Source organism: Peribacillus suis (assembly GCF_059384845.1).
In genome coordinates, this window is record NZ_CM182019.1 from 4,035,733 (window position 1) to 4,093,403 (window position 57,671).

A 57,671-nucleotide genomic window follows, 5' to 3' on the forward strand; every position below is an offset into this window, starting at 1 on the left:
AGGTTAGACCCATAAATTCATGTAAGGGTGCTTCATGATTCAACTATATTCACCTCTCTTCCCCGCTATCGACGTATTAATTGGATGAAAAAATCTATAAAAATGACAATATAAGCTGTCATTAATCCCCATACAACACTAATCAGATGAAAATGCTCCGGATATTCCAATGCAACGAGTACCGCAAAACCTGCGGATGCCATTCGTGTCAATGTACCAAGAGATTTGACTTTTTTGCCCTCATCAAGCGCTCGACTGAATTTCTTGATTTTTTGATTGATCAGCCATAAATTATATAAACTCAAAATCGTACCCAGTATAAGCCCCGCAAACACGGCTTGGTAACTCGTAAGTCCCCATCCAACAACATAAACCGCCAGAAGATAAACTATATATTTACTCTGCCTGTTGAACATGATTTTTATTTCTGGCATTTTACATTTAATCTCCTGAGAAATATTTTCGTACTGAATGGAGCATTGCTTGTAAACTAACTGACGCAAGTTCACAAAGAAGGCCAATTATTATAATTGCAGCGGTTCGAATCATAGTTCGTCCATTCATTTCCCTTAGAAGGTGAAATGGATTGACAAAAGATCCGACTAGTTGAGAAAGAATCGCTGACATCAAAACAACAGCCCCTGCCATAAAGGAAGGCAATTCTTTTGATGCAAAGTTGCATCCTCGCGGTTGAATTTGGTGGAGGATAGAAAAAAAATCCATGCTGTAAAATTCTGCATGTCGGGCATTTGAAAACCCTCTCATTTTACATCCTTAGTTAGCATACAATAGGCTAGAATCAATGTCAATGTGTCGTTAGTGAAATTTGTCACAGGTTTGTAAATATTACTGAATTGTTCACAGAATATCTTTTTTTGACTATTGACATCAGTTTTATTTTACACATCTGTCATGTTCACTCAATAAGTAACGTCTTTTCTATCCGATCTTCCCTTCCACCCCTCCTCGCAAAGATAATCGCTTTATATACTCCATTGGGTGGTAAATCCTTTTTGAAAATGGTTTTTTTCGTCATACCGGATGAAGCTGGTCTGGACCAATCCATGAACCCCGCAAATCTCAGACTATCTGCCTCATAGAGTGCAATCCCGAATTCCTCTGCTCCACGAGGGAGATACATTTCATAACGGTACGTACTGGCTTGATCTCCTTTTCCGAATTCAAATCCCATCACCCTTGGGTAATCGGGCTCTTCTTTTACATATAAATAAGGGAGCGATATTTTCTTATTACCTTCCATTATCAAGAGATAGCCATCATACACACCCTTACTAAGTTTCTCTGGACTTACTTGAAGCCCCAATTGCACTTCCTTCTTTTCCCCAGGGTTTAAAGTAAGGGATTGTGGCAAATCCCAATTCAGCCCTTTTTCTTGTAAAGGAACGATCATCGTGTACCTTTTTTTATTCTTTCCTGTATTTTCAAGAATCAATGCTTGTTGGTGCTCCTCGATACCATCCCTTTTAGTGTACATTCCAAATGATAAGGAACTCGGGTATAAGAGTGTATCCGCTTTTATCGCTTCATCAATTTGGATTCGCCCTGCCCCTTGCTCATAGGTATGGTACAAATGCTGAACGGATTTACTTAATGGCTTGGACGTGCTCATCAATGCAGACTTCACTTGTTCGGGTGTCCAGTTCGGGTGCTTTTGCAAGATAAGTGCACATGCTCCGGCTACATGCGGAGCGGACATGCTCGTTCCCGCTAGAGCCATGTACCCTTTTGGAATTGTGCTCGTGATTTCCACTCCTGGGGCAAGCACATCTGGTTTAATATCCCATGAAACCGTCACAGGACCTCTTGAGCTAAAATCAGCCAGCCTATCTTGTTCCTTCTTGTTTACAAAGTGAACTTTTCCATGTGCTTGACCTTCCAAATCCTTTTTAAGGCGTAACCCATGTTTTCTTTTAATAGAAGCAACTGGTATTCTCATCTCTTTCTCCAGGCTACCTGTGAACATACCATTTGTATTATTAAAGATGATGACGCCCTTGGCCCCAGCCTTCTCAGCATTGGTCGCTTTTTCTTGAAAAGTGAGTACTCCGCGCTCCATTAAAACAATCTTATCCTTCGCCCTCTTTAGGTCACTTTCCTCCCCAATACCCCCATACATGATATCTTCCGAAAAGGTCAGATTCCATTTTTTCGACCCTTGCAACAAGGTTAAATCTGATTGATAGTGGTTTGAACCAAGCCCGTATTCCATAACAGGCACTTTCAAAGGAGGAGTCGAGGCCCCGACGGATATCGCTTTCTCCGCCGTTCCGGGTGATCCGACCGTCCATACGGCCGGACCTGAATTACCATTGGATGTGACAGCAACAATTCCGGATTCCACCGCCTTATTTAGTGCAAGTGAAATCGGTAAATCAGGTCCGTTAATATCATTCCCAAGAGAAAGATTCAAAACATCGACTTTATCCTTGATGGCCGACTCGACGGCCGCCAAAACTTGCTCAGTATCTCCTGCCCCGCCAGGTCCTAATGCACGGTAAGCATAGATTTCAGCTTCCGGAGCCACTCCCCTCATCTTGCCATTTGCGGCAATGATGCCAGCCACATGAGTTCCATGAATCGTGTTCATTTCCCCCTGATTCGTTGTCTCCATCGGGTCAGAATCGTCATCCACTAAGTCCTTTCCGCCTCTGTACGCATGCTGTAAATCCGGATGGGTATAATCCATTCCCGTATCGATAATACCGACCTTCACTCCTTTTCCAGTTATACGACGATGTTTCTGATCGAAAAAGCTCCTTACCCGATCGCCGCCAATATATGGGACGCTTTCATCAAGCGCCGGATGATATTTTGACACTTCCGAAACAGCTTGAATATGATCCTCCTTCCAAAGCCGCTTAACCTCCTCCCTGTTCCCCTGTACGGAAAATCCGTCAAGGGCGACCGTAAAAACATTGCGCAGATTCAATGATGGATATTTAGAAAGTACCTTTATAATCTCCCTATTGCTTAGCGGTCGATCCGTCGTGACAACAGCCCTAACTTTTTTGGATTCAGCCGTTTTGGGTAGGGGGGGCAGTATGACAGACGCCACTCCCCTTTCAATCGGAAGGGGGAATGTGGATAAAAAAATAAATATACCTATAATGATTGCTCTCATTTTTGTGCACCCTCCTTCCCCATTATCTTCTTCTCAACGATTGAGGAGTATACAATAAAAAAAGGAAAAGCCCTTGGATATTGGCTTTTCCTTTTTTATTATTCAAATCTTGTTGGTGGTTCACTTATTTGCTTGAAATAGTATCGGACCGCTTCAGCAATCCGGGCTGATGCGTTGCCGTCACCATATGGATTTGAGGCCTTTGACATTCTTTCGTGCTCTTCGGGATCGTTCAGCAATTCATGCGCCATTTGTACAATTGTCCGCTCGTCCGTTCCTGCCAGCTTCAAGGTACCCGCGTTGATTCCTTCAGGACGTTCAGTCGTATCCCGCAATACAAGGACAGGGACCCCTAGTGAAGGGGCCTCTTCTTGAATCCCCCCGGAATCCGTCAGAATCAAATACGCTCTGGAAGCAAAGTTATGAAAATCCAAAACATCCAGCGGTTCAATTAAATGGACACGGGGATGATCGCCGAGAATCTCATTGGCAAGTTCTTGTACAGCAGGATTCAAGTGTACTGGATAAACCACTTGAACATCTTCATGGTCCGCCACGATTCTTTTAACGGCCCTGAAGATATTGCGCATCGGCTCTCCTAGATTTTCCCTACGATGGGCCGTCAGTAAAACGAGCCTGTCTTTGCCCAACCCAGTTAAAACCGGATGGGAATACGTGGAGCGAACCGTCGTTTTCAAAGCATCCGTTGCCGTATTACCGGTCACGAAGATATTGCCTCTCTTGTTTTCATTCAACAAGTTCTCTTCCGCTTTGGCAGTCGGTGCGAAATGAAGGTCAGCCATCGTGCCCGTTAATTGGCGGTTCATCTCTTCAGGGTAAGGGGAATATTTATTCCACGTACGCAACCCCGCTTCCACATGTCCAATGACGATTTGATTATAAAAGGCGGCTAAGCTCGCAACAAAAGTTGTGGTGGTATCACCGTGTACCAGAACAATATCGGGTTTTGCTTCTTTCATTACGGAATCAAGCCCACTTAAAGCCCTGGTTGTAATATCCGCTAACGTTTGCCTTTCCTTCATTATATTCAAGTCATAATCGGGAACGATGGAAAACAAGTCCAAAACTTGATCTAGCATTTGTCGATGCTGTGCCGTTACAGCAACTATAGGTTCGAAAAATTCTGGGTGCTTTTGAAATTCGAGTACTAAGGGAGCCATTTTGACAGCTTCCGGCCTCGTTCCGAAAATCGTCATGACCTTGATCGGTTGTTTCATTCGTGACACCTCAGTTTCTTTCTATTTTGTGCCGAATAAACGATCTCCTGCGTCACCTAGACCTGGAACGATATATCCGTGTTCATCCAACTTCTCATCAAGTCCTGCAATGTAAATATCAACATCCGGATGTGCTTCTTTTAATGCTTCCACTCCCTCTGGAGCCGCAATGAGACACATGAACTTGATATTGATTGCCCCACGGTTCTTAATCGAATTGATCGCTTCAATAGCAGAACCGCCCGTAGCTAACATTGGGTCAACAACAATACATTCTCTTTCAGCCAAATCGCTTGGCATTTTCACATAGTATTCAACAGGTTTTAATGTTTCAGGGTCACGGTATAGACCCACATGTCCTACTTTTGCAGCTGGGATCAACTTAATGATTCCGTCAACCATCCCTATTCCCGCACGTAGGATCGGAACGATGCCCACTTTCTTACCGGCAAGCATTTTCACCTTCGCCTTGCTTACAGGTGTTTGGATTTCAACTTCTTCAAGTTGCATGTCTCTAGTGATTTCAAATGCCATCAATGATGCCACTTCATCCACTAGTTCACGGAATTCCTTTGTTCCTGTATTTATATCGCGTATATAAGCTAATTTGTGTTGAATTAACGGGTGGTCAAAAACAAAAACTTTTCCCATTTTTCATCTCTCCCATTCCAGTGCCTGATTTTGTTTATATTTCATACTTGCCATAGTCATCTAAAGTCTTTTTATGCCCTTTAAATTTCACTTCTACTCATTTTACAGAAAAAAGATTCAATCTTCAATAAGCCTTTAGATGTCAGACCTATTTTTAGTATTTAGATTTTTCGGAACACGATGACTTATATATCTTTTTTCCATCACGTGCACTACGTAAAAAAACCACTTCCCCAGAAAGGAAGCGGCTCTACATATTAGAATGAAGGATACAAATCGAATTTACTTGTCAAAGCTTCAACGCGTTGTTTCGCTTCTTCAAGTTTCGCTTCATCTTCATTATTTTTCAAAACAAGACCAATGAGTGACGCAATTTCATCCATGTCTTCTAACCCGAAGCCACGAGAAGTCACGGCCGCCGTTCCGATACGGATACCACTTGTAACGAATGGTTTTTCCGGATCATAAGGAATTGCGTTTTTATTGACGGTGATTCCGATTTCATCCAATGCTTTTTCTGCAATCTTTCCTGTAAGTCCTGTTGAACGAACATCAAGTAAGATTAAATGATTATCCGTACCGTCAGATACAAGTGTGAATCCTTCTTTCTTAAGACCTTCACCCAAGCGTTTAGCATTATCGATGATTTGTTGAGCATATCCTTTAAAATCATCTTGAAGCGCTTCACCGAATGCCACTGCCTTAGCCGCAATAACATGCATTAACGGGCCGCCTTGAATACCAGGGAAGATAGATTTATCGATTTTCTTGCCGAACTCTTCTTTACAAATAATCATTCCGCCACGTGGTCCGCGAAGTGTTTTATGGGTTGTTGTCGTTACGAAATCAGCATATGGAACTGGGCTTGGATGCAAACCTGCAGCCACTAAACCGGCGATATGTGCCATGTCCACCATTAAATATGCTCCAACTTCATCGGCAATTTCACGGAAGCGTTTAAAGTCAATTTCACGTGGATATGCGCTAGCACCCGCTACGATCAATTTCGGTTTATGCTGACGGGCTTTTTCCAATACATCATTATAATCGATACGGTGATCTTTTTCGTCCACACCATATTCAACGAAGTTATAGTTCACTCCACTGAAGTTAACAGGACTGCCGTGCGTTAAGTGGCCACCATGGGAAAGGTTCATCCCAAGCACTGTGTCACCTGTTTGAAGAACAGTAAAGTAAACGGCCATATTCGCTTGGGCACCAGAGTGAGGTTGTACATTTACATACTCGCCACCAAATATTTCCTTTGCGCGATCGCGTGCCAAGTCTTCTACGATGTCGACATATTCACATCCACCATAGTAACGTTTCCCAGGATACCCTTCAGCATATTTATTCGTTAGAACAGATCCTTGAGCCTCCATGACAGCTTCACTAACGAAGTTCTCAGATGCAATAAGCTCAATCTTGCTTCTTTGTCGCCCTAATTCCAGTTGGATTGCGTTAAATACTTGTTCATCTTGTTTTGCCAAACGATTCATTCCGTAACTCCTCCTCAAATTGTGCGGGATTATTCGCTTTTTCCATTATGTACAACATGCCCTCAAAAGGACATGAAAAAGCCTCAGCTATAATTGTTTGAAAATTCTACTCTATTTTAACATGTCTATTTTAGAAGTGGTAGTTTATTTTTATCGAATATTCCTTCTATGATATTAAAATATTGTTCGTATTTTATAGAGTTTTCCCGAAAAAACCCTTAGTATCCTTAGATTTAAACAGCAAAAAACATTTTCCATACAATCAATTTGCGATTATTTAAGATTGTTCCTCTGTTATTTGAAAACAGCATCCCCTCATTAAAGGAATGCTGTTTGCCTTTTTAATTATCATGTACAACTCTTATTTACAGAAGCAGCTTGATAAACGGCCCGTTCCCCACCAATTAGTTTAGGACGGGTTCTAGCCATTGTCACATGGGCATGGCCTATTTCCTTAATGGACGTTCTAACTGGAACAGCTACATGTTTCAAATGCATGCCGATAAACGTATCGCCAATATCAATCCCTGCATCCGCCTTGATGTGCTCGACAACTACAGCATCATCCCATTGCTGATAAGCGTGGGTGGCCATTGACCCTCCAGCTGTGCGCACGGGTACAACCGCAACTTCTTCATAGCCTCGTGAATCCGCCGACTCCCTTGGGAGGACGAGCGCCCTATTCAAGTGTTCACAACACTGATAGGCAACCTGCACTCCGGTTTCTTCTTGAAATTCCTTCACTACAGAAAAAAGCATGCCCGCCACATCAATCGATCCTTCGGTACCAATTCGTTTCCCGGCCACTTCACTTGTAGAGCAACCAATTACAAGTAGCTGCCGCTTCCCTAAAGCGGCGGTTTCCTGGAACTCCTGTAACAGTTTTTGAAACTGGTTTTTCCATATCTCAAGCTCTTCTGATAATAAAGCATCACTTGTCATGAAAAACGCATCCTTTCATTGTGGATACCTCGCGTTAGCATTACGGATGTTGAATGACTTAGTTATTTTTGTCCTCATACTCCGCAATCTTGCCAATCCGATTTTGGTGACGACCGCCCTCAAATTCATAAGTCAACCATGTTTGGGCTATCTCCCTTGCAAGACCAGGCCCAATGACACGTTCCCCCATCGCCAACACGTTACTGTCATTATGCTGACGGGTCAATTTTGCACTATACACATCATGAACCAGCGCACAACGTACCCCTTTGACTTTATTGGCAGCAATGCTCATTCCGATGCCTGTACCACAGATTAGGATGCCTCGATCAAATTCGCCTTTCGCCACTTTTTCAGCAACCGGCAGGGCAAAGTCGGGATAATCCACGGATGTACTGCATTCACAGCCGAAATCCTCATATGGAATATTCAACTCATTCATCAAGTTCTTTATTTCTTCACGGATTTGAATTCCTCCATGGTCTGAAGCAATTGCAACTTTCATAATAAAGTCCTCCTAGATGTTCTCATTTATTTTTATTGTGTCACAAAGTTATGAAAAGATAAAGGGAAGCAGATTCCCTCTATACAAAAGCAGGAAATCAGCGACTGATTTCCTGCAAGGAAGCGGTTTTACGTATGAAAACGGGTGATGGTCTGCTTAAGTTTGTCGGCTTGATCCTTAAGTTCCATGGCCAACTTATCTACATTTTCCATAACGGAAGCCTGTTCATGGGTTGTAGCCGTGACTTCTTCTGCACCAGCGGATGTCTCTTCAGCAATGGCAGCGACTTCCTGTGACTGCCTGGATGTTTCCTCCACACTTTCCATCTGACGATCAACAAGCTCGGTAATATCCTTGACCGCTACGACAACGTTATGTACCGTTTTTGTCATGCCTTCGATCGCTATGTCTGTATCGGTCCCTTTTTGCGCTTCTTTATTCGCCGATACCACCTGCTCACTGATTTGTTTGACGACCGCCTGAACTTCAACTTGAATGTTCTGGATAAGACTTGAAATGCCCTGAACAGCTTTCGCGCTCTCATCCGCCAAGAGACGGACTTCCTCCGCTACAACGGCAAATCCTTTACCGTGTTCTCCGGCTCGGGCTGCTTCAATCGAGGCATTCAAGGCCAAAAGGTTGGTCTGAGCTGCGATATCACCAACGAGTTCAATGATTTTTTCTACCTTTTTCGCATTTTCCTCCAAGCGCTTCACCGTTTTGAGTGACTCTTGGTTTTCTTGAGCCAATTGTTTAATACCGGAAACCAAGGAATTGACGACTTCCTTACTCTGAAACAGTTCTTCCGCCATTTCACTGGATAGTCCAACCGATGCCTTCGCCTTGCTTTGAACCTGCTGCGCAATCATGATGACATCATCGATGGATTCAGCCGTATTCATGATGGAGACTGCCGAGTTGTCGGCACCTTTGGATATTTCCTCAATGGTCCTTGCGATGTTCTCAGCCTGGTCCGAAGCTCTCGAAGACTCTTGGGAGATATGAATGACTTTATTATTGGTCTCTTGAAAGTTCTCTTCAATGCTCTGTACCATTTCCCGGAGGTTAAACAGCATCAAGTTAAATGCCATGCCGAGTGAACGGATCTCATCATCCGCCTTCGATAGGACCACTTCTTCGTTAATGCTTCCTTGTGCTGCACTTAGAGCAACTTTTTCTAACCTTTGTAGTGGTTTAGTAATGACACCGGCTGCAAAAAAGGCGAGAAGGCCCGACCACATTATGCCTAGTAACAACGTAGCAATGCTAAAACTTATCGAACTGATATTTTCAAAAAACATTGGGTGTACAACGAAAATGAAAAATGCCGAGGTTGAATACGTGATTAAAGCAAGGACTGTAATGAAGACAACCAATTTCTTTCGTAAACCAAACTTATAATGTGCTCTTTCTGCCATTCTCTTTCCCCCTGTAGACTTACTCTTTGAGCCTTTTAACCAATTCTACAATTAAACCATGAAGCTCCTTGAACGTTTCCCGATACAGGTTTTCCGAACCGCCAAACGGATCTAGTATGTCTTTATCATATTTATCGTCCTGAATGAATTCTTTTAAAGTGAAAGTTTTGTGATCTATGGTTGGGAATGTATTCAGAATGACCGATTTATGTCCTTCCGTCATCGTAAAAATATGTGTGGCCCAGTCTAAATCCTGCTGGGATAATAGTGTGGAGCGATGGTGATTCCACATATCATTTTCGCCCAATACTCTTTTGGCATATTCTGATGCGTCCTGACCAGGTGTAGCATATACGCCTGCGGACCTCACTTCGATGCCCGATATGTTTTTACTTTTTAAAATTGCTTCTGCCATGGGGCTCCTGCACGTGTTACCGGTGCATACAAACAATACTCGGATCATATGTAACGCCTCCTTTTTTATTCATTATAAGGCATAGATCCAATTTGAATAGTCCGTCTAAAAGCCTACTCTTAATTAAAATAACATAAAAAACATCGATATTTTGAATAAAATAAGGCGATTTTATAAACCTTTTTACCTAGTCCTGATAAAAATAAAAACCGCTCCGGCATTCGGAACAGTTTGATGATGAAAAGATAGGATATGAATATGTCTAAAAAGAGAATAATAGCTTTAAGCCGAATGCACATAGAATACTTCCACCAAGGATCTCACTGTATACTCCCAAGAGTCCCTGCATCTTTCTCCCAAGCAGAAGTCCCGCCCACGTTAAAAGAGTGGCGGCAAGGCCAAAGCATAAAATGGTCACGAGCGTTTTCGCCCCATAGATTCCGAGAGTCAAACCCACTGAAAAACTATCCAGGCTCACCCCAAGCGCAAATATGAGCAACCCTTTTCCCACCGGGGCAAGTAGTTTTTGATCTCTGCTCCCTGATTCATTCACCTTCCCGGGTAGGAACATCTGGATGCCAAGAAAAATCAACAAGAGGCCGCCCGCATATGTAGCAAAAGTTCCGAATTTATCAGAGATAAAACGCCCCGCCCCCATTCCAAGCAACGGCATCCATACATGAAAAAAACCGACTGTCAGCCCGATGAAGAAAATCTGCCTCAGCCTTAGCTTGAACATGCCCATTCCTAATCCCACAGAAAAGGCGTCCATGCCTAACGCAAAAGCCATGATCAATAAGGTGATGATTTCCCCAGAAACCGTATTCATTCCAACCCCCCTCGGACGTGCCTACTACATGTTATGCATGTCCGAAAAGAAATAGAAGGAAAAATCCTGTGTTTTAGCTGTGATTACCTATCCCTCGATAGTTTGGTGACCGGCAGCTTTAACGAGCCTGTTCATGATGGCAACGCCAATTCCGGACTCCGGGAACATTTCGCTAAAGATGATATCCGTATCAAGGGCATCAAATTGTCTTAACGTATCGTACAACCCGGCTGCAACCGTATGCAAGTCTGCCAATGATCCAGGCGCTATGACATAATCCGCTTTATATTCAGGTTGATGCTCATTAGAACATATGACGCCAACTTTCAACCCATCTTTTCTTTTTTCATCCACAAGTCTTTGAAGAAAAGCTTGATTGCCCTTCACTAAAAAAAGTGGCGCTTTCGGTGCATAATGTGTATATTTCATTCCCGGTGCTTTTGGGGCCGCATCTTTACTTTTCAAAGCGACATCATGCCTTACCGTACCGATGACCGCTTCGATTTGTTCGAGTGTAATCCCACCGGGTCTTAATATAACCGGGGTTTCTACGGTACAATCAAGCACTGTGGACTCAACGCCTACCCCTGTTGCCCCGCCGTCAACGATACCTGCAATTCGACCTACCAAATCATCTTCGACATGCTTAGCGGTAGTCGGGCTCGGTTTCCCCGAAGTATTTGCACTCGGTGCCGCTATCGGCAAGCCACTCGCCTTAATAAGGGCCAAGGCAATCGGATGATTCGGCATCCTGATTGCAACGGACTCCAAGCCAGCTGTCACTATGTTCGACAACTTTCCAGGTTTTCGTTTCATAATGAGAGTCAATGGCCCCGGCCAAAACTCATCCATCAGTTTCCTTGCTTGTTCTGGGACCTCTTCAACTATCTCGTTTAATTGCTTCTCAGAAGCGATGTGGACAATCAATGGATTGTCACTTGGTCGCCCCTTTGCTTCGAACACTTTTTTTACCGCTTCATCACTTTTTGCATTAGCTCCCAAGCCGTAAACGGTTTCAGTAGGAAAGGCTACCACCTGATTGGCCTCTAATAATTCGGCCGATTGTATGATCTGGGGATAACTTTGTAAATTATCCACATCTTTATCCACTAACCAGACTTTCGTTTCCATTATTAACACCTTCACTTTTTTACTTATCTTATTTTTGATAATTGCTTATATATGAACGGTTTTTCAGCCGTTTTAGATGGTTTTTGCTTAAAAGATACTTTGAAAGTATAAAAGAAGTATACACAATATTCAAGTGTTATCCACAAATTGTGGGTAACTACAAGTAAACTGTGGATAATATTGTGGATATTGGTCATTAAAGACTGACTTTTTCGATATTTTGTTAATATGCCTGTGGATATGTTCGGTTTTCCCTTTCTAAACCTGAAAATTAGGGACAGTTGCCCCCATTTCAAAAAATCTCATGGAAAATTTCCGCAAAAAGTGACTTCACTTCAACTTCGGGTTCATCTTCTCCGTCGTACACTTGTTGTCCCTTATCGGCAGAGGCCGTATATTCGGCATTCTCTACTTCTTCATCCTCTTCTCTAGCCTCCTCCTTCACCCCTTCTACTATCTTATCCTTCGCTTTTGCTTTCGTGTCCTTTACAGCCGCGGACACTTTTGCCTTTTCCACCGTCACCGTTTCCTTTTCTTCATCCTCTACAATAGGACTTTGGCTTACTGCCGTACCGTTTGAAAAATCAAGGAAGCATAATGGAGGAAACAACACACACCACCAGTTAGCCCCTTCCCCTTCACCAAGCGTAATGATCACCGCTTCGTACTCACCTGCAGGGTATAAATACTGGCCATAAAGCTTTGTGGGAAACTCTGCTTGTCCAAAATCCACGGAAACGGACTGCTCCAAACCATTCTCCTTTACCACTTCCCTGGCCGTGGCCTCAATATCACCCAAATGGGATTGAATTACTTTTCTCGCTTCATCTAATGAGGTAAGATCTTTTAACCACTCGGTAATATCGGCATTCACTTCGTCACGGATCAGGCGTTTAACGGATTGGTCCGCTTCCTTATCGCTGTTAGCCAAAATCCTAAGACGAATCGCCTCATCCGGTATGACCATGGTCGCCTCGGTTCCGACCGCTTCCGCTTTCGGCATGTATATACTTATAATCGTTCCTATTGTTAAGATTAATAGATAAATAATGGCTAAATGTTTAGTTTTCATTACTCTCGCCCCCCTCATACAAACTAGTCTCGCCAATACCCGGCTATCTTAAACTAGTAAATATGATTTAAGGTTCACGATTTTCCAAAAGGAAAAAATCCGTCCCCAACGGAGACGAATCAACTCAATATAGCAAAGACCATCCGATCTTTCCCATTAATATCATGTTCAACGGAAACATCCGCGTGCACAAACGTTTCTTTCAGTAATCCAGCCACAGCTTTCCCTTGTCCTGCCCCCACTTCAAAACCGATGAAACCAGGCACTTGCATGACTTGCGGCAATTGTTCCATAAACCGGCGGTAAAAATCGAGTCCATCGACACCTGCAAATAAAGCACGATGGGGCTCATGATCCGTTACGACCGTAGACATCGTCTTTTCATCTTCATCCGGGATATATGGAGGATTCGATAAAAGGATGTCCACCTTCTTATTTTGCTGGATGAAGGGCTGAAGTAAATCACCTTGGATAAATTGCACATCCGCATCCAGTAATCCAGCATTCCTTCGCGCCACCTCAAGTGAAGGTGCTGCGATATCCGTAGCCGTCACGTGCAGTCTTGGTTCCTCCAGTTTCATCGTTATGGCAATTGCTCCACTACCCGTCCCGATATCCGCCATATTCAGCTTCTGGGCCCCTTTAAAAATGCCGGGAAGTTTTCGAAGCGTATAGTATATCAATTCTTCCGTTTCCGGTCTGGGAATCAATACTTCTTCATTCACAAGGAAGGTACGGCCATAAAACTCCTCGCTTCCGATTATATACTGGACCGGTTCTCCTTTTACGTGTTGCGCCACTCCCGACTTGAATTGTTCAAGCTGTTCTGGACTGAGTTCTGTGTGCAGATTGGCCAAAAGTTGCGATCTCGTCTGTTTTAAATAATGTTGCAGCAAAATCTCTCCCGCATTGGCATCGCGACCATTCTCCATTAAAAAAGAAGAAGCCCACTTCAGGGCTTCATATACTTTCACAACCGGATTATTCATCTGCATTTTCCAGCCTTGATGATTGATCTTCCATGATCAAGGCATCCACGACATCATCCAGCTTTCCTTCCATGATTTGATCCAGCTTTTGAATCGTTAAGCCAATCCGATGGTCGGTAACACGGTTTTGCGGGAAGTTATACGTGCGGATTCGTTCTGAACGATCCCCTGTACCAACCGCAAGCTTCCGGTTCTGGTCATATTCTGCCTGTACTTCGCGATTGATTTTGTCATATACACGAGCCCGTAATACTTTCATCGCTTTGTCTTTATTTTTGATTTGTGATTTTTCGTCCTGACAAGACACTACCGTATTCGTTGGTATATGTGTTAAACGCACGGCCGACATGGTCGTGTTAACACTTTGCCCTCCAGGTCCGCTGGATGCAAAAGTATCTACACGTACATCCTTATCATGGATTTGTATTTCCACTTCTTCCGCTTCTGGTAAAACGGCGACCGTTGCCGTTGATGTATGAATTCGTCCACCCGACTCCGTTTCAGGGACACGTTGAACACGATGGGCTCCATTTTCAAACTTCAACTTGGAATAAGCACCATTCCCATTGATCATGAAAATGATTTCCTTATAACCGCCAAGCCCGGTAGGACTCGCTTCAATGACCTCAGTCTTCCAACCTTGCACTTCAGCAAAACGGCTGTACATGCGGTAAAGACTTCCTGCAAATAGCGCCGCTTCATCTCCGCCTGCCGCTCCACGTATTTCCATGATAACGTTTTTGTCATCATTAGGATCTTTCGGAATCAGCAAGATCTTCAGCTTTTCCTCGAGTCGTTGTATCGTGGATTCGAGTTCACTGATTTCTTCCTTAACCATATCGCGCATATCCGCATCCAATTTATCCTCAAGCATTGCTTTAGCTTCCTTGTGTTGATCCCGGACCTCTTTGTATTCCTTATAAGTGGAAGCCGTTTCCTGAATACTAGCTTGTTCCTTCGAATATTCCCTTAGCTTATTCGTATCATTGATGATTTCAGGGTCACTCAATAGTTCATTCAATCTCTCATATCTATCTTCTACTGCTTGCAGTCGATCAAACAAGTTATTCACCTCTTAAGTTATCCAACACCAACTTGGCATGATGTTGAAAGGATCTTTTTATTTCTACATATAATTAATTCAGTGCCCCATTCGAGTTCACTTCTAAGGTTAATTATAGTATAGGTGAATAATCAACGTCAAAGCTGATTCAAATATGTGGTTATTTCTTTACTTTCACATCTATATTATATTGGGGAACGGCTCGTAAGATAAGATCCTCGATCCGTCTCTTTTCCTTTTCTCTTTCCTGATCCGTCTTTATTTTGCCTTTGGCAAGGACGGTCACATGAATCGTATTGCCATTATGCCACACCATCCCTGTATCATAATCGGTTTCCGATTTAATGACCGCCCGGATTTTATCTATTTCTTGTCCCATCGAGGGTGAATTATTGCTTGTATGATGAGGCGTATTCAGCAGCTGATCAGACGGGCGTTCCGTTTCATTGTCCCAATCAGGAGTGACATTTTTCATATGATTACCAACAAATTCTTGACCATTTCTAGTTTGATCTCCGTATTCTGAATCATTATCAATTGCATTGTCATTTTGACCGCAAGCTGTCAATATACTAAGAAAAACAGCCGCCAAAAAAGGCAAAGTGATTTTCATGTTTTTACCTCCATTAGGTTATGTCTTATTAGAGTGCTTCCTCTTCAGCATTCCCAAAATGAAGGTAAAAGTTTCTTTAATTCTCTTCCATGTATTGGGATGACCTTTCTTCTATATGTTCCCTTTACCTAATAAAAAATGCCCTAGGATCGGAATCCTAGGACATCGTTTTACATTCATATTTGTTCTTTTACTTCCACCGCTTGTTTACCTGGAACTTCGTGATGATGACGGCAACGGGGCTCATATGACTCCGATGCACCAACAAGAATGATGGGTTCATCATAGGAAGCAGGCGAACCATCAATCAAACGCTGAGTCCTACTCGCAGGTGACCCACATACTTCACATACAGCTTGCAGCTTCGTAACGGATTCAGCAAGTGATAATAAAGTAGGCATGGGGCCGAATGGTTCACCTCTGAAATCTTGGTCCAGTCCAGCCATAATCACTCGATAACCGCTGTCCGCAAGATGCTGGGCAATCCCGATAATTTCAGGATCAAAGAATTGAACTTCATCTATCGCAATAATATCCAAGGGCTGATCCAGATACTTAAATATATCTGTTGAATGGGCAATCGGCTTTGCCATCACTGAGGAACCGTTGTGTGATACGACAGCCTCTTCCGCATAGCGGTTATCTATAGCTGGTTTAAAAACCGCTATACTCTCTTTTGCAAATTGAGCACGGCTGACCCGTTTTATCAATTCCTCAGATTTACCTGAAAACATGCTTCCGCAAATAACCTCGATCCAGCCTGTTTGTTTCATTACATACATGGAAACAGCTACTCCTTCCACCTGTCGATCCCTTGGCCATAATTTTTTTGGACCCGGTTTTATATAAAATCTCATTAATTTTCAGAAAAGAAAAAAACAGGCAAGAAGAATACTTGCCTGTTTTTTGAAAGTCCGGCTTATTTAATACCGTATTTTTTGTTGAAGCGATCAACACGTCCGCCAGCTTCAGCGAATTTTTGACGACCAGTGTAGAATGGATGGCATTCTGAACAAGTCTCAACTTTGATTTCTTCTTTAACTGAACCAGTTTCAAAAGTATTCCCGCAAGAGCAAATTACTTTTGATAGTTTATAATTTGGATGAATTCCAGTTTTCATTCTTTTCAGCTCCTTCTGCCCTGAATCATTCGAAACAGAGTTATATACTTCAAGATGAGGAAAATGCATCCTCACATTTATTGTAAAAACACATGACCTCATTATAGCAATTTAAAACTCGTTGTGCAACATTTTGTTTTCAACCTGTTTAAGAGCGCTTTAAACTCGATGATCCTTTTTTCATTTCAAGCATCTCTTCGTCCAACTTACTGAAAAATTCCTCATTGCTTTTTGTCTGTTTTAGACGGCGAAGGAATTTCTCTGCAAAATCTGGGGAATCGGACATCGTTTTACGAATGGCCCAAAGCTTATCCAAACGGTCTTTCGGAATTAATAATTCTTCTTTACGGGTACCTGAACGGCGAATGTCAATCGCAGGGAAAATGCGTCTTTCAGCAAGGGAGCGGTCTAAGTGAAGCTCCATATTCCCCGTACCTTTAAATTCTTCATAAATAACATCATCCATACGTGATCCAGTATCTACCAATGCTGTAGCAAGAATCGTTAAGCTACCGCCTTCTTCGATGTTCCTGGCTGCTCCAAAGAAGCGTTTTGGCCGATGGAATGCAGCGGGATCAATCCCACCCGATAACGTTCTACCGCTTGGGGGAATCACTAGGTTATAAGCACGTGCCAAACGAGTAATGCTATCCATTAGAATGATGACATCGCGTTTATGTTCAACTAGGCGCATTGCCCGTTCCAATACCAGTTCAGCCACTTTGATATGGTTCTCCGGCACTTCATCGAATGTCGAACTAACGACGTCACCAGCCACTGAACGTTCAATATCCGTTACTTCTTCGGGGCGTTCGTCAATGAGTAAGACAATTAATTCCGCCTCGGGATGATTCGTTGTTATGGCATTGGCCATTTCTTTAATCAACATCGTTTTACCCGCCTTAGGGGGAGCCACGATTAACCCACGTTGGCCAAACCCGACAGGAGCAAGGACATCCATAATTCTTGTTGATAAATTCTTCGTCGTTGTTTCTAATGTAATCTGTCTATTTGGATACAACGGAGTCAACCCAGGGAAATGGACACGTTCCTTAGCAGACTCAGGATTGTCGCCATTAACGGCTTCTACATGTAATAATCCATAATAGCGTTCGTTTTCTTTCGGCGGCCTAACCTTTCCGGATACCTTATCACCATTACGCAAATCAAACCTGCGGATTTGGGAAGCTGAAATATAGATATCCTCCGAGCTTGGAGAGTAATTAATCGGACGCAGGAAACCAAATCCCTCTGAAGGGATAATCTCTAAAACACCTTCCATGAATAGAAGGCCATCTTGTTCGGCTTGAGCTTTTAGGATCGCAAATATAAGTTCTTTTTTCGACAGCTTGCTGTAATAAGAAACTTTATATTCCCGTGCATGCTCATAGAGATCTTTTAATTTCATGTTTTCTAAATTGGAAATCGTTAAATTCATCATGACACCACACTTTTATTAATTAAACGTTTTCACCCATACTGAAAAAGGATTGGTTTGTTAAATGGAAGAGAATCCACAATCCATGTACCTGACCAGAGTTTTCGTAGAAAGGATGATACATTTTACATGTAAAGAAGAAAATTATTTGAAGGCTTCTTGAAGTTTGGAGTGAAAGGGCAGAATTAAATCAATTAGTAGAACAAGCTTTATTTTACTTTTTTTAATTAAATTATTCAACTTAATTTTTTAAAAGAGAAAGCGTGCATGAAACACGCGCGCTTTCCCTCATAACTATTCAAGAGTAAATGGTCTTATCTAATCAAGCCGTTTGGCTTCATTTTCAGAATATGGCGTCCATCGATGAAACGGACCGTTCCTGATTTGGCACGCATGACCACGGATTGTGTCTCGCCATGATGAGCCTTAAATTGTACGCCACGAAGAAGTTCACCATCCGTAACGCCAGTCGCAGCAAAAATCGCGTCATCACCACGGACAAGGTCTTCCATTCTCAAGACTTTACCAAGATCAAGTCCCATTTTCCCACAGCGTTTCACTTCTTCTTCATTTTGAGGAAGAAGCTTACCTTGGATTTCTCCTCCAAGACATTTTAATGCTACAGCTGAAATGACTCCCTCAGGAGCTCCACCAGATCCGAATAGAATATCAACACCTGTATGATCGAAAGCCGTATTAATGGCACCGGCTACATCTCCATCGTTGATCAACTTGATACGGGCACCCGCATCGCGAAGTTCTTCGATGATTTTAGAATGGCGTTTACGGTTCAAGACCGTAGCTACCACGTCTTGAATATCCTTATTTTTCGCTTTGGCAACTGCCTTAAGGTTATCTAATACGGATGCATTGATATCGATCAGGCCTACCGCTTCAGGGCCGACGGCAATTTTATCCATATACATATCAGGAGCATGCAGCAAGTTCCCTTGATCGGCAACAGCCAAAACTGCTAGTGCGTTCCAACCGCCTGAGGCAACGATATTCGTTCCTTCTAAAGGATCGACTGCAACATCCACTAGTGGTCCAAGGCCTGTACCAAGTTTCTCACCGATATAAAGCATGGGTGCTTCGTCCATTTCCCCTTCACCGATAACGACCGTACCTTGCATGGGTATGCTATTAAAAACATCCCTCATCGCCGTTGTTGCCGCATCATCTGCTTCTTCTTTCTTTCCTCTACCCATCCAACGCGCAGATGCAAGAGCAGCCGCTTCCGTTACACGGACAAGCTCCATCGACAAACTTCTTTCCATTTTTCGTTCCCCCTCAATGTGCAAACATGTTTTATTTATATAATAGTATAGCACATTAAAGCATATAACGTAACACAATAAGGCAATAAGAAAGGGATCAGCTTTTCAGCTGCTCCACTTCTTCTTCTGTCATTTTTTCACGCCAGATCGTTGCACCTAAGCCAGAAAGTTTCTCTACAAGATGACTATATCCACGGTCTATATGTTCAAGACCCGTCACTTCCGTTATTCCTTCTGCCATTAAACCTGCAATTACCAAAGCTGCTCCTGCACGCAAATCGCTCGCTTTGACCTTTGCCCCATGAAGTTGGACCGGGCCGCTAATGATACCCGTCCTGCCTTCCGCTTTAATCTTTGCATTCATGCGGCGTAATTCGTCTATATGCTTAAAGCGTGCTCCGTAAATCGTGTCAGTCACCATGCTTGAACCGCTCGCTTTTGTTAATAACGACGTAAAAGGCTGCTGTAGGTCAGTCGGGAACCCTGGATAAACCAAGGTCTTTATATCAACAGACTTCAGGACCTGACCAGGAGCCACAAATACTTGATCGTCCCCCGCTTCAATTCCGACGCCCATTTCCCGCATTTTGGACGTGAGTGACTCTAAATGTTGGGGAATGACATTATCGATCAATATGCCCTCACCAACAGCAGCAGCTAGAATCATGAAAGTTCCCGCTTCTATCCGATCGGGGATAATCGTATGTTTGCACCCATGAAGGCTATCCACACCATCAATCCGAATGATATCCGTTCCGGCTCCCTTGATTTTCGCTCCCATATTGGTCAACAAGGTAGCCACATCAATAATTTCTGGCTCTTTTGCGGCATTTTCAATTACGGTCCGCCCTTTAGCCAAGACAGCAGCCAGCATGATATTGATCGTTGCCCCGACACTGACTACATCCAAATAGATACGGGCACCACGTAGCTCGTCCGCCCTTAAATAAATGGCGCCTTGTTCATTCGTCACTTGTGCTCCTAGTGCTTCGAACCCTTTAATATGCTGATCGATTGGACGAGGTCCTAAATGACATCCTCCAGGCAGTCCAATTACAGCTTTTTTAAATTTCCCTAGCATCGCACCCATCAAATAATAAGAGGCACGCAATTTTTTCACCTTTCCGTTAGGTAGAGGCATAGAAATCATTTTGCTGGGATCGACAGTCATTCCACCATCGTTAAAAACAACAGTACCGCCAATTTCCTCCATTAATTCTTTTAGCATCTGTACATCAGAGATATCCGGCAGGCCTTCTATCGTGACTGGGGAATCTGCCAAAATCGTTGCAGGAATTAAAGCGACAGCACTGTTTTTCGCACCACTGACCCGAATGGTCCCCTTAAGAGGATAACCACCGGCAATTTTAAGTTTTTCCATAATGAACTCCCTTCCACGCTAAGCACTCAAGAAGCTGTATTTTAAATAAAAGTAATATTTTACCACAAGAAAATTGCGTAATCCGACATCATTCACTATCTAGTTTCTTAGTTTACACAAAAATAGAAAAGTCATGTAGAAAAATGAGAAAAATTTCTAATTTTTTTCTTTTTCATCAATACTCAGCATTCTTTTGCAACTTAGCGGTAGGATTCATTATGCTTCTGTACGAGAGTTCCAGTCTTTCAAGAATGCTTCGATCCCTTTATCCGTTAAAGGATGGTGGAATAATTGCATTAACACTTTATAAGGAATTGTTGCGATATGAGCTCCGTTTAACGCAGCTTGTGTGATATGCATTGGATGGCGAATTGAAGCCGCGATGATTTCTGATTGGATGCCATGGATTGTAAAGATGTCTGCGATATCGGAGATTAAGTCCAATCCATTTTGACCGATATCATCTAAACGTCCTAAGAATGGAGACACATATGTCGCTCCTGCCCTAGCAGCAAGTAACGCTTGGTTGGCACTGAAAATAAGGGTAACATTCGTTTTAACTCCTTGTTTTGTTAAAGCTGCAACAGCCTTCAAGCCATCCGGTGTCATTGGTACTTTAATTGTGATATTTGGTGCAATGGCAACTAGTTCTTTTGCCTCTGCCATCATTCCTTCAAAATCAAGGGAGATAACTTCCGCAGAGACAGATTCCTTTACAAGGCTTGTAATCTCTTTTAGACGGTCATGAAAAGAAACGCCTTTTTCTCTTGCTACAAGCGATGGGTTGGTCGTAACCCCTCCTAAGACACCAAGTTCGTAAGCTTGTTTAATTTCTTCCATATTAGCTGTATCAATAAAGAATTTCATGAAAAGTTCCTCCATATGTAAATGAATTTTACGTGCTTGTACACTGCATTTTAATGGTTTGATGAACGAAGGGCAATACCGCCTTGTTCCTATGTCGCCATCAGAGAGTAAAAAAATCTCTGATGGACAAATTACCTTTTAAAAAATTAAGCTTTGTTATTGGAACCGAATTCGCGAATTTTACCAATGACCGTTTGTTTGATTGCTTCCCGACCAGGTCCTAAGAATTTGCGTGGATCATATACATCCGCATTACTATTTAAGACTTCTCGAACGGCTTTAGTGAAAACGATTTGGTTTTCCGTATTCACATTTATTTTTGATGTTCCCAGTGAAATGGCTTTTTGGATATCTTTTGTCGGAATACCAGTGCCACCATGAAGAACAAGCGGTTTTTTAGTTAAATCACGAACCTCTTCCATTTCCTTATACCCAAGGTTCGGTTCTCCTTTATATGGACCATGGACAGAACCCAATGCCGGAGCAAAGCAGTCTACATCCGTTTCCTTAACAAGAAGTTCACATTCCTTAGGATCTGCATAAACGACACCATCCGCGATGACGTCATCTTCTTGTCCACCTACTGTTCCTACTTCAGCCTCAACGGACACATTGCGGGCGTGAGCGAATTCCACAACCTTCTTAGTCGTTTCAATGTTCTCTTCAATCGGGTGATGGGAAGCATCGATCATTACTGAGGTGAAACCAGCCTCGATAGCTTCTTTACACTTATCAAAGCTAGAACCATGGTCAAGATGAATGGCCACAGGTACGGTGATTTTCATATCTTCCATTAAACCTTGAACCATCATCACAGTTGTTTTGAATCCACCCATGTGACGGGCAGCCCCTTCAGAAACACCAAGAATGACCGGCGATTTTTCTTCTTCTGAAGCAGCCAGAATAGCTTGCGTCCACTCCAGGTTATTAATGTTAAATTGACCTACTGCATACTTTTCATCAAGAGCTTTATTCAGCATATCTTTCATGGAAACTAAAGGCATTTGATTTCCTCCTAATAATGAATGTATTGTTGAAAGTTGTTTCTATCTAGATATTCCCGAAAACTAAAGCATCATACACATAATAAACAGAATATCTCTACTCGTTTAGCATATCAATACATGAAAAAAACAGCAACAAATTGACCATATCACTTAAGCTTCACACTAAAAAAACACGGCTATCTTAAAGAAGATGCCGTGACGCTTCTTTATTGAGATAAAGATCCATAAACCTAGTTAACTAGATTGGATGGGTAAATATTCACGGACAGCATTTCTAATATCATCGATGTCAAAAGGCTTTGCAAAATGAGTCATCGCCCCTAAGTCCTTTGCTTCTTGTATCATGTCAAGTTCTCCATACGCCGTCATGATGATGACCCGAATATCGGGATCGACCGCTTTCATCCGCTTCAAGATTTCTATTCCATCCATACCGGGTATCTTCATATCCAACAATACAAGATCAGGTGAATCATTGTTAAGAACTTCTAAAGCCTGAATGCCATTCGCAGCTTGAAACGTTTCATACCCTGCTTTATGTAAGACCTCGTTCAATAAAATCCGAATCCCAAACTGGTCATCGACAATTAATATTTTCCCTGACATTTAGCCACCTCTGTTCTCTATTTGTAATGTGAAAATGAATCAGATAATAGATCCCCCTTATGGGTAATTAATTTGGCTTGCTGCAAAACTTCTTTGGAGTTCTATGTCTCTATGTTCATATTCAATAATTGTAACAAAATTCCTGCTATAAGAGTAAATTGATTTTAATTTTTCGGATGACCTTTCTGACAGATAATGACTCGAATGACTGGAAATCTGTTAAAGGAACAAAAAGTCCTTTATAATAGGGGTACTATTTTTTAAAGGAGTTCCTAAATATGTTGAAGATATTTTCTACACAGTTAAGTGGTGTATTTAAGAAGATCATGGAAAAGGATTCTTTCGAAATGGAGGATGCCGGACGCCTATTAGCTCAGGCCGTGGTCGGAGATGGGTCCGTTTTCATTCACGGATTCGGGGAAATGCAAGGAGTTGTTGCGGAAAGCCTCGAGGGGGAGGAACCTTTTCCAAAAGCTAAAAGATACACAGATGATAGTAGGATTTCCCACGAGGATCGGCTTCTGTTATTCAGTCGTCACTCAGATGATCCAGAAGCCATCAAATTTGCTGAACGACTTCACCAGGAAGGCATACCTTTCGTTGCCGTTTCAACCGTGGTTCCATCCGAAGGAACCACACTGGTGGAGCTTGCGGATGTCCACATTGATTTACGCATCCAACGTGGATTAATCCCGGATGAAACGGGAAATCGTTACGGTTACCCGACTCTCATCGCTGCCCTTTTTGCTTATCATGGGATTAAGTTTACGGTCGAGGAAATCATACAAGAATATGAAGATGAATCCGAAGGTTGACCCGACTTCTAGACCAAAACAAAAAAACAGCCAAACGGCTGTTTTTTGTTTTTATTATTTTTCGTTATGTTTCAAAGACATACCCACAAAGTCACGGAATAGTGGTTGTGGACGGTTTGGACGTGATATGAATTCCGGATGGAATTGTGATGCCACGAACCAAGGGTGATCTTGCAATTCTACGATTTCCACTAAACGGCCATCTGGGCTTGTACCAGAGAAGACGAATCCTGCCTCTTCCATGCCTTGGCGATAATGGTTGTTGAATTCATAGCGATGGCGGTGACGTTCATATACGACTTCATCGTTATATGCCTCATATGCTTTTGTACCTTCGATAAGCTTACATGGATATAGACCAAGACGTAAAGTACCACCCAAGTCTTCCACATCTTTCTGTTCTGGTAGAAGGTCAATGATTGGGTCTGGTGTATCTGCATTGATTTCTGCTGAATGCGCTTCAGACAAACCTAGAACATTGCGTGCAAATTCGATGGATGCCAATTGCATACCCAAGCAAATACCGAAGAACGGCGTTTTCGTTGTACGTGCATATTCGATTGCTGCGATTTTTCCTTCGATTCCACGATCTCCAAATCCACCAGGGACAAGGATTCCATCTGCATCTTTAAGCAATTCAGCAACATTTTCTTTCGATACATCTTCGGAATTGATCCAATCCACTTCAACGTCCGCATCAAATGCGTATCCTGCATGTTTAAGTGCTTCGACAACAGAAAGGTATGCATCTTGCAATTCAACATATTTACCAACAAGGGCAATTTTCGTTTTCTTCGTCAAAGAAGTAACTTTTTTAACAAGTTCTTTCCAATCTTCCATTTCTGCCACTCCACAATCTAGTTGTAGGTGGTCGCACACAATCTGATCCATATTTTGCGCTTGAAGGGCAAGCGGGATTGAATAAAGTGTATCCGCATCAAGACACTCGATTACTGAATCTTTATCGATATCGCAGAATAAAGCAATCTTATCCTTCATATCTTGTGATATCGGTCTTTCAGTACGTGCTACGATGATATTCGGTTGAATACCAAGACTGCGTAATTCCTTAACACTATGCTGTGTTGGTTTTGTTTTCATTTCACCGGCAGCTTTAATGTAAGGAACAAGAGTACAGTGAATATACATGACGTTATTGATTCCAATGTCACTTTTGATTTGACGAATGGCTTCAAGGAATGGAAGAGATTCGATATCGCCGACTGTTCCACCGATTTCAGTGATTACGATATCCGCATTCGTTTCGTTTCCTGAACGGAAAACCCGTTCTTTGATTTCATTGGTAATATGAGGGATAACTTGAACAGTTCCGCCTAAGTAGTCTCCGCGACGTTCTTTTCGTAAAACGGTTGAATAAATTTTACCTGTTGTCACATTGCTGTGTTTACCAAGATTGATATCGATAAAACGCTCATAGTGACCTAAGTCCAAATCCGTTTCGGCGCCATCATCCGTTACGAACACTTCACCATGTTGGTATGGGCTCATTGTTCCTGGATCCAAGTTGATATATGGGTCGAATTTTTGAATTGTTACATTTAACCCTCTATTTTTTAAAAGCCTTCCTAGAGAAGCTGCTGTTATCCCTTTTCCCAAAGAGGAAACTACTCCACCCGTTACAAAAATATATTTAGTCATCTCATATCCTCCTATGAATGTTTTCATCAACTGCCGTTCTCTTGATTCCATTGAACCTTCTGCCTTTGTTTATTCCGGCAGATATAGACGAACAAACCAGGTCTTACAATCTTATCTCTTAGAAGTAACCAAGAATTCGGACGGTAAGATGGGGTATGCCTGGCATGCCAATTAGATAAGTTCCCTGTGTTTAACATGAACTTTTTACTGATATCTATAGTTTTTACCACTTTACGCGTATTCATTGTAAAAATAAAAAAATGATGTCATTTTAACATTCCATCATCAAAAACAAAAACGCTCCTCTTACAAAAAAGTAAGGGAGCGATATAATTTTAAGATTGTGTCCTTTTTTAAGGAGCCCAAAAATGATTCTACAAATTTCGCCTTAAAAAGTCAAGGGGCGATTATTTATTTCTCTTTTTCGTCGTCTTCTTCATCTTCGTCTTCATCTTCGTCGATTTCGAAAACTTCATCTTCAATAATTTCCTCTTCTAAATCGTCGTCATCATCCACGTCGTCTTCTAAAAGTACTTCGTCGATAACTGCGCCGCCTAAGATTTCATCATCGTCATCGTCATCATCTTCATCCAAGTCATCAATATCTTCCTCGAAATCAAGATCTTCGTCTTCAATATCATCGAAGTCTTCAACGACCACTGCAGCTTTCTTCGCTTTCTTTTTCTTCTTCACTTTAACAACGTGCACGACTTCTTCTTCAATTTGGTCAACCGGGTACCAAGTTTTCAATCCCCAGCGGTTTTCCCCAAGTGAAGTAAATCGGCCATCTACATTCAAATCCGTATAGAACTGGGCAATTCTCTTTGCCACTTCCGCTTTTGATAAATGCTGAAGTGAAGCTATTTCACTCATTAAGTCTTTAAATAGAATGGGTTCGTTTTTTTCAACCAACACTTCATATGCGATTTCTATCAAGGACATTTCCATAATTTGCTCTTTCGAGTATTTTTTCAAACTCAAGTTCCGCACTTCCCTTCTCTATTCGAACACGACTAGTCATGTTTTTTCACATAAAAAAATAATCTAAAACAGTATTTCGGTAAAATAACGACAATTCCTGCTAGACATATTATCCATTATAAACAATCTAAATGGGTTTATGCTAGTTCTATCTGATACTTTCACAGATTTTCCCTACTGGCTTATAAAAACTAAATCTATTTCAAGGAAGGTATAAGGGAAAAAGCACCCACAAATAACGTTAAAAAAGATTTGAGATTGATGTGCGAAATAATCCTTATTTTTTAACATCAGTATCCTCGTTTTGATTCTACCAATCACAAATAGGGGTGAATCATCATCTTTGCCCCTTTTCAAGGAATTTATAAGGTAAATGTTTCATTTTCCGAAAAATGATGAAAATTGGTTCTGAAAAAGGAGCATCCCTTAAGGATACCCCTTCCCTTTTACATATTTCTTCTGTATTGTCCGCCAACCTCATATAATGCACTTGTTATCTGACCCAAGCTCGCGACTTGCACGCAAGTCATCAGTTCGGCAAAAATATTTCCTCCGTTCATTGCCGTGTCCTTTAATCGGTTCAAGGCTTCCTCAACACTTTCCTTGTTTTCTTCCTGGAATGCACGAAGATTCGCGATTTGCCCTTCTTTTTCCTCTTTTGTAGCTCGGGCAACCTCCATGCTGTTCACAGCTTCTTCTGTTGGGGGATTCGGATTCAAATACGTATTCACCCCAATGATTGGGAGTTCCCCTGTATGTTTTTTCATTTCATAATGCATGGATTCATCCTGAATCTTCCCTCGTTGATACTGGGTTTCCATGGCGCCCAACACACCGCCTCTATCATTAATGCTATCGAACTCCCTCAAGACGGCTTCCTCGACTAGTTCAGTCAACTCTTCAATTATGAAGGCACCTTGCATCGGATTTTCATTCTTGGATAGTCCATGTTCTTTCGTGATGATCATCTGAATGGCCATGGCACGGCGTACAGACTCTTCTGTAGGTGTAGTGATGGCTTCGTCGTATGCATTGGTATGAAGCGAGTTGCAATTATCTTGCAGGGCCATTAAGGCCTGTAGCGTTGTCCGTATATCATTGAAGTCGATTTCCTGTGCATGTAGGGAACGTCCCGATGTCTGGATGTGGTATTTTAGCTTCTGGCTTCGTTCATTGGCACCATATTTATCACGCATGACTGTCGCCCATATTCGTCTCGCGACCCTTCCGATAACGGTATATTCCGGGTCAAGGCCGTTGGAAAAGAAAAATGACAGATTTGGAGCAAAGTCATTGATATCCATGCCGCGGCTTAAGTAATATTCAACATACGTAAAACCATTCGCCAACGTGAAAGCCAATTGGGAAATAGGATTGGCTCCCGCTTCTGCGATATGATAGCCGGAAATCGAAACCGAGTAATAATTCCGGACCTTTTTATCTATGAAATATGCTTGGATGTCCCCCATCAGCCTTAAGGCAAATTCGGTAGAGAAGATGCAGGTATTTTGCCCTTGATCTTCTTTGAGAATATCAGCCTGAACTGTCCCACGGACCGTTTGAAGCGTATAATCCTGAACTTGTTCATATTCTTCCTTTGTGAGCGAACGGCCTAATTCCCCTTCTTTCAGGCGGACCTGCTGTTCGATTGCCGTATTCATATACATAGCCAAGATAATGGGCGCAGGGCCATTGATCGTCATGGACACCGACGTGGATGGGGCGCATAAATCAAAGCCGGCATACAATTTCCTCATATCATCCAACGTGCAGATGTTGACGCCACTCTCTCCTACCTTCCCGTAAATATCCGGCCGGTAATCAGGGTCTTCCCCATATAACGTAACCGAATCAAAGGCGGTACTCAGGCGTTTCGCATCATCATCTTTAGATAGGTAATGAAAACGACGGTTCGTTCTATCCGGTGACCCTTCGCCGGCAAATTGGCGCTTGGGGTCCTCCCCCTCGCGTTTGAATGGGAAAACTCCGGCCGTATACGGGAAATGCCCAGGTACATTTTCTCGATAGACCCACCCTAGTATCTCCCCATAGTCTTCGTATTTAGGAAGGGAAACCCTTGGGATCATTAACCCGGACAAACTTTTCGTCTTTAGGTCGGTGACGATTTCCTTATCCCTGATTTTCGTGACAAGCTGGGTGGCCGAATATTTCTCTTTTAACTCGTTCCAGCCAGCCAGGATGGCTTTCGATTCGGCCGATAACTTGGAAACGGTTTCTTTTTTCGATGCCTCAAGTGACTCCACGACAGCTTCCTCACACCCATTTTCCTTGACCGCCACTATCGCCCCTTCCAGCTGGAACAATCTTCTTGCCAGTTTGACTTGTTCTCGTGCCTGCTTATGATAATTCCGGACCGTCTCACTGATTTCACGTAAGTAGTACCGCCGGTCAGTTGGAATGATGACATTCTGCTTGTAGACATCCGCTTCTTTTGAAAAAGTCGTGCTCCAATTCGTCCCGGCCTTTTCGTTTAACTTTTCGATAAGAACGGCGAATAAAGCATTCGTGCCTGGGTCATTGAATTGCGAGGCGATGGTACCATATACAGGCATTTCAGAAGTGTCTCGATCAAATAAAGTATGGCTTCTTTGATACTGTTTCTGAACCTGATTTTTAGCATCTTCAGACCCTTTACGCTCATATTTATTGATGACGATCAAATCGGCATAATCGATCATGTCAATTTTCTCAAGCTGTGAAGGGGCTCCGAATTCACTTGTCATGACATACATGGACACATCGCAAATCTCGGTAATGCCCGCATCTCCCTGGCCGATTCCACTCGTTTCTACGACGATTAAATCAAAGCCTGCCGCCTTGACCACTGAAATGGCATCTTGAATGGCGAGTGAGAGCTCACTTTTTGAATGGCGAGTCGCCAAGCTTCGCATATAGACTCGATTGGAAAAAATGGCGTTCATTCGGATCCGGTCACCAAGCAACGCCCCGCCAGTTTTTTGTTTTGTCGGATCGACCGAAAGGATCGCCACATTCTTCTCCGGAATTTCATTGAGGAAACGTCGGATCAACTCATCAGTCAGTGAGCTTTTCCCAGCTCCTCCCGTTCCTGTAATGCCGAGCACCGGCACCTGTTTTTCTGATGTCTTGACCTGTTCAAGGAGACTTTCTACTGTTGCGGCTGATTCCTGGGCGGCGTCGAGCCTATTTTCTGCACAGGTGATATATTGGGCAACCGCACTCGTTTCTCCTGCAATCAGTTCATCAAAACGGTCCTGCAAGGATGGCTTTACTGTCGAGAAGTCACACTCTGCCATCAAAACGTTGATCATTCCCTGTAGCCCGTACTCGCGGCCCTCATCAGGAGAGAAGATACGGGCAATCCCATATTCATGTAGTTCCTGAATCTCCCTTGGTAAGATGACACCGCCGCCACCAGCGAATATTCGAATGTGTTCGGCTCCCTTTTCTTTCAATAAGTCATACATATATTTAAAGTATTCCACGTGCCCACCTTGGTAGGATGACATCGCGATACCCTGGACATCCTCTTGAATCGCTGCATTCACGATTTCCTCGACCGAGCGGTTATGGCCTAGATGAATGACTTCCGCCCCGCTTGCCTGAAGAATCCTTCTCATAATGTTAATGGATGCATCATGGCCATCGAATAAACTCGAAGCCGTCACGAACCGAATATGGTTTTTAGGTTGATACACTTCAATTGTACTCATTTGACTCCTCCTTATTGAAATGAATTGATATCAGCATGTTTCTGAATCGATACACTATGGGTCAATAATTCTGTTTGGATTTCAACATACTCTTGAAGCGTAAATCTTTTGTGTAAAGCCCATCTTCTAAAACTCCACATCTGTCCCTGAACGAAAATGTTATGGGAGACGAGGCTGATCTGTTGCTTCGTCAAGTGAAGCTCCCCGTTCTTGACACAATTTGTGATGACCTTTTCGAACATGCCCACCATTTCGATTTCCTTGTTTAAAACGTATGGTAAGGCATCCTTGGTCAAGGCTTTCACCTCTTGATACATGACCAATACTTCATCCTGCATCTCATCCATTACCTGATAAAAATAGGCGATTGTCAGTTTCAGGCTGTCTAGCGTCCCATCACTCTGTTCGATTTCCCTCTGAAGTTTCTCCCGGACCTCATCATAAATAAAGTCACAGACGAGATATAGAATGTCTTCCTTCGTCCGGATATACTCGTATAACGTACCGATACTAAAACCGGATGCTTTAGCAATCTCCCTTGTTGTCGTCCGGTGAAACCCCTTCTCTTTAAATAGGTTAACGGCACCTTTAATCATCTGCTTACGCCTTTTCTCGATCAGCCTCTCATCCTTGACAGACGCTTGAACTTCTCTTTTTTCCATTTCTTAAACCCCTTTTAGAAAGCTCACCCTTCACCTTCAGGGAGCCTTTCAGAAAAATGAAAAGGGTATTCCGGGAGGCGGAAGGGCCTCTCCGGAAAACCTGGTTTCAACTCTATTTAGTTATCATCCTTGAGATGACCAGTTTTTGAATTTCCTGTGTTCCCTCATAAATTTGGGTGATCTTTGCATCTCGCATAAAGCGTTCAACCGGGTAATCTTTTGTATATCCATACCCGCCAAACACTTGAACAGCCTCCGTTGTTACTTTCATGGCTGTGTCCCCGGCAAAAAGTTTCGACATGGCGGATTCCTTTCCATAAGGGAGGCCCACTGACTCCAGCCAAGCCGCTTGATACGTTAAGAGTCGCGAAGCCTCGACACCTGTCGCCATATCCGCCAATTTAAAACCGATTCCCTGCTGTGCGGAAATAGGTTTTCCAAACTGGACGCGTTCTTTTGCATAACCAACCGCCGCATCCAAGGCTCCTTGGGCAATACCGACTGCCTGAGCGGCAATTCCGTTACGTCCGCCATCAAGAGTCATCATCGCGATTTTGAACCCTTCGCCTTCTTTTCCCAAAAGATTTTCTTTTGGTACACGGCATTCATCAAAAATGATTTCAGTTGTCGGTGAAGAACGAATTCCGAGTTTTTTCTCTTTTTTACCTACACTGAAGCCTGGAAAATCCTTCTCGACAATAAAGGCACTTGTTCCTTTTTGTTTAGACTCCGGATCTGTCAATGCAAATACTACATACGTATCGGCGATACCACCGTTCGTGATGAAAATCTTCGAACCATTGATGATGTATTCATCTCCTACAAGCTTTGCAGTCGTTCTCATGCCACCGGCATCAGACCCTGAGCTTGGTTCCGTCAAACCATATGCACCGATTTTTTCACCTTGAGCCATCGGGCGAAGGTATTTTTGTTTCTGTTCTTCCGAACCAAATTTATAGATTGGCCAACCGGCAAGGGATGTATGGGCCGAAAGCGTAACACCCGTAGAGGCACATACACGGGATAGTTCTTCGATTGCGATACAATACGCGAGATAATCGCTTCCGATGCCCCCGTATTCTTCTGGCCATGGAATTCCGGTCAGTCCAAGTTCAGCCATTTTATCAAAAATCTCACGGTCAAACCGTTCTTCTTCATCTCTTTCGGCTGCTGTTGGAGCCACTTCATTTTCAGCGAAATCACGCACCATTTTCCTGATCATTTCATGTTCTTCCGTTAATTTAAATTGCATATCCATGTCCCCCATCTTCTTGGTTTTAGAGATGTTTATTAATGACGATCCTTTGTATCTCACTGGTTCCTTCATAAATTTCCGTCACCTTGGCATCCCGGAAGTAACGTTCGACCGGGTATTCCGTTGTATACCCGTACCCTCCGTATACCTGAATGGCCTCAGTTGTCACTTCTACAGCCGTCTTCGATGAAAACAACTTTGCCATCGATGCCTCCTTGCCACAAGGTAACCCAAGCGACTGAAGATAGGTCGCTTGATAGACTAATAGCCTGGAAGCCTCGATGTTCGTGGCCATTTCGGCCAATTTGAACCCGATGCCTTGCTGCATGGCAATCGGTCTGCCGAATTGCACCCTGCTCTTTGCATACTCGACAGCATGTTTCATGGCGCCTTCGGCAATACCGAGGGCTTGAGAAGCAATGCCTATTCTTCCAACGTTCAGGTTGGCCATCGCAATTTTGAACCCTTCGCCCTCGCTACCAAGGAGATTCCCAGCTGGTATTTTCATATCTTCAAAGGTTACCTGTACCGTACTGGAACCATGAAGTCCCATTTTCCGCTCATTTTTCCCGAAAATAAGGCCAGGTGTTCCTCTTTCTACGATAAAGGCAGAAATGCCCTTGCTTTTCTTACTCGGATCAGTGGAAGCGAATACAATGTAAACATCTGCCTCCGCTCCATTTGTGATGAATACCTTTGAACCGTTCAGCCGGTAGGTCTCGCCTTCCTTTACGGCTTTTGTTTTCAAACTCGCAGCATCGGATCCTGAACTTTGTTCCGTCAAACAGAAGGCACCTAAGTATTCACCTGCAGCAAGCTTCGGGACAAACCTCTCTTTCTGTTCTTCCGTTCCGAAGTAAACGATTGGATTCGTGCCAACGGAAGTATGGACCGAAAGTATGACACCCAGAGTCGGGCTCACTTTAGAAATTTCATTGATGGCAATGATATAAGACATGAAATCCATCCCTGCTCCACCATATTGCTCTGGGATCGGGATACCCATCAGTCCAAGTTCACCCATTTTACGGAGGATCTTTTTGGGAAACTCCCCTCTTTCCATCGATTCTATATGGGGCTCTATCTCCTTTTCGGCAAAATCACGGACCATCTTGCGCATCATTTCCTGCTCTTCTGTGAATTGGAAATCCATCCCTACATTCCTCCCCTGATGCCCTTGCTCTACCTGAAGACTAACTGTATTCATAAAAACCACGTCCTGACTTCTTACCAAGCCAACCTGCTTTTACATATTTCCTCAATAACGGACATGGACGGTATTTGTCGTCCCCTAACCCATCATGGAGGGTTTCCATTATGTATAAACATGTATCCAGGCCAATGAAGTCCGCGAGTGTAAGTGGTCCCATGGGATGATTCATGCCTAACTTCATGACGTCATCGATCGCCTCTTTGGTTGCTACACCCTCGTATAGGGTATAAACCGCCTCATTGATCATTGGCATCAGTATCCGGTTCGCAACGAATCCAGGAAAATCATTCACTTCGACCGGGACCTTACTTAAGGACTTTGCCATTTCCTCAATTTCTTCATATACGTCGTCTGCTGTAGCAAGACCACGGATGATCTCGACCAGCTTCATGACCGGAACCGGATTCATGAAATGCATGCCGATCACCTTCTCCGGCCTTTTTGTCGCAGCAGCTATTTCCGTAATGGGAAGCGATGACGTATTGGTCGCCAGTATGACATGCTTCGGGGCGATTTCATCCAATTGGGCAAAAAGCTTCGTTTTGATTTCCATATTTTCAATGGCTGCTTCAATGACCAAATCCACATCTTTCGCTTGATTCAAATCCGTTGATGCTGTCAACCGGGATAACGTTGCCTCTTTATCTTCAGCAGGCAGTTTTCCTTTTTCTACTTGTCGGGAAAGGTTCTTGGTAATCGTACCTAATCCCTTTTCTACATATTCTTCTTTCAAGTCATGCAATAGAACATCATAGCCGCTCATTGCGCATACCTGGGCAATACCAGAACCCATTTGCCCTGCACCAATGACCATAACCTTTTGAATGCCCATCCAAAATCCCTCCTTAGTTATCTAGCAATCTATTTTCCCTGCGTTGGCACTTCTATTAAAATGGCATCTCCCTGACCGCCGCCACTGCAAATGGCTACAATGCCCAATCCGCCGCCGCGACGTTTCAATTCATGCATAAGCGTGATGATGATGCGGGCTCCACTAGCCCCAATCGGATGTCCCAATGCTACGGCACCACCGTTTACATTTACTTTTTCAGGATTGACATTCGCAATCTTCCCACTGGCTAGGGCGACAGCGGCAAAGGCTTCATTGATTTCAAATAAATCTATGTCCTCGATGGATTTACCGGACTTTTTCAAGAGTTCATTGATGACCAAACCAGGTGTTTTGGGAAAGTCTTTGGCTTCCACAGCCACTTCTGCATGGCTCAAAATATAGGCAAAAGGCGTTACCCCTTCTTTTTCTGCACGTTCTTCACTCATTAAGACAAGGGCTCCCGCTCCGTCATTGACCCCTGGGGCATTTCCAGCCGTGATGGTCCCTTCGTTATTAAAGGCCGGACCTAATTTGGCCAGCTTCTCGGCTGATGTATCTTTTCTTGGGCCTTCATCATGCTCAATCGTCATAGGCGTTCCTTTTCTTACCGGAACCTCTACGGCAATGATCTCTTCAGCCAAAATTCCGGCATCGATTGCCTTAATGGCCTTTTGGTGACTTTCATAAGCCCAGCTATCCTGCTGCTCACGCGTAAGCTCCAGTTCTGCAGCTGTACTGTTTCCATACGTCCCCATATGTACGCCTGTAAAGCTACAGCTAAGGCCATCCGAGATCATCGTATCCTTCAGCTGACCATCGCCCATCCGTAGTCCCCATCTCGCTTTCGGGAGAATGTATGGTGCGTTGCTCATCGATTCCATTCCACCAGCAACGATGATTTCTTCCTCCCCTAAGCGAATAATCTGATCTGCCAATGTCACGCTTCGAAGACCTGAGGCGCAAACTTTGTTTATCGTTTCCGTTTTCACTTCCCAAGGTAACCCTGCATTACGTACTGCTTGCCGAGAAGGGATCTGCCCTTGCCCCGCTTGGAGCACATTCCCCATAATGACCTCGCCTACCTTGCTTCCATCAATCCCTGCCCGTTCAACCGCTTCTTTGATTGCTATTCCACCAAGCTGTGAGGCTGTCAAACTGCTGAGGCCCCCGCCGAACTTACCAAAAGGTGTTCTCACACCGCTAATGATCACTGTTTTCGTCATTATTCATTTCCTCCTCAGGTAAATTGATTGAACGCTCGCTCGATGTCCGTATAAAAAAATTTGAAAGCGCTTAATTCCATTTTACATATTTTTTACAAAAATTAAAATATTTAGTTTATATAAAAGAGAAATTGCCTGCTTCTAGTGAATGTATTCATTTAAAAGAAGCAGGCAATTCTATTTAACTTAAGACGCTACTGGCTTACTATCTCCCAGGATTGCCTTTTCGAGTAATTCGGCAACATCATACGTTTTCACATTCTCTTCAACTTCTTTTGCCTTCGTCCCGTCCGACAACATCGTCAAACAGTATGGGCAACCTGAGCTAATAACAGTTGGGTTTACTGCAAGAGCTTGTTCGGTACGGGAAACGTTAATTCGGTTACCCGTTTCCTCTTCCATCCACATCAAGCCGCCCCCAGCTCCACAGCACATTCCTTTCTCACGGTTACGTTCCATCTCGACAAGTTTGACGCCTTCAATGGATTGCAAGATTTCACGTGGTGGGCTGTATACATCGTTATATCTTCCCAAGTAACAGGAGTCATGGAAGGTAATCGTTTCATTGACCGGGAATTGCGGTACCAGTCTTCCTTCCTTAACAAGCTGAGCAAGTAATTCCGTGTGATGGTACACTTCCGCTTCCAGTCCAAAGTCCGGATATTCATTCTTGAAGATATTATATGCATGCGGATCGATGGTCACGATTTTTTGGATATCGTTTTTCTGGAATTCTTCGATATTTTTCATGGCCAGTTCTTGGAAAACAAACTCATTTCCTAGACGGCGAGGAGTATCGCCCGAATTTTTCTCCTTATTTCCTAAGATGGCAAATTTGACGCCAGCTTCATTCATTAATTTAGCAAAAGAAAGGGCGATTTTTTGGCTTCGGTTATCATACGACCCCATCGAGCCTACCCAGAATAAATATTCAAATTCCTCATCCGCTTTTTTCATTTCCTTGACGGTTGGGATGACAACGTCGTCACGTAAACCTATCCAGTCTTCTCTTTCTTTACGGTTCAATCCCCAAGGATTCCCTTGGCGTTCGATGTTTGTCATCGCACGTTGGGCATCGGGATCCAAACGACCTTCCGTCAGCACCAAGTAACGGCGCATATCAATGATTTTATCAACATGTTCATTCATGACCGGACATTGATCTTCACAGTTCCGGCACGTTGTACATGCCCATAGTTCCTCTTCCGTGATGACTTCCCCAATAAGGCTAGCGCTATAGGCCTCGGTTGCTGCTGCAGACTCCTGCGCCCCCTGCCCCGCACTCGCTAAAGCGATTTGGTTGCCCTTTGTATTTCCAAATACGAAAGACGGAACCCAAGGTTGCTTAGTCGTAACGGCTGCCCCTGTATTCGTTAAGTGATCACGCATTTTGATAATGATATCCATCGGCGATAGCATTTTTCCCGTACCTGTGGCCGGACACATATTCGTACAGCGACCACACTCTACGCAGGCATATAGGTCAATCATTTGATATTGCGTTAAGTCTTCGATATATTTGGCACCATAATATTGATTTCCTTCTTTATCCAAAATCTCTTCCTCTAAATCCACCGGCTTCAGCTTACCCGGGTTATCCAAACGATTCAGGAATACATTAACGGGTCCAGCAATTAAATGAGCGTGCTTGGACTGCGGGATATAGACAAGGAAAGATAATATGATGATCAAATGCAACCACCAAGCTACGTAAAACACGACAGTCGCTGCGGTCGGTCCCATCCAGTTGAATAAAAACGCAATGCTGGATGCTACGGGTTCTGACCACGTTGCATCATGACCGTGCCAGATCATTCCCATTCCATTACCTGTTAATACGGTAACCATGATTCCGGTAATGAAAATGACGACCAACCCTGCTTTAAAATCTCTTTTCAATCGAACAAGCTTCTCTACATAACGGCGGTATGCTGCCCATAAGATTGCAACAAGAACCGTGAGCGTCACGACTTCCTGAAAGAAAGTGAACGCCGGGTATACCGGACCAAATGGTAAATGCCATCCTGGCTTTAATCCTTTAATAAAAAAGTCAATGGCTCCAAATTGTACTAAGATGAAACCATAAAATAACATGGAGTGTATGATTCCACTCTTCTTGTCTTTAAAGAGCTTCTTTTGTCCGAATACATAAACCCCAATTTTAACCAGCCGTTCTTTGACGCGATTATCGAATTCCACCTTTTTGCCAAGCTTTATATAGGCCATTCGAGTCCTGATTAAATAGACAAATAATCCAGCAGCGTAAGCGGTTACAAGTAAAAATGCAATTAAGTTAATCCACAGCAGGCCATTCATTTCCATTGCATGCGTTCCCCCTTTTATATATTCGTGAATCGTGTAAAAATGCCAGATCACCACTTTAAAATTATAGAAAAAATGGCATTTTCCTGAAATTTGATTATCTCCATTATATAATGAATGAGCATTCAGTCAACTTTTTTCTTTGTAAATATTGTTATTTTTCTACACCCACTAGTAAAGTTCGACAATTCCGTCAATTACCCTTCTTATTTTTTAAAAAAATCCACTTTCTCTTGTACTTAATTAATGGTTACAAATAGGTTGTTTGAGTCAAACTAACTTAAACCATTAAGGGGGGATCGTGTTGAAGGTGTTCGTTACGTTTTTTTCTATATTAATGTTGATCCTCACTTGGTGCTGGGTTGATTTCAAATTAGGCTATAAGCAGCAGGTAAAGCGGGCAACGAACATCACTTTCCCGCCCCGTAAAAGTGAAATGACCGTCTTTACATCAGGGAAAATCCTATTCGAAGATTTCCTGAAAGAAATTGAACGGGCCCAGGAGTCCATACATATTCTTTTTTATATCGTGAAAGAGGATCAATTTAGCAATGACTTTTTGAAGTTGCTTCAAAAAAAGGCAGAATCGGGTGTGGAGGTAAGGCTGTTGGTAGATAGGGTCGGAGGTAAAAAAATGTCCCGGCAGTCCATTCAAGAATTAAAGAAAAGCAATGTTCACTTTTCATATAGCTTTAAACCGAAGACCCCTTTCCTTTTCTATTCCACGCAAAGAAGAAATCACCGGAAAATCACCGTAATTGACGGAAGGATTGGGTATCTGGGCGGTTTTAATATTGGGAAGGAATATATTAATCAAGGAGAAAAGCTAAACCCTTGGCGTGATTACCACCTGAAAATCACGGGGGAAGGAGTGAAGGATTTACAGGAAGTTTTCCTTTCTGATTGGTTTTATGATACAAAAGAAGATTTCAGGGGGACTCCCGCCTATTTTCCTGAATTAGTTCCTGGCTCACAAGCTCAACAGTTCATCGTGACTAATGGAAGCGACCTTGAACAAACTCTGATAAACCTGATTCAAAAAGCTGATACGGAAATTATTATTGGGACACCCTACTTCATCCCAAGCCATAAATTGTTTGAAGCATTAAGGGAAGCCCTTTCCAGAAAGGTAGCGGTCACCGTCATCGTTCCGGACGTTTCGGACCATGCCCTAGTTAAAGAGGCATCATTCCGCTACTTTAGAATTTTATTAAGAGAAGGCGCCTCCATCATGCAATTTCAGAGAGGGTTCTACCATTCTAAAGTGATATTGATCGATGATATTATGTGTGATATCGGTACGGCAAATTTTGATAAACGGAGTTTATTCCTGAATAGCGAAATCAATTGTTTAATATATGACCGCCGCTGCATAGAAGATGTGAAGGATGAATTGGCGATCGACATTGCTGAATCTAACCCAATAGCGGAAAAGACACTCTCATCCCCTAATATCTTACGTTCAGCAAAAGAATCACTAGCTGCCATCCTTTCCCCTTTTCTTTAAAAATCGGGTAATGGGAGAGAAGAAAATGAAAATACGATTCGGATTTGTTTCCAATGCAACCTGTCTTTGGGAGGCCTCCCCTGCAAAGACCCTGACCTTCAAACGATATAACGAGCTTGGTCAGGAAGAAGGAAGGCAAAAGCTATTGGAGGTGACCAAACAAAATATCGAGAACACATTGCGGGTCCTTCAGTATAATACGGCCCATCAGGTCGAGCTTTACCGACTTTCCAGTTCCATCGTGCCCTTGGCGACTCACCCGGACGTAAAATGGGATTTTGTCACCCCTTTTGCAAAAGAATGGGAAAAACTTGGGGATTGGGTATTGGCGAACAACATGCGGGTCAGCTTTCATCCGAACCAATTTACGCTTTTCACTAGCCCGAAACCAAGCATTACTGAAAATGCCGTGAAGGATATGGAATTTCATTATAAAATGCTTCAAGCGATGGGCATTGCAGACCAATCCTTCATCAATATCCATATTGGCGGCGCCTACGGTGATAAAAATTCAGCAATCATTCGCTTTCATGACAACCTCAGGTCGCTCCCTGAACATGTAAAAGCAAGGATGACCCTGGAGAATGATGATAAAACCTATACAGCTTCCGAAACGTTACGTGTATGTAAGCGGGAAGGCATTCCTTTCGTCTTTGATTATCATCACCATCTTGCCAATCTATCCGTGGAGCCGCTTAACGAGCTACTCACCGATGTCTACACTACATGGGAAGACAGCAATTCGGTCCCTACAATCCATATTTCTTCCCCAAAGTCAGCCAGTGCGTTTCGTTCACATGCCGATTATATTGATATAGCCTTCATTATGCCCCTCCTAAAAGCACTCACGGAGTTGGGGAAGGATGTTGATTTCATGATTGAAGCAAAAATGAAGGATCAGGCGATGCTGAAATTGATTGAAGAGATGTCTAGAATCCGTGGAGTGAAAAGAGTAAGCGGGGGATCTGTTTTCATTAAATAAAAAAGCGGCCGTTTCACGGGAAACGACCGCTTTTTCTTATTACATTTTTTCCGGTGCAGAAACGCCGATTAGTGCCAGTGCGTTTCTCAACGTAATTTGAACCGATTTCACTAGAGCAAGACGAGCTTTACTTCTATCCATTTTCTCACTATCCAATACTTTATCCGCATTGTAGAAGCTGTGGAATGTAGAAGCAAGGTCGAAAATATAATTCGTCATGCGGTGCGGCATCCGTTTTTCGGCTGCTTCCGCGATTGCCTGTGGGAATTCCCCTAATTTCTTCAATAGCTCGAATTCCTTCTCCGTAGAAAGAGCAGTAAAATCAGTGATGCCTTCATAGCTAATCCCTTGTTCCACACCTTGACGCAAGATGCTTGAAATACGGGCATGAGCATATTGTGAATAATAGACCGGGTTATCATTGGATTGTGATACAGCTAGATCAAGGTCAAAGTCCATATGTGTGTCCGCACTTCTCATGGCAAAGAAATACCGTGTGGCATCCAGGCCGACCATTTCAATCAAGTCACGCATCGTTACCGCTTTACCGGTACGCTTGCTCATTTTCATTTTCTCGCCATCTTTGAATAGATGAACAAGCTGAATGATCTCCACTTCAAGCTGCTCACGATTATAGCCTAACGCTTCGATTGCCGCTTTCATACGTGGAATATAACCATGGTGATCCGCTCCCCAAATATTGATGAGGGTGTCGAATCCACGCTCCAATTTATTGCGGTGGTACGCAATATCCGGTGTCAGGTATGTGTAGGAGCCATCCTTTTTGATAAGAACGCGGTCCTTATCATCGCCAAGTTCTGTTGAACGGAACCAAGTTGCCCCGTCTTCTTCATAAACATGGCCTCTCTCCTTCAGAACGCTTAGTGCTTCGTCGATTTTCCCATTTTGATAAAGGGACGTTTCCGAGAACCACACATCAAAACCGACACGGAAATTTTCCAAGTCAGTTTTCAGCTTAGCCATTTCACATTTCAATCCGTACTCACGGAAAAAGTCATAACGTTCTTTTTCATCGACGTTAACATACTTATCTCCATATTCCTTCGCAAGCGTTTTACCAATCCCGATAATATCTTCGCCGCGGTAACCGTCTTCAGGCATTTCTTTATCAAGGCCAAGTGCTTGGAAGTACCGTGCTTCGATTGAAATTGCCAAGTTATTGATTTGGTTACCTGCATCATTGATATAGTATTCGCGCGAAACGTCATATCCCGCTTTTGATAGAACATTACATAACGTGTCACCAACAGCAGCACCACGCGCATGACCAAGGTGAAGGTCACCAGTCGGGTTTGCGGATACGAACTCAACCTGGATTTTTTCGCCCTTACCATAATCGCTTTCGCCATAGGCTTCATCTGCTTTCAGAATCACTGGAACCAACTCTGTCAGATAAGCATTATCCATGTAAAAGTTTATGAATCCCGGGCCTGCGATTTCAATTTTTTCAATGGATGCCTTGGACTGGTCAAAGTTTTCGATGATCGCTTCAGCAATCATTTTCGGTGCTTTTTTTGCGATTTTCGTTAATTGCATTGCCATATTCGTGGAGTAATCTCCGTGTGTCTTATCTTTTGGAAGTTCCAACACTACTTGGGGAACCTGTTCTTCCGTTGCCAGACCAGCTTTAATAACCGCATTTTTAATTTCCTGTTTCAGTTTTGCCTGTACCTCATTTACTATATTCATGTTCTAAGCTTCCTCCTTGTAGGAAATCGTCATTTCATATTGCCCGGGTTCGCTTCCCTGCATATGTAGTGCATAGCGAAGGATCAGTTTCCCTTCCTTTTTCTTTTCATCCCATTGATGCTGAATTTTCTTTGTGGTCGTCGATAGCCCCAACCTGCCATATATACTTTCATAATGTCCATTTGTCGCTTCCTGCAAGCGGAAAAGCTGTCTCATTTTAACGGCACCGTTCCTAAGCAGAATCGTTTCGTTCGTTTTATGCTTGATGGTTGTCTGCGTTTTGCCGGCTTCATTTTCCTCTGCATATTGCAAATACAAATCGGATCCTTTATACATCCTTGTACCAAAAGTGACGAGCTCATACGTTTCCGTTTCAGAGCCATGCCTGATTTTTGTCTGCAATGTCACTTTAACATTCTGCTTATCTATATCATGAAGAGTCAAAGCTACACTTCCTTCATCATCTCGTTCTTAACTTTATAAGTATAAATATTCTTCAATGAAGTTTCAACTTGGAGCGGAAAATAAAGTTTCATATCTTGTCTTAGTATGCAATTCATTTGAATGTAACGCAAGACAAGCTCTTAATTACGAAGGGAAAGCGATGATATTTCCCGAATACATACTAAAAAGGCCATTCCCGCTAAAATGCAGGAACAGCCTCCCCTATCATATTTAACCCTTTTGAACCCAACCAAGAATCATTTCACGAATCAGCTTGCTTGCCGTATTCGCCGTTTGTTCAGATGGATCATAAATCGGGGCCACTTCTACTAAATCACAGCCAACCACATTCACTTCTGAACGGGCTATCTCGTGGATCGAAGCTAAAAGCTCTTTGGACGTAATGCCACCGCAGTCGACGGTCCCTGTACCCGGCGCATGCGCAGGGTCAAGCACGTCGATGTCTATCGTCACATAAACCGGACGACCCGCTAATTGCGGCAATACTTCCTTCAGGGGCTCAAGCACTTCAAACTTAGAAATGTGCATGCCATTTTCCCTTGCCCATTGAAATTCTTCCTTTAGCCCGGAACGGATTCCAAATGAATAAACATTACTTGGCCCGATAAGCTCTGCTGATTTTCGGATGATGGAAGCATGGGAAAGTGGCTCTCCTTCATAATCCTCCCGCAAATCTGTATGGGCGTCCATATGGATAATGGCCATATCGGGGTACTTTTTAAACATGGCTTTTATGACAGGCCATGTAACAAGGTGTTCTCCCCCCATGCCCAATGGGAATTTACCGGCATCAAGCACACCGTCTACAAATTCTTCAATCATATCGATACTGCGTTGAGGATTACCGAAAGGCAATGGGATATCCCCAGCATCATAGAATTTCACTTCTTCCAATTCACGGTCTAAGTATGGGCTGTATTCTTCCAAGCCGATTGAAACTTCTCGAATCCTTGTTGGGCCAAAACGGGAACCCGGACGGAAGCTGACTGTCCAGTCCATCGGCATACCATAAAGCACCGCTTCGGATTCCTCGAAGTCCGGATGGCTTTTAATGAATACATTGCCTGAGTACGCTTCATCGAATCGCATGTTCATGCCCCCTTATTTCACTAAATCTTGAACGAATTTAGGCAGGACGAAAGCTGCTTTATGAAGTTCTTTTGTATAGTATTTTGTTTCTATATCGTGGAAACGCTCGTCTGAAACGTCAAGCGGATTATATTTTTTAGAACCGATCGTGAATGCCCACAGCCCACTTGGATACGTCGGGATATTGGCTAAATAAAGGCTTGTGATCGGGAATATTTCTTTCACGTCGCGCTGTACATCACGGATTAAGTCTGATTTAAACCAAGGGTTGTCCGATTGGGCAACGAAGATTCCGTCTTCTTTCAAAGCCTTGGAGATGCCGGCATAAAAGCCTTTGGTAAATAGATTTACGGCAGGACCCACTGGTTCGGTGGAGTCCACAAGAATCACATCGAATTCATTTTCACTCTTCGCGATGTGCATAAAGCCATCCCCTACTTGCACATCGACACGTGGATCTTCTAGCATGCCTGCAATTTCAGGTAAATACTTCTTGGAGTATTCGATGACCTTTCCATCAATATCAACCAGTGTAGCTTTTTTTACGCTTGGATGCTTAAGAACTTCACGGATAACTCCGCCATCTCCTCCTCCTACGACCAAAACATTTTCTGGATTAGGATGTGTAAATAAAGGAACATGGGCTACCATCTCGTGGTAAACGAACTCATCGCGTTGGGATGTCATCACCATGTCATCCAACAAAAGCATATTTCCCCATTCTTCAGTTTCAATCATATCCAACTTTTGAAACTCCGTTTGTTCCGTATGTAAAGTACGATTCACTTTCATCGTAATACCAAAATTCTCTGTTTGTTTCTCAGTAAACCAAATGCTCATTTATTAACGCTTCCTTTCCAAAATCTTATAGTCTTTCAACTAATTGGCCGATATTCGGTATACCCATTAGCTAGAAAAAGTATAGACGAATCTACCAGAAATGCAAGATAAATATTACAATTCCACTTCTTATGTTTAAAAATATCTTTTTTTTCCATAATAGTAATAGATTCTTTTTTTAAAAATAAGAGAGGTGAAAGCAATGGAGCTCATTCCAAGCGAACGTTTTAAAAGGACAACTAAATATGTGCGGGCTTTCATCATTTTTGCCACAATAGGTCTCATCATTCTCTTTGTCTTGCTTCTCTCTTTACTGATGTATGCAAAAATACTAGGTCCGCCGCCTTTGGCTGTACCTCAATCTACCCTATATTATAGCCATGACGGAAATGTGATCGGAGAATCCGATAATGGTCAAAAACGCTACTGGGTCGGGCTGGAATCGATTTCACCCGAACTAGTCAAGGCAACAGTCGCAGTAGAAGATCGCCAATTTTACACCCATAAGGGCTTTGATATAAAAAGGATCGGTGGCGCCATTCTTGCTGATGTCCGTGCCATGTCCAAGGTTCAAGGGGCAAGTACGATCACCCAGCAATATGCCCGGAATCTCTTCCTTGACCATGATAAGACGTGGTCGCGTAAGCTCAATGAAGCGTTCTATACAATACGCCTGGAAATGAATTACTCAAAAAAAGACATTCTAGAAGGCTATTTAAATACGATTTACTATGGCCATGGCGCCTATGGAGCACAAGCTGCAAGCCAATATTACTACGGTAAGGATGCCAAGGATTTGACGCTTCCGGAGGCAAGCATGCTAGCCGGAATCCCAAAGGGGCCATCCAACTATTCGCCTTTGGACAACCTGGATAAAGCCAAATCAAGGCAAAAGGTCGTCCTGCATGCCATGCAAACCAAAGACTATATTTCAAAAGCTGATACGGATGAAGCCCTCCAGGCATCCCTTTCTTTAAATGGCGAACATGGTACTGTAACCAAGAAAATGGCTCCTTACTTCCAGGATGCCGTCAAACAGGCCCTAAAAACGCAACTTCATTTAGATGACCGGACAATCGAGCTTGGGGGCTTAAAGGTTTATACCACATTGGATGAAAATCAACAGCGCATCGCAGAGGAGTCCCTCTCCACTGTCATACCCGAACAGGCTAGCATCCAAGCATCACTGGTGGCCATGGATCCCAGGACCGGGGAAGTCCGCGCACTCGTCGGGGGCACTGACTACACAGCTTCACCATTCAACCGTGTCACACAGGCCCTACGCCAGCCAGGATCGACAATAAAGCCGCTTCTATACTATTCAGCACTAGAAAACGGGTTTACACCGTCAACCACTTTAAAAAGTGAGGCCACAACCTTTACCTTTGATGATGGCCATACTTCATATAAGCCGCATAACTATAATTATCAGTATGCGAATGATGAAATAACGATGGCACAGGCCATTGCTTTATCCGACAACATTTATGCCGTGAAGACCCATCTATTTCTCGGCGAACAGGCATTGGTTGATGCGGCACGTCGTTTTGGCATCACTTCCAAAATGGATGCGGTTCCTTCCCTTGCACTTGGCACATCCAATGTGAGACCCATTGAAATGGTCAATGCATACGGAATCCTGGCTAACGGTGGTAAAAAGGTAGAGCCTACATTCATCACCAAGGTGGAAGACCGAAGAGGTGAAGTCATCTTCGAACGGTCCCAGAAAGGTGAACAGATTCTGGATAAGGATAAGGCATTTGTCATGACCGAAATGCTTACCGGGGTTTTTGACGAAACGCTAAACGGCTACACGAAGGTGACAGGGAGCACGATCAGTTCCCAACTGACGCACCGCGTCGCAGGGAAGTCGGGTTCCACTTCCACCGACAGCTGGATGGTCGGTTATACGCCTCAACTGGTTGCAGGTGTATGGACTGGCTACGATCAAGGGAAAAAGATAGAAATCCCCGCCGAAAAAAGTTATGCGAAAAAAATATGGGCATCCTATATGGAGAAGGGTTTGAAAGGGCAACCTTCCAAACCCTTTAAGGAAACGGGTAATGTAATCGGTGTACATGTCAATCCAGCAAGCGGCAAACTTGCAACAGATGCCTGCCCCGTCTCCAGATTAACTTACTATGTAAAAGGAACCGAACCCGTGGAATACTGTGAAGAGCACTTCAAGCAAAAGAACACCAAAAGTGCTCCGAAGGACGGGAAACATAAAAACCCCTGGTATAAAAAAATCTTAAAACCTTGGGGATAACGAAAAACCCCGAAGCCGGTAGCGGCTTCGGGGTTTTTCTGTCCTAGTTCCACAGTGTCTAAACTGCTGTCTCTAAGTTTACTGATTTTATTCGCTTCGTACAAGTGATTTTTTTACTAAACTTCACATTTCATACAATAATACACATTTAAACCGTCAAAGACTGTTTAAGCTCATCGGATGAACGCTCCCACATTCCTGCATCGTGGTTTTTCAGGAACTCGGCAAGGATGCTTTTTGATTTATCGTCCATATCCTCGACGATGATATGGCGTTTCAAGGATTTATCCATCCGGTTAACATGTTCCGGCAAGGATTTGTACCCACGTCTGATTGAGCGGTCCACCGTCATCTCACAAGCGGTCACCCCGGCATAGTACGGACCAGTTTGCAGGGCTTCAATCGTTACCCAAACAAGCCAGTAGGGTTTCCCATTTGGCACTTCCTCTTTTGTCTTTAGAAACTTGATTCCTTTTTCCACAGCACTTCTTGCATGCATCGCGCCGATGTCGACTTCCGCTTCACCAGCATCCACATCAATGATGACCGGTGAAATATTGTCGAGAGTTAAAACACCAGCGCCATATCCGCCATGGCCTTTCATCGGATCATTTTTAATAATATTGAAGCCTATCTTTTTCTTTGGTTGTTCTTCCATGTTAATAACCCCCTTCAGTTTCGTCATTTACTATATTAAAAAAACAAAAGACTTAAAGTGTGTCCGAGATTGTCACGAACGAATGGTACAAGTTCATTCATAATCGGACTGATTGTATATTTACCCAACGGTGTGATGACTAAAATCAGGAAAATCAAGGATCCGTATTGCTCATACTGAGTCATTTTCGCACGCATTTCCACCGAAACCAGATCTTCTACGATCCGATACCCATCAAGAGGTGGTAATGGTATCAAATTGAATACGAATAGTACGATATTTAAGTGAATCAACATCGTAAAGAAAGGTTCCACGAAGAATGGCATGTCGTAAGGTCCCAACCCTGAAGCGAGTAACCCGTACCAGATTAAATAGCCTATCGTCGCCACAAGAAGATTGCTGAGCGGACCTGCAAAGGAAACCAGTATGCCAGCCAGTCTTGGATTCTTAAAATGAAACCGATTGACAGGGACAGGCCTTGCCCAACCAAATCCTACAATCAAAATCAGGAGCGTACCGATTGGATCCAAATGCTGTATGGGATTCAAGGTGACCCTTCCTTGATTCTTAGCTGTCGGATCCCCAAATTTATAGGCCACATAGGCATGGGAAAATTCATGAACCGTAAACGCGATCAAAAGAACGACAATCACGTAAGGAAGCCTATCCAAACTATAAGCCAAAAACTGTCCTAATTGATCCAATAGCTTCTCCCCCAATGTTTATTACCGTTAGTATACATGAAAATTTCAAGATGTGAAAAAACTCTGATTTCAGTATCTTGCAAATATTTCCCTAATGTGAAACACTACATCTATTAAAAAGAATGGGGGAATATGAAAATGCCATATGTAACAGTCAAGATGCTTGAAGGCCGTACCGAGGAGCAAAAAAAAGCATTGGTTGAAAAAGTAACAGCAGCTGTTTCAGAAACAACCGGTGCACCAGCCGAAGCTGTAACGATTTTCATCGAAGAAATGGCTAAAAACCACTTAGCCGTTGCCGGCGTTCGTAAAAGCGACCAATAAAAGGGTTCATAATCGTAAAAGCTAAGCCATCAATTCGGCTTAGCTTTTCCTTGTAGCTTCTCTATATATTCATATGCATCATCTATTTCATCAAGCGTATATTTTTGCTTGCTTTTAAGCGTGAAGATTTTTTCAATGACCTCTTCCTTTTCCAACGTATCAAAGTAAAGGACCGTTGAAACAAGTTCCAAAAACCGGGCATTTTGTTCATTCATATCCAATAAGCATGTATCAAGAGAAGGCATATCAACTTCCTGTATCGACAAGAAGTCTTTTCCCGCCTCCGTAATGGAATAGCAGTATTGATAATAGCCCGCCTTTTTCTCCTTCACTTCATTCAGGTACCCCATTGCGCAAAGTTCCTCTATTCGTAAAGTCAATTCCTCCGAGTACGGTCCGTAAAAGTGAAATTGAAATTTTTCATGAAAAGGAAAGGATAACTTCTTCGCTATATAAACAATTTTTTGCAGCTTTTTTCGACCTGAAATTTCACCTGCAGTTGAAATGGCATTGATAATGTTTGCATGATCCTTAAACAAGGCTCGTCACTCCTCACCCAAAATGTACCGCTTTAAATCGACAGCTCCAATAGCTGACGGATTTGTTTTTTTATATCTTTATTCGTTGATTCATCGCGTAGTAAATCTGCCGGGAAGTACAACTTATGATCCGTTCGTCTTTTTCCTGAAATGGCATCCACTATTTCGGATTCACGCGACAATTCCCGAAGTTCGCCATTCGTTTGCAGCAAATGGATTGGCAACCGCTCTTCCTCTTCGCCTGGACGATAAAAATCATAGGGCAGGTCCGAGGAGGAATCGACGACTAAATAATAATCAGGATTGATTCCCGCCTCAATGAATAGCGCCCTTAATTCCATTAGTTTATTCATTTGACTATTCGAAGGATGAAACTCAACATATTTAAAGAGTTTTCGATTCACGAAACGGATACATAAATCCCTTAAGATTGGATCCTCTTCTTCTTCCCAAGCCTCGAAATAGTAGAGCATCACGGATTCATCCATTTTCAAGTAATCTTCTAACGTGACATTGCCCTTGAACATTGAATAAAAGTGACGGGGTTCTTGGGCAAATTGGTAGTTGGTTTCGAATAAATACTTTGCCCTATGCAAAATTTTCGTTAGGATGACCTCGGCACTCCGTGTAACCGGGTGGAAGTAGACCTGCCAATACATTTGGTATCGACTCATAATATAGTCTTCCACCGCGTGCATCCCACTTTGCTTAATGACAGCATGCTCCTCACGCGGCCGCATCACCCGTAATAGCCGCTCCATATCAAAATGGCCGTAGCTTACTCCAGTGAAATAAGCGTCCCGTTGCAGATAATCCATCCTATCGGCATCAATTTGACTAGAAATCAAGCTGACTACTAATTTGCCTTTATACGTTTTGGCAATGACCTCCGCTACTTTTTTGGGAAAATCGGGTCCTACTTTGAGAAGGATCTCATTCACTTCTGTATGACCGATAATAATCTGTTGAGTGAACTGTTCATGGTCCAAATCAAAAACCTTTTCAAAAGAGTGAGAGAATGGGCCATGTCCTAAATCATGTAGCAAGGCCGCACACAACGAAAGCAACCTTTCCTCCGGTTTCCATTCCGGTCTCCCTTCGAAGACATCATCGACAATTCTTCGGACAATCTCATATACCCCAAGCGAATGGCTAAACCTACTATGTTCTGCACCATGAAAGGTAAGATAGGTCGTTCCTAGTTGCTTGATTCTGCGAAGACGCTGGAATTCTTTCGTGCCGATCAAATCCCAAATAACCCGGTCCCGAACGTGTATATACCGGTGTACTGGGTCTTTAAATACTTTTTCTTCTTGTAATTTTTCGCCAGAATATTCCATGGACTACCCTCATTTTCATAATCTCATTGCTTTTATTATAGCTTGTCTTTATAGAATATCCTAACTCGACCCATGATAGAAAGCCTGTTGATTTTATATGAAATCAGGAGTTTTTATGGATTTTGATAGAGAAAATAACGGAATTAAAAAATCACCACAGTTTATTGAATCTGGGTGACGAGTCGCATGTTTCACGTTTCAAAACTGCTGAATTATTTATACATAAAGCTACTTTAGCTTCTTATCTATTTTCTCTAGTAACTCGTCTTCTGTCGGGGCCGCAACTGGGCGGTTATTGACAAAAGCGAAGGATTTTTTCCTGCCCGGACCACAATAGGATTGGCAGCCAATTTCAATTTTCGCGTCAGGATCAAGCTTTTCCAGCCGTGGAATTAATGTTTTGACGTTTACTGCCAGGCAGTCATCACACACTCTGAATTCATTGGACATCCTCGGTAAGCATCCTTTCTATAACAAATGATTTTCGTTCTATTTACGTGACTAAAAGGTATTTTACCGTTTCTATCTATGAATATCAAGAGACGGAATGGAAGGAGAAAAGATGCTTTGCCATAAGTGGATGCCCCAAATAGGGGAAGTACCAAGTCAATTCAACTTATTCTTCCTTCCCTCACAAAAAACTAGTATCCTTTTAACCTTTTTGTATAAAAAATCCATATCTTGTCCAAAATACTAGTAGAACACCTAATCAATCATTGTTACAAGATATTCATATAATGATCATTTTAAAAAGTTACCAGAAAGGGAGTATGTAGAAATGAAGGTTCGTCAAGATGCCTGGACAGAAGAGGATGATTTACTGTTAGCAGAAACGGTATTACGGCATGTACGTGAAGGCAGCACGCAACTGAACGCATTCGAAGAGGTCGGTGACAAATTGAACCGCACATCCGCAGCTTGTGGATTTCGCTGGAATGCAGTTGTCCGCCATAATTATGATAAGGCGCTGTCTCTAGCAAAAAAACAAAGAAAACAGAGACAACGGATTCTCGGAAAAGATCAGGGAGGAAAAAAACGTCTGCTCTATACACCGCCATCCCCAATGATTTCTGATATCATGGCTCCTCTCCTGCAAGAAGAGGACGTGGAGTCAGAGACTGATACGGCAGTAATAGAATCTACTAATTATGAAACCGCAGAGGAATTTTCTGATGAAGCGTTCGTTCCGACACAACAAAGGAACACAAACATGCCTACCAGCACGCCGGCAATGGGCCTGGATATGGTTATCGCTTATTTGGAGTCCATGAATGGGCGATTGCTACAATCCGAAACATTACAAACTGAAAATGAACGCTTGAAGTTAGAAATAAAAGAGTTAAAAGGACGGAATGAAGAACTTCAAAATAAAGTATCCCACCTTGAACAAAATAGCGGCTTGATGCAGGAAGATTACGAAACATTGATGAATATCATGAATCGTGCCAGGAAGCTAGTCCTATTAGAGGAGGAAGAGCGCCCGGCCACAAAATTCAAGATGGACCGAAATGGAAATCTGGAGAAAATGGCTGAATAAAGATAATGCGGGGGCCTTTTATCAGGTCAACCACATGACAAATAGCCATTCCCTATACATTTTCCGAAAAATGAGTCTGGAAAGGGCTCTTTTTTCATGTATTAGCCTGGTATCTTCTTACTAAAAGTTTCTTTTTCAGTTTCAGTGAATACTATACTCGGAAGCAACACCGAAAAAGCTGTCCCTTCCTTCAGGAACAGCTTTTTACCATTTATTCCTCTTCCAATGCATCGAAGACTTTGTTATTACGTTCTACCACTCTTGTTAAGTACCCTTCATATAAAGGCCACTCTTGTGCCGAAAGGGAATCGGAAAATATCTTCCCACTATGCTCCTTCAATACGTTCAGGAATCTGAGCATAACATCTTGGACAGTTAACTTAACCCCCAATAACTCAGTAAGCGAGGCCATTACGGAAGGAGTGATATCCGGATAAGTGAATTTCGTTTCGACCTGCTTTTTGGCGGTCTGATAGAAACCTTTCACAAGTTCGGCCCTTTGTGCACCACTTCCATTGACGCATATGTATATTTGTACAGCCACACCATTGCGGATCCGGCGTTGCGATATACCGGCAAATTTCCTGCCATCGATACTTAAGTCATAGCTCCCTGGACAATAGGAGCCCACGATTTCTTTTGCTTCGATGCTAACCGGGAAATCGCTGAACATACGTCTAATCAGTTCCCACATGGCATCATATCCACGGTTTATTTCGATTTTCCGTTCGCTTTCAGGGAAAACGAGTGATACATTCAGGACTCCTTCATCTAACACGACGGCCAACCCTCCTGAGTTCCGTACAATCGCCTTGAAATCGTGCTTATCCAAATAATTAATTCCCTCTTTAAGAAAAGGAAGTTTCGTATCCTGAATACCAAGTACGATGGTTTGATGATGCACCCAAGCCCTGGCTACGGCCGTCGAGCGGCCGGAACCTACGGAGGCACATAATGTATCATCCATCGCGAAGGATTCTAGGGCTGGAAACTGGGGACCAACCGATGACTGGTCAATTATCCGCCATTCTTGCTGCCTTAATAATGAATCTGTTTCACTCATAGAAATCTCCCTCTATCAATATCATTCACGTCATTACTGGTATTGCGCAACGAATCCTTGTGCGGCTGTGATGAGTGCCAATTTATATACATCCTCTTCGCTGCAGCCACGGGAAAGATCATTCACTGGACGGTTAAGTCCTTGTAGGATTGGACCCACCGCTTCGAAACCACCCAGACGCTGAACCATCTTATAACTAATATTACCGGCTTCAAGACTCGGAAATATAAAGACATTGGCATCTCCTTGAATGAGAGAATCCGGTGCCTTTTGCCTAGCAACCGAAGGAACGAACGCCGCATCGAATTGAAATTCTCCATCCAGGAGAAGGTGTGGATCCATTTCTTTTGCCAAGGCGACGGCTTGAACGACCTTTTCCGTTTCTGGTGAATGGGCCGATCCCTTCGTAGAAAAACTCAGCATCGCGACTCTTGGTTCGATATCGAATGTCAGGGCCGTCTTGGCACTTTCCAATGCGATTTCAGCCAAATCACGGGAATCCGGGTTAATATTGATGGCACAATCCGCGAATACGTACTTTTCCTCTTCACGGACCATGATAAAGACTCCCGAGGTTTTTTGAACACCTGGCTTTGTTTTAATGATTTGTAATGCCGGTCGGACTGTATCAGCCGTTGAATGGGCTGCCCCACTCACCATGCCATGTGCCTGTTTCATATGAACGAGCATCGTTCCAAAGTAATTCTCATCCAAGAGGATTTCACGGGCTTGCTCAACGGAGGCTTTTCCGTTCCTAACCTCAACAAAAGCTTCAACCATCTCATCCATCATGATGTAGTTTTTCGGATCGTAAATTTCAATGGCATCCAGAGAAATTTTGAGGTCTTTGGCTTTCTCTTGAATTTTGCCGATATCGCCAATTAATACAGGTGTTAATAATTTCGCTTTAGCAAGCCTTCCCGCTGCTCCCAAAACGCGTCCATCCAGCCCTTCTGGAAAAACGATTTTTAGATTATTCCCTGTTATCTTCGATTCTAAAATTTCAAATAAATCGCTCACAAGCTCATCCTCCTTGAATGTATGTACCTTCTATTCATTCCTATATTACCCACTTCGTAAACTTCATGCTCTTCTTCTAAGAATACTCTAGCCGCTATTTAAATTCCAGAATCATTGGTCTTCTTCGTAAAATCGTACATATGAACATTCCTTGAACAAAGAAGAATGACTGCAGACATTTGCGGCCTGATATAAATTTCCTTATACTGAAACTATGTTATATTAAAGTTATATTAAGACATAGGAGTGATCGTAATGAGTGAAGCAGCACAAACTCTTGATGGATGGTATTGTCTACATGATTTCCGCCTGATTGATTGGGCCTCTTGGAAAACGTTGTCAAGTGACGAACGTCAATTAGCCATCTCGGAATTCCAAGGTTTATTGGATAAATGGAATACGACCCAAAGTAACAATGAAGGCAGTCATGCCCTTTATTCCATCGTAGGACAAAAAGCCGACTTCATGCTTATGTTTGCCCGTCCGACAATGGAAGAATTGAATGCCATTGAAAATGAATTCAATAAAACGAAACTTGCCGAATATACGATTCCAGCTTATTCTTACGTTTCTGTAGTGGAATTAAGCAATTATCTAGCAGGTGGAGACGGTGAGGACCCATATCAAAATCCTCATGTACGTTCTAGACTTTATCCAATCCTTCCTCAGGCGAAGCATGTATGTTTCTATCCGATGGACAAGCGCCGTGAAGGAGAAGACAACTGGTATATGCTTTCCATGGAAGAACGTAAAAACTTGATGCGTTCGCATGGCTTGATCGGCCGCAGCTATGCCGGTAAAGTGAAACAAATCATTTCCGGTTCTGTCGGTTTTGACGATTACGAATGGGGCGTTACCCTATTTGCGGATGATGTTCTTCAATTCAAAAAGTTGATTTATGAAATGCGTTTCGATGAAGTCAGCGCCCGTTATGCTGCATTTGGTTCATTCTTCGTCGGCAACATACTTCCAGAAGATAACATACCAACTTTCTTATATGTATAAGACAAAGGCTTCCGGCATCCCGGGAGCTTTTCTTTTTCCTCCGCTTTTTATTTCCACTACCATGACATAAAATCCAGAATCGTCCCATACATTTTCTTTAGTGATGCTAATTTTTTTCACAGTCTCATTCAGCTTCAGACTGCCATACATGTAGTAGTTTAATGGCACGTAATAACACTATTGTGGTTTTTTGGGCCGTGTCCGGGTCTGCCCTAGATCATCCATGTAAACCGTCCCACTCCGGCTGCTATAAATCGCACTGTTTCTTCCAGCCAAGACACTCGGATGTTCAGCTGTTAAAAGAACCGAAATAACCTAGAATTTCAGGAGGGAATGCAATGTCACAAAATAATCCTTATGGCAATTATCCTTATGGAGGAAACTCTTATAACCCATATGAAAGTGACCCATCCCAAAGACAGCAACAGGGTCAATACCAGCAGCAACAAGGCTACCAGCAGCAGCCTGCTTATCAACCACAGATGCCCACTACAGGCGGTACCCAGCAGCAAATCCCTACGCCGATGAACGCTCCCACCACCGGTCCACAAGTACCGGGCATGCTTCCAGTCGAACAATCTTATATAGAGAACATATTACGCTTGAATAAAGGGAAACTGGCCACCGTTTATACCACATTTGAAAACAATAAAGAATGGAATGCAAAAATCTTCAAGGGGATCATCGAAGCGGCCGGACGCGATCATCTAATCATCAGTGACCCACAGACCGGAAAACGTTATTTGATACCAATGGTATTCTTAGATTACATTACCTTTGATGAAGAAATTGAGTATGACTATCCATTCGGAGGAGCTGGACTTACCACATACTCTCCTAGATAGAAAGTGACTATGTGAAAACGAACAGCCTCAGAAATCCTGAGGCTGTTCGTTTTCATCATGCAAAAAACAAGAGCTGATCCCTGAATGCGGCCAGCTGGATTTTTTCATAAATACTTATAGGCAGCAATGATCATCAAGATCCAAGCTGCTAAAAATGAAACGCCACCGATTGGTGTGATGGCACCCAACACTTTGATTTGAGTGACACTCAGAACGAAAAGGCTACCGGAAAATATGATAATGCCGATGAACATCATCCAACCCGACCAATTGATGAGTGGGCTCGTAATTTTCCCCGCCAACAAACCGATAACCAACAAGCCTGCCGCATGGAACATTTGATAATCTACAGCCGTATTCCAGGTTGCTAAATATTTATCAGGTATTTTCCCTTCTAGTCCATGTGCGCCAAATGCTCCTAGTGCCACGGCTATGAATGCATTCAACGCTCCTAAGATGATAAATAATTTCACGATTGCTCCGCCTCTCTTACTTTTTATTTAAAAATCAAATAAGGAATCCCCATTGGCTTCATCCATTTTAACCGGTTCTGCATTCGGTATGTTCGACATAACAGGTTGTGTGAATGTAATGGGCTTCATTATTTTGTTATTTTCCGATTTTTCATCCACCATCACTTCACAAAGTGCCTGAATGGCAACTACATACCCTTGCAACTTAGTCTCTGAATTCGCCAGTTTAGCTTTTGTCACAAGCTCTTCCATTTTATCCAGAATCTGTTTGGATGAGATATCCACATTTACCACCTCGTCTGCATACATTTCCTAACTTCCCTACCTAGCATAGCAAACATTAAGGGGGAAGAAAACTTACTTTTCAATTGGCTTTGGATTCAAACTTCAAACAAGGCTCACCCGAGGAGCGATACACATCAAGGGATGGCAGATTGGATGTTTTAAATTGAAAGGCGCGGCAACCTTTGGGGAATTTAGGATCCCACGTCACATAAAAATGCTTGCAGGCCATGCAATTTACTCGTTTCAATTTATCATGCCCCCTTTGCGGTTCGATATTTGCCAGTTGATAGGAGCCAATCCCATTTCCATAAGAAGTTCATTGGTTTTGGAGAATGGCTTACTGCCAAAGAAACCACGGCTAGCAGACAGCGGACTCGGGTGGACGGAAGTAATGATTGGGTGGCGCTTTTCATCTATCCAACGCAGTTTTGTTTGAGCTGGCTTTCCCCAAAGGATGAAAATCACCGGTGTCTCCCTCTCATTCAACAGCTGGATGATCTGATTCGTGAAGGTCTCCCACCCTTTGCCCCTGTGGGAATGTGCCTCCCCTTCACGTACAGTTAGAACGGTATTGAGGAGAAGCACACCTTGTTCCGCCCATTCGCCTAGGTAACCATTGTCAGGAACCTCACAGCCCAGATCACTTTTCAGTTCTTTAAAGATATTTCGTAAAGAAGGCGGGATGCGGACGTCAGGCTTTACCGAGAAGCTAAGACCATGGGCCTGACCCTGTCCATGATAAGGGTCCTGGCCAAGAATGACGACCTTTACCTTTTCATACGGTGTACAGTGAAGCGCATTAAAAATATCTTCCGGACTCGGATGTATGGCATGCTGATTGTATTCTCGTGTGATGAATTCTTTTAAATCCTGATAATATGGCTTTTTAAATTCCTCTTTCAATAGAGGCCACCAGTCATTCGTTAAAATCGGCTTTGTCATCTTTACTAGCCCCTTTCTCGCTTTTCCAATTATTATATCAAACTCATTTTCTGATTCATGTTTCTATATACCCCTAAAAAGGGGAAATAGATAGTTAGCAAGCAATTTAAGTAAGATGGAGGATTTTCTATGAAAAAATGGTATAAACGCAAACGATTTTATTTGCTTGTTAGTATGCTCCTTGTTGTCATCGCGG

At 43.0% G+C, this 57,671-nt stretch carries 56 protein-coding genes (2 of these 56 only partly in view); 9 read left to right on the forward strand and 47 right to left on the reverse strand.

Annotated features, from left to right (window positions below; all coding sequences use genetic code 11):
• The 24 genes from atpB to AC503W_RS19870 form a co-directional block, all read right to left on the reverse strand.
• A protein-coding gene (gene atpB / locus AC503W_RS19755) for a F0F1 ATP synthase subunit A (RefSeq protein WP_402870331.1) crosses the window boundary here: on the reverse strand, positions 1-43 show its start. Its footprint begins 653 nt before the window's first position; the window shows 43 of its 696 coding nt (coding positions 1-43); the start codon lies at positions 41-43; its stop codon lies off the left edge, out of view.
• Between the two features lie 22 nt (positions 44-65).
• Positions 66-434, reverse strand: a complete 369-nt coding sequence (locus tag AC503W_RS19760; RefSeq protein ID WP_402870330.1) for an ATP synthase subunit I — start codon at positions 432-434, stop codon at positions 66-68.
• 482 nt (positions 435-916) lie between these two features.
• On the reverse strand, positions 917-3,142 hold the full coding sequence (locus AC503W_RS19765; protein WP_402990486.1) for a S8 family serine peptidase: 2,226 nt from the start codon (positions 3,140-3,142) through the stop codon (positions 917-919).
• 98 nt (positions 3,143-3,240) lie between these two features.
• Positions 3,241-4,380 (reverse strand): non-hydrolyzing UDP-N-acetylglucosamine 2-epimerase, encoded by a 1,140-nt coding sequence (wecB, locus tag AC503W_RS19770; RefSeq protein WP_402870325.1) that lies wholly within the window; start codon positions 4,378-4,380, stop codon positions 3,241-3,243.
• A 21-nt stretch (positions 4,381-4,401) separates the two neighbouring features.
• On the reverse strand, positions 4,402-5,031 hold the full coding sequence (gene upp / locus AC503W_RS19775; protein WP_402870323.1) for a uracil phosphoribosyltransferase: 630 nt from the start codon (positions 5,029-5,031) through the stop codon (positions 4,402-4,404).
• A gap of 257 nt (positions 5,032-5,288) precedes the next feature.
• A complete protein-coding gene (gene glyA / locus AC503W_RS19780) occupies positions 5,289-6,530 on the reverse strand; it encodes a serine hydroxymethyltransferase (protein ID WP_402870321.1) in 1,242 nt (413 codons plus the stop codon).
• A 348-nt stretch (positions 6,531-6,878) separates the two neighbouring features.
• Positions 6,879-7,472: a TIGR01440 family protein gene (locus AC503W_RS19785; protein ID WP_494915524.1), complete on the reverse strand. Its 594-nt coding sequence runs from the start codon at positions 7,470-7,472 to the stop codon at positions 6,879-6,881.
• 58 nt (positions 7,473-7,530) lie between these two features.
• Positions 7,531-7,977, reverse strand: a complete 447-nt coding sequence (gene rpiB, locus AC503W_RS19790) for a ribose 5-phosphate isomerase B (RefSeq protein ID WP_494915526.1) — start codon at positions 7,975-7,977, stop codon at positions 7,531-7,533.
• A 128-nt stretch (positions 7,978-8,105) separates the two neighbouring features.
• A complete protein-coding gene (locus AC503W_RS19795) occupies positions 8,106-9,395 on the reverse strand; it encodes a methyl-accepting chemotaxis protein (RefSeq protein WP_494915528.1) in 1,290 nt (429 codons plus the stop codon).
• A 19-nt stretch (positions 9,396-9,414) separates the two neighbouring features.
• Positions 9,415-9,858, reverse strand: coding sequence for a low molecular weight protein arginine phosphatase (locus AC503W_RS19800; RefSeq protein ID WP_494915530.1), 444 nt, complete (start codon positions 9,856-9,858; stop codon positions 9,415-9,417).
• A gap of 214 nt (positions 9,859-10,072) precedes the next feature.
• Positions 10,073-10,639, reverse strand: coding sequence for a manganese efflux pump MntP (locus AC503W_RS19805; RefSeq protein ID WP_402870307.1), 567 nt, complete (start codon positions 10,637-10,639; stop codon positions 10,073-10,075).
• An 87-nt stretch (positions 10,640-10,726) separates the two neighbouring features.
• On the reverse strand, positions 10,727-11,770 hold the full coding sequence (locus AC503W_RS19810; RefSeq protein ID WP_494915532.1) for an L-threonylcarbamoyladenylate synthase: 1,044 nt from the start codon (positions 11,768-11,770) through the stop codon (positions 10,727-10,729).
• Positions 11,771-12,062: 292 nt separating this feature from the next.
• Positions 12,063-12,842, reverse strand: coding sequence for a stage II sporulation protein R (spoIIR, locus tag AC503W_RS19815; protein WP_494915534.1), 780 nt, complete (start codon positions 12,840-12,842; stop codon positions 12,063-12,065).
• Between the two features lie 119 nt (positions 12,843-12,961).
• A complete protein-coding gene (prmC, locus tag AC503W_RS19820; protein ID WP_402870297.1) occupies positions 12,962-13,831 on the reverse strand; it encodes a peptide chain release factor N(5)-glutamine methyltransferase in 870 nt (289 codons plus the stop codon).
• Positions 13,824-14,894, reverse strand: coding sequence for a peptide chain release factor 1 (gene prfA, locus AC503W_RS19825; RefSeq protein ID WP_402870294.1), 1,071 nt, complete (start codon positions 14,892-14,894; stop codon positions 13,824-13,826). Before prfA ends, prmC begins: the two co-directional genes overlap by 8 nt.
• Positions 14,895-15,054: 160 nt before the next feature.
• Positions 15,055-15,507, reverse strand: a complete 453-nt coding sequence (locus AC503W_RS19830) for a hypothetical protein (RefSeq protein WP_494915536.1) — start codon at positions 15,505-15,507, stop codon at positions 15,055-15,057.
• A 176-nt stretch (positions 15,508-15,683) separates the two neighbouring features.
• Complete coding sequence (locus AC503W_RS19835) at positions 15,684-16,289, reverse strand: thymidine kinase (RefSeq protein WP_494915538.1); 606 nt, start codon at positions 16,287-16,289, stop codon at positions 15,684-15,686.
• Positions 16,290-16,426: 137 nt separating this feature from the next.
• Positions 16,427-16,627, reverse strand: a complete 201-nt coding sequence (rpmE, locus tag AC503W_RS19840; protein WP_034315847.1) for a 50S ribosomal protein L31 — start codon at positions 16,625-16,627, stop codon at positions 16,427-16,429.
• Positions 16,628-16,775: 148 nt separating this feature from the next.
• Complete coding sequence (gene rho / locus AC503W_RS19845; RefSeq protein WP_402870287.1) at positions 16,776-18,065, reverse strand: transcription termination factor Rho; 1,290 nt, start codon at positions 18,063-18,065, stop codon at positions 16,776-16,778.
• Between the two features lie 314 nt (positions 18,066-18,379).
• A complete protein-coding gene (gene glpX, locus AC503W_RS19850; RefSeq protein ID WP_402870284.1) occupies positions 18,380-19,342 on the reverse strand; it encodes a class II fructose-bisphosphatase in 963 nt (320 codons plus the stop codon).
• Positions 19,343-19,439: 97 nt separating this feature from the next.
• Positions 19,440-20,723, reverse strand: a complete 1,284-nt coding sequence (gene murA / locus AC503W_RS19855) for a UDP-N-acetylglucosamine 1-carboxyvinyltransferase (RefSeq protein WP_494915541.1) — start codon at positions 20,721-20,723, stop codon at positions 19,440-19,442.
• Positions 20,724-20,939: 216 nt separating this feature from the next.
• Entirely contained in the window at positions 20,940-21,590 is a 651-nt protein-coding gene (gene fsa, locus AC503W_RS19860; protein WP_402870279.1) for a fructose-6-phosphate aldolase, read from the reverse strand.
• 146 nt (positions 21,591-21,736) lie between these two features.
• Positions 21,737-22,594, reverse strand: a complete 858-nt coding sequence (locus tag AC503W_RS19865; protein ID WP_402870278.1) for a class II fructose-bisphosphate aldolase — start codon at positions 22,592-22,594, stop codon at positions 21,737-21,739.
• A gap of 237 nt (positions 22,595-22,831) precedes the next feature.
• On the reverse strand, positions 22,832-23,203 hold the full coding sequence (locus AC503W_RS19870) for a response regulator (protein ID WP_402870275.1): 372 nt from the start codon (positions 23,201-23,203) through the stop codon (positions 22,832-22,834).
• A gap of 278 nt (positions 23,204-23,481) precedes the next feature.
• On the opposite strand from AC503W_RS19870, the gene AC503W_RS19875 reads away from it, so the two are divergent.
• Positions 23,482-24,018 (forward strand): DUF2529 domain-containing protein, encoded by a 537-nt coding sequence (locus AC503W_RS19875; protein WP_402870272.1) that lies wholly within the window; start codon positions 23,482-23,484, stop codon positions 24,016-24,018.
• Between the two features lie 54 nt (positions 24,019-24,072).
• On the opposite strand, the gene pyrG is transcribed toward AC503W_RS19875, so the two are convergent.
• The 9 genes from pyrG to AC503W_RS19920 form a co-directional block, all read right to left on the reverse strand.
• Positions 24,073-25,677 (reverse strand): CTP synthase, encoded by a 1,605-nt coding sequence (gene pyrG / locus AC503W_RS19880; protein ID WP_494915544.1) that lies wholly within the window; start codon positions 25,675-25,677, stop codon positions 24,073-24,075.
• A 411-nt stretch (positions 25,678-26,088) separates the two neighbouring features.
• Entirely contained in the window at positions 26,089-26,658 is a 570-nt protein-coding gene (gene rpoE / locus AC503W_RS19885) for a DNA-directed RNA polymerase subunit delta (protein WP_494915545.1), read from the reverse strand.
• A 446-nt stretch (positions 26,659-27,104) separates the two neighbouring features.
• Positions 27,105-30,371, reverse strand: a complete 3,267-nt coding sequence (icmF, locus tag AC503W_RS19890; RefSeq protein ID WP_427650235.1) for a fused isobutyryl-CoA mutase/GTPase IcmF — start codon at positions 30,369-30,371, stop codon at positions 27,105-27,107.
• 11 nt (positions 30,372-30,382) lie between these two features.
• Entirely contained in the window at positions 30,383-31,033 is a 651-nt protein-coding gene (locus AC503W_RS19895) for a TetR/AcrR family transcriptional regulator (protein ID WP_402990503.1), read from the reverse strand.
• 112 nt (positions 31,034-31,145) lie between these two features.
• Positions 31,146-32,285: an acyl-CoA dehydrogenase gene (locus AC503W_RS19900; RefSeq protein WP_402954918.1), complete on the reverse strand. Its 1,140-nt coding sequence runs from the start codon at positions 32,283-32,285 to the stop codon at positions 31,146-31,148.
• A 25-nt stretch (positions 32,286-32,310) separates the two neighbouring features.
• Positions 32,311-33,441 (reverse strand): acyl-CoA dehydrogenase, encoded by a 1,131-nt coding sequence (locus tag AC503W_RS19905; protein WP_427650492.1) that lies wholly within the window; start codon positions 33,439-33,441, stop codon positions 32,311-32,313.
• 40 nt (positions 33,442-33,481) lie between these two features.
• A complete protein-coding gene (locus AC503W_RS19910) occupies positions 33,482-34,333 on the reverse strand; it encodes a 3-hydroxybutyryl-CoA dehydrogenase (protein ID WP_402870256.1) in 852 nt (283 codons plus the stop codon).
• A 29-nt stretch (positions 34,334-34,362) separates the two neighbouring features.
• Positions 34,363-35,556, reverse strand: a complete 1,194-nt coding sequence (locus AC503W_RS19915) for an acetyl-CoA C-acetyltransferase (RefSeq protein ID WP_494915548.1) — start codon at positions 35,554-35,556, stop codon at positions 34,363-34,365.
• A gap of 186 nt (positions 35,557-35,742) precedes the next feature.
• Positions 35,743-37,872, reverse strand: a complete 2,130-nt coding sequence (locus tag AC503W_RS19920; protein ID WP_402871306.1) for a heterodisulfide reductase-related iron-sulfur binding cluster — start codon at positions 37,870-37,872, stop codon at positions 35,743-35,745.
• Between the two features lie 307 nt (positions 37,873-38,179).
• Here AC503W_RS19920 and cls point away from each other — a divergent pair, with 307 nt between their 5' ends.
• A complete protein-coding gene (cls, locus tag AC503W_RS19925) occupies positions 38,180-39,385 on the forward strand; it encodes a cardiolipin synthase (RefSeq protein WP_403079716.1) in 1,206 nt (401 codons plus the stop codon).
• A 25-nt stretch (positions 39,386-39,410) separates the two neighbouring features.
• Positions 39,411-40,367: a UV DNA damage repair endonuclease UvsE gene (gene uvsE, locus AC503W_RS19930; RefSeq protein WP_402954924.1), complete on the forward strand. Its 957-nt coding sequence runs from the start codon at positions 39,411-39,413 to the stop codon at positions 40,365-40,367.
• Positions 40,368-40,406: 39 nt separating this feature from the next.
• Here uvsE and argS read toward each other — a convergent pair whose 3' ends face one another.
• The 4 genes from argS to speE all read right to left on the reverse strand — a co-directional run bounded on the left by argS (position 40,407) and on the right by speE (position 44,471).
• The gene (gene argS / locus AC503W_RS19935; RefSeq protein ID WP_402870249.1) at positions 40,407-42,077 is read right to left on the reverse strand and encodes an arginine--tRNA ligase; all 1,671 of its coding nucleotides are present in this window, start codon (positions 42,075-42,077) and stop codon (positions 40,407-40,409) included.
• Positions 42,078-42,080: 3 nt separating this feature from the next.
• On the reverse strand, positions 42,081-42,521 hold the full coding sequence (locus tag AC503W_RS19940; RefSeq protein ID WP_402954930.1) for a YwiB family protein: 441 nt from the start codon (positions 42,519-42,521) through the stop codon (positions 42,081-42,083).
• 231 nt (positions 42,522-42,752) lie between these two features.
• Entirely contained in the window at positions 42,753-43,631 is an 879-nt protein-coding gene (gene speB, locus AC503W_RS19945; protein ID WP_402870244.1) for an agmatinase, read from the reverse strand.
• Positions 43,632-43,643: 12 nt separating this feature from the next.
• Positions 43,644-44,471, reverse strand: a complete 828-nt coding sequence (gene speE, locus AC503W_RS19950) for a spermidine synthase (RefSeq protein WP_403079722.1) — start codon at positions 44,469-44,471, stop codon at positions 43,644-43,646.
• A 202-nt stretch (positions 44,472-44,673) separates the two neighbouring features.
• Here speE and AC503W_RS19955 point away from each other — a divergent pair, with 202 nt between their 5' ends.
• Complete coding sequence (locus AC503W_RS19955; protein ID WP_494915554.1) at positions 44,674-46,740, forward strand: transglycosylase domain-containing protein; 2,067 nt, start codon at positions 44,674-44,676, stop codon at positions 46,738-46,740.
• Between the two features lie 148 nt (positions 46,741-46,888).
• Here the strand turns inward: AC503W_RS19955 and AC503W_RS19960 are convergent, their stop codons facing one another.
• Positions 46,889-47,398: a YwhD family protein gene (locus AC503W_RS19960; RefSeq protein ID WP_494915555.1), complete on the reverse strand. Its 510-nt coding sequence runs from the start codon at positions 47,396-47,398 to the stop codon at positions 46,889-46,891.
• Between the two features lie 35 nt (positions 47,399-47,433).
• Positions 47,434-48,102: a site-2 protease family protein gene (locus AC503W_RS19965; protein WP_402870235.1), complete on the reverse strand. Its 669-nt coding sequence runs from the start codon at positions 48,100-48,102 to the stop codon at positions 47,434-47,436.
• A 138-nt stretch (positions 48,103-48,240) separates the two neighbouring features.
• Here AC503W_RS19965 and thmT point away from each other — a divergent pair, with 138 nt between their 5' ends.
• A complete protein-coding gene (gene thmT / locus AC503W_RS19970) occupies positions 48,241-48,426 on the forward strand; it encodes a 2-hydroxymuconate tautomerase (protein WP_402870233.1) in 186 nt (61 codons plus the stop codon).
• A 29-nt stretch (positions 48,427-48,455) separates the two neighbouring features.
• On the opposite strand, the gene AC503W_RS19975 is transcribed toward thmT, so the two are convergent.
• The 3 genes from AC503W_RS19975 to AC503W_RS19985 form a co-directional block, all read right to left on the reverse strand.
• Entirely contained in the window at positions 48,456-48,965 is a 510-nt protein-coding gene (locus AC503W_RS19975) for a YwgA family protein (RefSeq protein ID WP_494915556.1), read from the reverse strand.
• A gap of 32 nt (positions 48,966-48,997) precedes the next feature.
• Positions 48,998-50,305 (reverse strand): HD domain-containing protein, encoded by a 1,308-nt coding sequence (locus AC503W_RS19980; RefSeq protein ID WP_403079728.1) that lies wholly within the window; start codon positions 50,303-50,305, stop codon positions 48,998-49,000.
• 228 nt (positions 50,306-50,533) lie between these two features.
• A complete protein-coding gene (locus AC503W_RS19985) occupies positions 50,534-50,755 on the reverse strand; it encodes a YuzB family protein (RefSeq protein WP_402870227.1) in 222 nt (73 codons plus the stop codon).
• A gap of 328 nt (positions 50,756-51,083) precedes the next feature.
• On the opposite strand from AC503W_RS19985, the gene AC503W_RS19990 reads away from it, so the two are divergent.
• Positions 51,084-51,842: an RsfA family transcriptional regulator gene (locus AC503W_RS19990; RefSeq protein ID WP_403079730.1), complete on the forward strand. Its 759-nt coding sequence runs from the start codon at positions 51,084-51,086 to the stop codon at positions 51,840-51,842.
• A 211-nt stretch (positions 51,843-52,053) separates the two neighbouring features.
• Here AC503W_RS19990 and lipL read toward each other — a convergent pair whose 3' ends face one another.
• Both lipL and pta read right to left on the reverse strand, forming a co-directional pair.
• The gene (gene lipL / locus AC503W_RS19995; RefSeq protein WP_402954946.1) at positions 52,054-52,905 is read right to left on the reverse strand and encodes an octanoyl-[GcvH]:protein N-octanoyltransferase; all 852 of its coding nucleotides are present in this window, start codon (positions 52,903-52,905) and stop codon (positions 52,054-52,056) included.
• 33 nt (positions 52,906-52,938) lie between these two features.
• Positions 52,939-53,925 carry a phosphate acetyltransferase gene (gene pta / locus AC503W_RS20000; protein WP_402870221.1) on the reverse strand — a complete coding sequence of 329 codons (987 nt, stop codon included), beginning with the start codon at positions 53,923-53,925 and terminating at the stop codon, positions 52,939-52,941.
• A 255-nt stretch (positions 53,926-54,180) separates the two neighbouring features.
• On the opposite strand from pta, the gene hemQ reads away from it, so the two are divergent.
• A complete protein-coding gene (gene hemQ, locus AC503W_RS20005; protein ID WP_402990530.1) occupies positions 54,181-54,930 on the forward strand; it encodes a hydrogen peroxide-dependent heme synthase in 750 nt (249 codons plus the stop codon).
• Between the two features lie 338 nt (positions 54,931-55,268).
• Positions 55,269-55,775: a spore coat protein GerQ gene (gerQ, locus tag AC503W_RS20010; RefSeq protein WP_402870216.1), complete on the forward strand. Its 507-nt coding sequence runs from the start codon at positions 55,269-55,271 to the stop codon at positions 55,773-55,775.
• A 104-nt stretch (positions 55,776-55,879) separates the two neighbouring features.
• Here gerQ and AC503W_RS20015 read toward each other — a convergent pair whose 3' ends face one another.
• From AC503W_RS20015 to AC503W_RS20025, 3 genes are all read right to left on the reverse strand, one after another.
• The gene (locus tag AC503W_RS20015; protein WP_402870213.1) at positions 55,880-56,248 is read right to left on the reverse strand and encodes a DUF423 domain-containing protein; all 369 of its coding nucleotides are present in this window, start codon (positions 56,246-56,248) and stop codon (positions 55,880-55,882) included.
• A 27-nt stretch (positions 56,249-56,275) separates the two neighbouring features.
• On the reverse strand, positions 56,276-56,557 hold the full coding sequence (locus AC503W_RS20020) for a YwdI family protein (protein WP_427591699.1): 282 nt from the start codon (positions 56,555-56,557) through the stop codon (positions 56,276-56,278).
• Positions 56,558-56,776: 219 nt separating this feature from the next.
• Entirely contained in the window at positions 56,777-57,475 is a 699-nt protein-coding gene (locus AC503W_RS20025) for a uracil-DNA glycosylase (protein ID WP_402870208.1), read from the reverse strand.
• A 129-nt stretch (positions 57,476-57,604) separates the two neighbouring features.
• Here AC503W_RS20025 and AC503W_RS20030 point away from each other — a divergent pair, with 129 nt between their 5' ends.
• Positions 57,605-57,671 carry the beginning of a phospholipase D family protein gene (locus tag AC503W_RS20030; protein WP_494915561.1) on the forward strand. Its footprint extends 1,367 nt past the window's final position, so 67 of the gene's 1,434 nt are visible here — the first part of the coding sequence; its start codon is at positions 57,605-57,607; the stop codon falls past the right edge of the window.

Coding starts and splice junctions, on each gene's coding strand:
- uvsE (WP_402954924.1), top strand. CDS start 39,411: ATGAAAATACGATTCGGATTTGTTTCCAATGCAACCTGTCTTTGGGAG.
- AC503W_RS20025 (WP_402870208.1), bottom strand. CDS start 57,475: ATGACAAAGCCGATTTTAACGAATGACTGGTGGCCTCTATTGAAAGAG.
- AC503W_RS19810 (WP_494915532.1), bottom strand. CDS start 11,770: ATGGAAACGAAAGTCTGGTTAGTGGATAAAGATGTGGATAATTTACAA.
- rpiB (WP_494915526.1), bottom strand. CDS start 7,977: ATGAAAGTTGCAATTGCTTCAGACCATGGAGGAATTCAAATCCGTGAA.
- AC503W_RS19870 (WP_402870275.1), bottom strand. CDS start 23,203: ATGTCAGGGAAAATATTAATTGTCGATGACCAGTTTGGGATTCGGATT.
- AC503W_RS19900 (WP_402954918.1), bottom strand. CDS start 32,285: ATGCAATTTAAATTAACGGAAGAACATGAAATGATCAGGAAAATGGTG.
- spoIIR (WP_494915534.1), bottom strand. CDS start 12,842: ATGAAAACTAAACATTTAGCCATTATTTATCTATTAATCTTAACAATA.
- fsa (WP_402870279.1), bottom strand. CDS start 21,590: ATGAAATTCTTTATTGATACAGCTAATATGGAAGAAATTAAACAAGCT.
- AC503W_RS19830 (WP_494915536.1), bottom strand. CDS start 15,507: ATGAAAATCACTTTGCCTTTTTTGGCGGCTGTTTTTCTTAGTATATTG.
- hemQ (WP_402990530.1), top strand. CDS start 54,181: ATGAGTGAAGCAGCACAAACTCTTGATGGATGGTATTGTCTACATGAT.
- AC503W_RS19795 (WP_494915528.1), bottom strand. CDS start 9,395: ATGGCAGAAAGAGCACATTATAAGTTTGGTTTACGAAAGAAATTGGTT.
- upp (WP_402870323.1), bottom strand. CDS start 5,031: ATGGGAAAAGTTTTTGTTTTTGACCACCCGTTAATTCAACACAAATTA.
- rho (WP_402870287.1), bottom strand. CDS start 18,065: ATGAATTTAACGATTTCCAATTTAGAAAACATGAAATTAAAAGATCTC.
- icmF (WP_427650235.1), bottom strand. CDS start 30,371: ATGAGTACAATTGAAGTGTATCAACCTAAAAACCATATTCGGTTCGTG.
- lipL (WP_402954946.1), bottom strand. CDS start 52,905: ATGAGTGAAACAGATTCATTATTAAGGCAGCAAGAATGGCGGATAATT.
- AC503W_RS19835 (WP_494915538.1), bottom strand. CDS start 16,289: ATGTATGTAATGAAACAAACAGGCTGGATCGAGGTTATTTGCGGAAGC.
- AC503W_RS19920 (WP_402871306.1), bottom strand. CDS start 37,872: ATGAATGGCCTGCTGTGGATTAACTTAATTGCATTTTTACTTGTAACC.
- pyrG (WP_494915544.1), bottom strand. CDS start 25,677: ATGACTAAATATATTTTTGTAACGGGTGGAGTAGTTTCCTCTTTGGGA.
- AC503W_RS19865 (WP_402870278.1), bottom strand. CDS start 22,594: ATGCCTTTAGTTTCCATGAAAGATATGCTGAATAAAGCTCTTGATGAA.
- AC503W_RS19990 (WP_403079730.1), top strand. CDS start 51,084: ATGAAGGTTCGTCAAGATGCCTGGACAGAAGAGGATGATTTACTGTTA.
- wecB (WP_402870325.1), bottom strand. CDS start 4,380: ATGAAACAACCGATCAAGGTCATGACGATTTTCGGAACGAGGCCGGAA.
- prmC (WP_402870297.1), bottom strand. CDS start 13,831: ATGAATAATCCGGTTGTGAAAGTATATGAAGCCCTGAAGTGGGCTTCT.
- AC503W_RS19910 (WP_402870256.1), bottom strand. CDS start 34,333: ATGGGCATTCAAAAGGTTATGGTCATTGGTGCAGGGCAAATGGGTTCT.
- speE (WP_403079722.1), bottom strand. CDS start 44,471: ATGAGCATTTGGTTTACTGAGAAACAAACAGAGAATTTTGGTATTACG.
- AC503W_RS19765 (WP_402990486.1), bottom strand. CDS start 3,142: ATGAGAGCAATCATTATAGGTATATTTATTTTTTTATCCACATTCCCC.
- AC503W_RS19785 (WP_494915524.1), bottom strand. CDS start 7,472: ATGACAAGTGATGCTTTATTATCAGAAGAGCTTGAGATATGGAAAAAC.
- AC503W_RS19905 (WP_427650492.1), bottom strand. CDS start 33,441: ATGGATTTCCAATTCACAGAAGAGCAGGAAATGATGCGCAAGATGGTC.
- AC503W_RS19800 (WP_494915530.1), bottom strand. CDS start 9,858: ATGATCCGAGTATTGTTTGTATGCACCGGTAACACGTGCAGGAGCCCC.
- AC503W_RS19805 (WP_402870307.1), bottom strand. CDS start 10,639: ATGAATACGGTTTCTGGGGAAATCATCACCTTATTGATCATGGCTTTT.
- glyA (WP_402870321.1), bottom strand. CDS start 6,530: ATGAATCGTTTGGCAAAACAAGATGAACAAGTATTTAACGCAATCCAA.
- AC503W_RS19985 (WP_402870227.1), bottom strand. CDS start 50,755: ATGTCCAATGAATTCAGAGTGTGTGATGACTGCCTGGCAGTAAACGTC.
- AC503W_RS20020 (WP_427591699.1), bottom strand. CDS start 56,557: ATGTATGCAGACGAGGTGGTAAATGTGGATATCTCATCCAAACAGATT.
- AC503W_RS19760 (WP_402870330.1), bottom strand. CDS start 434: ATGCCAGAAATAAAAATCATGTTCAACAGGCAGAGTAAATATATAGTT.
- argS (WP_402870249.1), bottom strand. CDS start 42,077: ATGAATATAGTAAATGAGGTACAGGCAAAACTGAAACAGGAAATTAAA.
- AC503W_RS19960 (WP_494915555.1), bottom strand. CDS start 47,398: ATGGAAGAACAACCAAAGAAAAAGATAGGCTTCAATATTATTAAAAAT.
- rpmE (WP_034315847.1), bottom strand. CDS start 16,627: ATGAAAACTGGAATTCATCCAAATTATAAACTATCAAAAGTAATTTGC.
- AC503W_RS19980 (WP_403079728.1), bottom strand. CDS start 50,305: ATGGAATATTCTGGCGAAAAATTACAAGAAGAAAAAGTATTTAAAGAC.
- glpX (WP_402870284.1), bottom strand. CDS start 19,342: ATGGAAAGAAGTTTGTCGATGGAGCTTGTCCGTGTAACGGAAGCGGCT.
- thmT (WP_402870233.1), top strand. CDS start 48,241: ATGCCATATGTAACAGTCAAGATGCTTGAAGGCCGTACCGAGGAGCAA.
- murA (WP_494915541.1), bottom strand. CDS start 20,723: ATGGAAAAACTTAAAATTGCCGGTGGTTATCCTCTTAAGGGGACCATT.
- AC503W_RS19875 (WP_402870272.1), top strand. CDS start 23,482: ATGTTGAAGATATTTTCTACACAGTTAAGTGGTGTATTTAAGAAGATC.
- AC503W_RS19915 (WP_494915548.1), bottom strand. CDS start 35,556: ATGACGAAAACAGTGATCATTAGCGGTGTGAGAACACCTTTTGGTAAG.
- AC503W_RS19955 (WP_494915554.1), top strand. CDS start 44,674: ATGGAGCTCATTCCAAGCGAACGTTTTAAAAGGACAACTAAATATGTG.
- gerQ (WP_402870216.1), top strand. CDS start 55,269: ATGTCACAAAATAATCCTTATGGCAATTATCCTTATGGAGGAAACTCT.
- speB (WP_402870244.1), bottom strand. CDS start 43,631: ATGCGATTCGATGAAGCGTACTCAGGCAATGTATTCATTAAAAGCCAT.
- AC503W_RS19895 (WP_402990503.1), bottom strand. CDS start 31,033: ATGGAAAAAAGAGAAGTTCAAGCGTCTGTCAAGGATGAGAGGCTGATC.